Source organism: Bartonella sp. P0282, from assembly GCF_048452985.1.
Taxonomy (GTDB): domain Bacteria; phylum Pseudomonadota; class Alphaproteobacteria; order Rhizobiales; family Rhizobiaceae; genus Bartonella; species Bartonella choladocola.
This window is the reverse complement of sequence record NZ_WTFO01000001.1, coordinates 137,399-195,069: the sequence shown is the minus strand read 5'-3', so window position 1 is coordinate 195,069 and position 57,671 is coordinate 137,399. Positions and strand designations below refer to the sequence as shown.

The 57,671-nt window shown below is 46.3% G+C and carries 50 protein-coding genes and 1 pseudogene (2 of these 51 running past the window's edge); 34 read left to right on the top strand and 17 right to left on the bottom strand.

The window, feature by feature from the left end:
- A protein-coding gene (locus GQS64_RS00925; RefSeq protein WP_077994184.1) for a lytic murein transglycosylase crosses the window boundary here: on the bottom strand, positions 1 to 27 show its beginning. Its footprint begins 792 nt before the window's first position; only the first 27 of its 819 coding nucleotides appear in the window; it begins with the start codon at positions 25 to 27; its stop codon lies beyond the left edge, outside the window.
- 319 nt (positions 28 to 346) lie between these two features.
- On the opposite strand from GQS64_RS00925, the gene ffh reads away from it, so the two are divergent.
- The 3 genes from ffh to rpsP all read left to right on the top strand — a co-directional run bounded on the left by ffh (position 347) and on the right by rpsP (position 2,691).
- Positions 347 to 1,891, top strand: a complete 1,545-nt coding sequence (ffh, locus tag GQS64_RS00920; RefSeq protein WP_077973207.1) for a signal recognition particle protein — start codon at positions 347 to 349, stop codon at positions 1,889 to 1,891.
- Positions 1,892 to 1,914: 23 nt separating this feature from the next.
- Positions 1,915 to 2,220, top strand: coding sequence for a chorismate mutase (locus GQS64_RS00915; RefSeq protein WP_077994720.1), 306 nt, complete (start codon positions 1,915 to 1,917; stop codon positions 2,218 to 2,220).
- Positions 2,221 to 2,301: 81 nt separating this feature from the next.
- The gene (gene rpsP, locus GQS64_RS00910) at positions 2,302 to 2,691 is read left to right on the top strand and encodes a 30S ribosomal protein S16 (protein WP_077994181.1); all 390 of its coding nucleotides are present in this window, start codon (positions 2,302 to 2,304) and stop codon (positions 2,689 to 2,691) included.
- Positions 2,692 to 3,237: 546 nt separating this feature from the next.
- Here rpsP and GQS64_RS00905 read toward each other — a convergent pair.
- Positions 3,238 to 3,450, bottom strand: a complete 213-nt coding sequence (locus tag GQS64_RS00905; RefSeq protein WP_198230344.1) for a DUF1674 domain-containing protein — start codon at positions 3,448 to 3,450, stop codon at positions 3,238 to 3,240.
- A gap of 82 nt (positions 3,451 to 3,532) precedes the next feature.
- Between GQS64_RS00905 and htpX the strand changes: the two genes are divergently transcribed.
- The 5 genes from htpX to GQS64_RS00880 all read left to right on the top strand — a co-directional run bounded on the left by htpX (position 3,533) and on the right by GQS64_RS00880 (position 10,722).
- Positions 3,533 to 4,489, top strand: coding sequence for a zinc metalloprotease HtpX (gene htpX, locus GQS64_RS00900; RefSeq protein ID WP_198230343.1), 957 nt, complete (start codon positions 3,533 to 3,535; stop codon positions 4,487 to 4,489).
- Between the two features lie 28 nt (positions 4,490 to 4,517).
- Positions 4,518 to 5,870 (top strand): RsmB/NOP family class I SAM-dependent RNA methyltransferase, encoded by a 1,353-nt coding sequence (locus GQS64_RS00895; protein ID WP_369805221.1) that lies wholly within the window; start codon positions 4,518 to 4,520, stop codon positions 5,868 to 5,870.
- Positions 5,871 to 6,350: 480 nt separating this feature from the next.
- The gene (locus tag GQS64_RS00890; RefSeq protein WP_077994716.1) at positions 6,351 to 7,988 is read left to right on the top strand and encodes a heparinase II/III family protein; all 1,638 of its coding nucleotides are present in this window, start codon (positions 6,351 to 6,353) and stop codon (positions 7,986 to 7,988) included.
- A gap of 155 nt (positions 7,989 to 8,143) precedes the next feature.
- Positions 8,144 to 9,760: a bifunctional phosphoribosylaminoimidazolecarboxamide formyltransferase/IMP cyclohydrolase gene (gene purH, locus GQS64_RS00885; protein ID WP_077994176.1), complete on the top strand. Its 1,617-nt coding sequence runs from the start codon at positions 8,144 to 8,146 to the stop codon at positions 9,758 to 9,760.
- 818 nt (positions 9,761 to 10,578) lie between these two features.
- Positions 10,579 to 10,722, top strand: a complete 144-nt coding sequence (locus GQS64_RS00880; RefSeq protein WP_077994175.1) for a DUF1127 domain-containing protein — start codon at positions 10,579 to 10,581, stop codon at positions 10,720 to 10,722.
- Positions 10,723 to 11,318: 596 nt separating this feature from the next.
- Here GQS64_RS00880 and GQS64_RS00875 read toward each other — a convergent pair.
- The 3 genes from GQS64_RS00875 to GQS64_RS00865 form a co-directional block, all read right to left on the bottom strand.
- Positions 11,319 to 12,188 carry a DMT family transporter gene (locus tag GQS64_RS00875; protein ID WP_077994172.1) on the bottom strand — a complete coding sequence of 290 codons (870 nt, stop codon included), beginning with the start codon at positions 12,186 to 12,188 and terminating at the stop codon, positions 11,319 to 11,321.
- A 489-nt stretch (positions 12,189 to 12,677) separates the two neighbouring features.
- Positions 12,678 to 13,565 (bottom strand): DMT family transporter, encoded by an 888-nt coding sequence (locus tag GQS64_RS00870; protein WP_077994171.1) that lies wholly within the window; start codon positions 13,563 to 13,565, stop codon positions 12,678 to 12,680.
- Positions 13,558 to 14,331 (bottom strand): SURF1 family protein, encoded by a 774-nt coding sequence (locus GQS64_RS00865; protein WP_077994170.1) that lies wholly within the window; start codon positions 14,329 to 14,331, stop codon positions 13,558 to 13,560. The genes GQS64_RS00870 and GQS64_RS00865 overlap by 8 nt, the downstream gene beginning before the upstream one ends.
- 210 nt (positions 14,332 to 14,541) lie before the next feature.
- On the opposite strand from GQS64_RS00865, the gene rpmB reads away from it, so the two are divergent.
- Entirely contained in the window at positions 14,542 to 14,835 is a 294-nt protein-coding gene (gene rpmB, locus GQS64_RS00860; RefSeq protein WP_198230342.1) for a 50S ribosomal protein L28, read from the top strand.
- A 76-nt stretch (positions 14,836 to 14,911) separates the two neighbouring features.
- Complete coding sequence (locus tag GQS64_RS00855; RefSeq protein WP_198230341.1) at positions 14,912 to 15,562, top strand: queuosine precursor transporter; 651 nt, start codon at positions 14,912 to 14,914, stop codon at positions 15,560 to 15,562.
- Between the two features lie 616 nt (positions 15,563 to 16,178).
- On the opposite strand, the gene cobT is transcribed toward GQS64_RS00855, so the two are convergent.
- The 3 genes from cobT to GQS64_RS00840 form a co-directional block, all read right to left on the bottom strand.
- The gene (cobT, locus tag GQS64_RS00850; protein WP_198230340.1) at positions 16,179 to 18,047 is read right to left on the bottom strand and encodes a cobaltochelatase subunit CobT; all 1,869 of its coding nucleotides are present in this window, start codon (positions 18,045 to 18,047) and stop codon (positions 16,179 to 16,181) included.
- Between the two features lie 13 nt (positions 18,048 to 18,060).
- Positions 18,061 to 19,047, bottom strand: a complete 987-nt coding sequence (gene cobS / locus GQS64_RS00845; RefSeq protein WP_077994163.1) for a cobaltochelatase subunit CobS — start codon at positions 19,045 to 19,047, stop codon at positions 18,061 to 18,063.
- Positions 19,048 to 19,215: 168 nt separating this feature from the next.
- Entirely contained in the window at positions 19,216 to 19,833 is a 618-nt protein-coding gene (locus GQS64_RS00840) for a J domain-containing protein (RefSeq protein ID WP_198230339.1), read from the bottom strand.
- Positions 19,834 to 19,973: 140 nt separating this feature from the next.
- On the opposite strand from GQS64_RS00840, the gene GQS64_RS00835 reads away from it, so the two are divergent.
- On the top strand, positions 19,974 to 20,255 hold the full coding sequence (locus tag GQS64_RS00835; protein WP_077994714.1) for a BolA family protein: 282 nt from the start codon (positions 19,974 to 19,976) through the stop codon (positions 20,253 to 20,255).
- Between the two features lie 117 nt (positions 20,256 to 20,372).
- Here the strand turns inward: GQS64_RS00835 and GQS64_RS00830 are convergent, their stop codons facing one another.
- The 3 genes from GQS64_RS00830 to GQS64_RS00820 form a co-directional block, all read right to left on the bottom strand.
- Complete coding sequence (locus tag GQS64_RS00830; RefSeq protein ID WP_198230338.1) at positions 20,373 to 21,242, bottom strand: arginase family protein; 870 nt, start codon at positions 21,240 to 21,242, stop codon at positions 20,373 to 20,375.
- Positions 21,243 to 21,419: 177 nt separating this feature from the next.
- Positions 21,420 to 22,373 carry a tyrosine recombinase XerC gene (locus GQS64_RS00825; RefSeq protein ID WP_198230337.1) on the bottom strand — a complete coding sequence of 318 codons (954 nt, stop codon included), beginning with the start codon at positions 22,371 to 22,373 and terminating at the stop codon, positions 21,420 to 21,422.
- 56 nt (positions 22,374 to 22,429) lie between these two features.
- Positions 22,430 to 23,242, bottom strand: a complete 813-nt coding sequence (locus GQS64_RS00820) for a SapC family protein (RefSeq protein ID WP_077994155.1) — start codon at positions 23,240 to 23,242, stop codon at positions 22,430 to 22,432.
- 325 nt (positions 23,243 to 23,567) lie between these two features.
- Between GQS64_RS00820 and rimM the strand changes: the two genes are divergently transcribed.
- From rimM to GQS64_RS00775, 9 genes are all read left to right on the top strand, one after another.
- The gene (gene rimM, locus GQS64_RS00815; RefSeq protein ID WP_198230336.1) at positions 23,568 to 24,116 is read left to right on the top strand and encodes a ribosome maturation factor RimM; all 549 of its coding nucleotides are present in this window, start codon (positions 23,568 to 23,570) and stop codon (positions 24,114 to 24,116) included.
- Positions 24,116 to 24,814 (top strand): tRNA (guanosine(37)-N1)-methyltransferase TrmD, encoded by a 699-nt coding sequence (gene trmD, locus GQS64_RS00810; RefSeq protein WP_198230335.1) that lies wholly within the window; start codon positions 24,116 to 24,118, stop codon positions 24,812 to 24,814. Before rimM ends, trmD begins: the two co-directional genes overlap by 1 nt.
- 178 nt (positions 24,815 to 24,992) lie before the next feature.
- On the top strand, positions 24,993 to 25,454 hold the full coding sequence (gene rplS, locus GQS64_RS00805; protein WP_077994150.1) for a 50S ribosomal protein L19: 462 nt from the start codon (positions 24,993 to 24,995) through the stop codon (positions 25,452 to 25,454).
- 224 nt (positions 25,455 to 25,678) lie between these two features.
- Positions 25,679 to 27,088 (top strand): 3-isopropylmalate dehydratase large subunit, encoded by a 1,410-nt coding sequence (leuC, locus tag GQS64_RS00800; protein ID WP_077994148.1) that lies wholly within the window; start codon positions 25,679 to 25,681, stop codon positions 27,086 to 27,088.
- 105 nt (positions 27,089 to 27,193) lie between these two features.
- Positions 27,194 to 27,661, top strand: a complete 468-nt coding sequence (locus GQS64_RS00795) for a GNAT family N-acetyltransferase (protein WP_077994147.1) — start codon at positions 27,194 to 27,196, stop codon at positions 27,659 to 27,661.
- A gap of 573 nt (positions 27,662 to 28,234) precedes the next feature.
- Positions 28,235 to 28,636, top strand: coding sequence for a succinate dehydrogenase, cytochrome b556 subunit (gene sdhC / locus GQS64_RS00790; protein ID WP_077994145.1), 402 nt, complete (start codon positions 28,235 to 28,237; stop codon positions 28,634 to 28,636).
- 16 nt (positions 28,637 to 28,652) lie between these two features.
- Positions 28,653 to 29,039 carry a succinate dehydrogenase, hydrophobic membrane anchor protein gene (sdhD, locus tag GQS64_RS00785; protein WP_077994144.1) on the top strand — a complete coding sequence of 129 codons (387 nt, stop codon included), beginning with the start codon at positions 28,653 to 28,655 and terminating at the stop codon, positions 29,037 to 29,039.
- 5 nt (positions 29,040 to 29,044) lie between these two features.
- Positions 29,045 to 30,889 (top strand): succinate dehydrogenase flavoprotein subunit, encoded by a 1,845-nt coding sequence (sdhA, locus tag GQS64_RS00780; protein ID WP_077994142.1) that lies wholly within the window; start codon positions 29,045 to 29,047, stop codon positions 30,887 to 30,889.
- A gap of 15 nt (positions 30,890 to 30,904) precedes the next feature.
- A complete protein-coding gene (locus GQS64_RS00775) occupies positions 30,905 to 31,684 on the top strand; it encodes a succinate dehydrogenase iron-sulfur subunit (RefSeq protein ID WP_077994140.1) in 780 nt (259 codons plus the stop codon).
- A gap of 1,048 nt (positions 31,685 to 32,732) precedes the next feature.
- On the opposite strand, the gene GQS64_RS00770 is transcribed toward GQS64_RS00775, so the two are convergent.
- Positions 32,733 to 33,974 (bottom strand): ubiquinone biosynthesis hydroxylase, encoded by a 1,242-nt coding sequence (locus GQS64_RS00770; protein ID WP_077994137.1) that lies wholly within the window; start codon positions 33,972 to 33,974, stop codon positions 32,733 to 32,735.
- Positions 33,975 to 34,080: 106 nt separating this feature from the next.
- On the opposite strand from GQS64_RS00770, the gene GQS64_RS00765 reads away from it, so the two are divergent.
- The 10 genes from GQS64_RS00765 to ybaK all read left to right on the top strand — a co-directional run bounded on the left by GQS64_RS00765 (position 34,081) and on the right by ybaK (position 47,326).
- Entirely contained in the window at positions 34,081 to 34,953 is an 873-nt protein-coding gene (locus tag GQS64_RS00765; RefSeq protein WP_077994135.1) for an acyl-CoA thioesterase, read from the top strand.
- Positions 34,954 to 35,561: 608 nt separating this feature from the next.
- The gene (locus GQS64_RS00760; protein ID WP_198230334.1) at positions 35,562 to 35,900 is read left to right on the top strand and encodes a P-II family nitrogen regulator; all 339 of its coding nucleotides are present in this window, start codon (positions 35,562 to 35,564) and stop codon (positions 35,898 to 35,900) included.
- 318 nt (positions 35,901 to 36,218) lie between these two features.
- A complete protein-coding gene (locus GQS64_RS00755; protein ID WP_246798496.1) occupies positions 36,219 to 37,388 on the top strand; it encodes an ammonium transporter in 1,170 nt (389 codons plus the stop codon).
- Between the two features lie 161 nt (positions 37,389 to 37,549).
- On the top strand, positions 37,550 to 39,994 hold the full coding sequence (locus GQS64_RS00750) for an FtsK/SpoIIIE family DNA translocase (RefSeq protein ID WP_198230333.1): 2,445 nt from the start codon (positions 37,550 to 37,552) through the stop codon (positions 39,992 to 39,994).
- 178 nt (positions 39,995 to 40,172) lie between these two features.
- Positions 40,173 to 40,733 (top strand): outer-membrane lipoprotein carrier protein LolA, encoded by a 561-nt coding sequence (locus GQS64_RS00745; protein WP_225868200.1) that lies wholly within the window; start codon positions 40,173 to 40,175, stop codon positions 40,731 to 40,733.
- Between the two features lie 439 nt (positions 40,734 to 41,172).
- The gene (locus GQS64_RS00740) at positions 41,173 to 41,979 is read left to right on the top strand and encodes an exodeoxyribonuclease III (protein ID WP_198230332.1); all 807 of its coding nucleotides are present in this window, start codon (positions 41,173 to 41,175) and stop codon (positions 41,977 to 41,979) included.
- A gap of 145 nt (positions 41,980 to 42,124) precedes the next feature.
- The gene (locus GQS64_RS00735; RefSeq protein ID WP_198230331.1) at positions 42,125 to 43,615 is read left to right on the top strand and encodes an efflux transporter outer membrane subunit; all 1,491 of its coding nucleotides are present in this window, start codon (positions 42,125 to 42,127) and stop codon (positions 43,613 to 43,615) included.
- On the top strand, positions 43,612 to 44,811 hold the full coding sequence (locus GQS64_RS00730; protein WP_198230330.1) for an efflux RND transporter periplasmic adaptor subunit: 1,200 nt from the start codon (positions 43,612 to 43,614) through the stop codon (positions 44,809 to 44,811). The genes GQS64_RS00735 and GQS64_RS00730 overlap by 4 nt, the downstream gene beginning before the upstream one ends.
- A 3-nt stretch (positions 44,812 to 44,814) precedes the next feature.
- On the top strand, positions 44,815 to 46,794 hold the full coding sequence (locus GQS64_RS00725) for a MacB family efflux pump subunit (protein ID WP_198230329.1): 1,980 nt from the start codon (positions 44,815 to 44,817) through the stop codon (positions 46,792 to 46,794).
- A gap of 58 nt (positions 46,795 to 46,852) precedes the next feature.
- Positions 46,853 to 47,326, top strand: a complete 474-nt coding sequence (ybaK, locus tag GQS64_RS00720; protein ID WP_077994113.1) for a Cys-tRNA(Pro) deacylase — start codon at positions 46,853 to 46,855, stop codon at positions 47,324 to 47,326.
- A gap of 76 nt (positions 47,327 to 47,402) precedes the next feature.
- Here the strand turns inward: ybaK and GQS64_RS00715 are convergent, their stop codons facing one another.
- The 3 genes from GQS64_RS00715 to ftsE all read right to left on the bottom strand — a co-directional run bounded on the left by GQS64_RS00715 (position 47,403) and on the right by ftsE (position 49,703).
- Positions 47,403 to 47,999: a YdcF family protein gene (locus tag GQS64_RS00715; protein WP_225868122.1), complete on the bottom strand. Its 597-nt coding sequence runs from the start codon at positions 47,997 to 47,999 to the stop codon at positions 47,403 to 47,405.
- Positions 48,000 to 48,076: 77 nt separating this feature from the next.
- Positions 48,077 to 49,051: a cell division protein FtsX gene (locus GQS64_RS00710; protein WP_077994111.1), complete on the bottom strand. Its 975-nt coding sequence runs from the start codon at positions 49,049 to 49,051 to the stop codon at positions 48,077 to 48,079.
- Complete coding sequence (gene ftsE / locus GQS64_RS00705; RefSeq protein ID WP_077994109.1) at positions 49,044 to 49,703, bottom strand: cell division ATP-binding protein FtsE; 660 nt, start codon at positions 49,701 to 49,703, stop codon at positions 49,044 to 49,046. The genes GQS64_RS00710 and ftsE overlap by 8 nt, the downstream gene beginning before the upstream one ends.
- A gap of 240 nt (positions 49,704 to 49,943) precedes the next feature.
- Here ftsE and hpt point away from each other — a divergent pair, with 240 nt between their 5' ends.
- A complete protein-coding gene (gene hpt, locus GQS64_RS00700; RefSeq protein WP_198230328.1) occupies positions 49,944 to 50,480 on the top strand; it encodes a hypoxanthine phosphoribosyltransferase in 537 nt (178 codons plus the stop codon).
- 448 nt (positions 50,481 to 50,928) lie between these two features.
- Here the strand turns inward: hpt and GQS64_RS00695 are convergent, their stop codons facing one another.
- Positions 50,929 to 52,302, bottom strand: coding sequence for a sensor histidine kinase (locus GQS64_RS00695; protein ID WP_077994107.1), 1,374 nt, complete (start codon positions 52,300 to 52,302; stop codon positions 50,929 to 50,931).
- Positions 52,303 to 52,904: 602 nt separating this feature from the next.
- On the opposite strand from GQS64_RS00695, the gene GQS64_RS00690 reads away from it, so the two are divergent.
- The 3 genes and pseudogenes from GQS64_RS00690 (at position 52,905) to GQS64_RS00680 (ending at position 55,508) form a co-directional block, all read left to right on the top strand.
- Positions 52,905 to 53,141: a hypothetical protein gene (locus tag GQS64_RS00690; protein WP_198230327.1), complete on the top strand. Its 237-nt coding sequence runs from the start codon at positions 52,905 to 52,907 to the stop codon at positions 53,139 to 53,141.
- 257 nt (positions 53,142 to 53,398) lie between these two features.
- Positions 53,399 to 54,331: pseudogene (locus GQS64_RS00685) on the top strand (bifunctional enoyl-CoA hydratase/phosphate acetyltransferase); the annotation flags it as partial.
- Positions 54,324 to 55,508 carry an acetate/propionate family kinase gene (locus GQS64_RS00680; RefSeq protein ID WP_198230326.1) on the top strand — a complete coding sequence of 395 codons (1,185 nt, stop codon included), beginning with the start codon at positions 54,324 to 54,326 and terminating at the stop codon, positions 55,506 to 55,508. The pseudogene GQS64_RS00685 and the gene GQS64_RS00680, both read left to right, overlap by 8 nt.
- A gap of 777 nt (positions 55,509 to 56,285) precedes the next feature.
- Here GQS64_RS00680 and acs read toward each other — a convergent pair.
- Positions 56,286 to 57,671, bottom strand: the 3' portion of a protein-coding gene (acs, locus tag GQS64_RS00675; protein ID WP_198230325.1) for an acetate--CoA ligase. 570 nt of this gene lie beyond the right edge of the window; the window shows 1,386 of its 1,956 coding nt (coding positions 571-1,956); its start codon lies beyond the right edge, outside the window — the gene reads right to left on this strand; the stop codon is at positions 56,286 to 56,288.

Sequence of the window (57,671 nt, the reverse complement as noted above, 5' to 3'; positions counted from 1 at the left end):
GGCCTTTATCGCTCTTTTACAAAACATTCGAGACATTAGAGCTGTTCCTTCTTAAAACCTGACTTTTGTGTAAGGTAAAATGTACTTTACCGCTTATAACAAGTTGGTTCTGAAACCAAGTGGGATTACACTTTATCAAATACAATATGCTTAAACCTTGACAAGATGCTCCTTTTGCTGTTTTAAGACGCTTTAAATCTGCGACAAGCTTATCAGACTTGGAGCCACCGACCGGGACCCGTAACGGTATAAAGAGATCCCGGAGGTCAACATCCGACAGCGCGATGCGCCCTCGGGTGGGTGTTTTGTTTGGTTCGGGTTTGTTGGCTTATTAAAGAGGTAGACAATGTTTGATTCCTTACAGGAACGTCTGGGCACTATTCTGAACAATCTGACAGGGCGTGGAAGCTTGTCGGAGCAGGATGTTGCAACCGCTCTGCGTGAGGTCCGTCGTGCGCTGATTGAAGCCGATGTTGCACTTGATGTTGTACGCTCCTTTACCGACCGTGTGCGTGAAAAGGCGGTTGGTGCCAATTTGCTCAAATCAATCAAACCGGGGCAAATGGTTGTCAAACTCGTTCATGACGAGTTGGTGGAAATGCTTGGCACGGAAGGCATTTCCATAGACCTCAATGCACCTTCACCGGTTGTTATCATGATGGTCGGCCTGCAAGGTTCAGGTAAAACCACAACTTCGGCAAAAATTGCCAAACGCCTCACTGAAAAACAGAACAAGAAAGTCTTGATGGCTTCTCTTGATACGCGCCGTCCGGCGGCGCAGGAACAATTGCGCCAGCTCGGTGAACAGATTCATGTGCCGACATTGCCGATTATTGCCGGACAGACACCTGTCGAAATAGCTGCCCGTGCTGTTCAGGCTGCCAAACTTGGCGGTCAGGATGTTGTTATTCTCGACACGGCCGGTCGCACCCATATCGACGAGCCGCTTATGGTCGAAATGGCCGACATCAAGGCCAAATCCGCACCACATGAAATCTTGCTTGTTGCCGATAGTTTGACCGGTCAGGATGCTGTCAACCTTGCCCGTTCATTTGACGAGCGTGTGGGCATTACCGGTATCATATTGACACGTATGGATGGAGACGGGCGTGGTGGTGCTGCCCTTTCAATGCGCGCTGTAACCGGCAAGCCGATCAAGGCTATTGCAACCGGCGAAAAAATGGAAGCGCTGGAAGAATTCCATCCGCGCCGCATTGCCGATCGTATTCTGGGCATGGGCGACATTGTTTCGCTCGTTGAAAAAGCTGCCGAAACAATAGATCAGGAAAAAGCCGCCGCACTTGCCAAGAAAATGCAGAAGGGCAAATTCGACCTGAGCGATTTGGCCGAACAGCTCAAGCAAATGAAAAAATTGGGCGGCATGGGCGGTATTCTCGGCATGATGCCGGGCATCGGAAAAATGAAAGACCAGATTGCCGCTGCCGGTCTTGACGACAATCTTTTTAACCGCCAATTGGCCATTATTTCTTCCATGACCAAAGAAGAACGTGCCAATCCCGATCTTTTGAAACATAGCCGCAAGCAACGCATTGCCAAAGGTTCGGGTACCAATGCGGCCGACATCAACAAACTTCTCAAAATGCATCGCCAGATGGCCGACATGATGAAAATGATGGGCGGCAAAGGCAAAGGTGGTCTGATGCAGAAGATGATGGGCGGCATTGGCGCCAAATTGGGATTTGGCGGTTTGGGTGGTGGTCTTCCCGACCTTTCGTCAATGGATCCCAAGCAATTGGAAAAAATTCAGAAACAGGCTGAAAGTGCAGGCCTTGGAAACAAACTTCCCGGTCTTGGTGGCGGGACATTACCCGGACTGCCGTCAAGCGGAACGAAATTCCCAGGGCTTCCCGGCCTGCCGAAAAAGCATTGAAAAACGAAGAAACGTTGAAGATTATGAGTGATACAAAAATTCCTGAAGAGCTTGTGCAACTTCGTGAATCAATCGACAATTTTGATGCCGCACTTGTGCATATTCTTGCCGAACGGTTCCGCTGCACCAAAGCTGTCGGAGTATTAAAGGCAAAATATGGCCTTCCGCCCGCCGATCCATCACGCGAAAAACGGCAGGTCGAGCGTTTGCGCAAGCTTGCTGAAGAAAGCCATCTTGATCCCGATTTTGCGGAAAAATTTTTAAATTTCATCGTCAAGGAAGTCATTCGTCACCACGAAGCGACGGCTTTGAAACTGCATTCAAAATAAGGAAACATTTCTGCCGGAACACGAAAAGACCGGCGGCAACCCGATTGGTCAAAAGCCAAAACCGACAATAGGAGATAAAACATGTCGTTGAAAATTCGTCTGTCACGCGCAGGTTCAAAAAAGCGTCCTTACTACCATATCGTTATCGCCGATATCCGCAGCCCGCGTGATGGCCGGTTTATCGAACGTGTCGGTTTCTGGAATCCGATGCTTGCCGACGAGAATGATCGCGTAAAGATAGATAACGAGCGCATCCAATATTGGCTGGGTCACGGTGCTTTGCCGACAGATCGTGTTGCACGTTTTCTTGATGCTGCCGGTCTTTTCAAGCGCAAGCCTCGCAACAATCCGAATAAAGCGCAGCCCGGCAAAAAAGCTCAGGAACGTATTGCTGCTGCCAAACAGGCTGAAGAAGAAGCCAAAGCTGCCGCCGCTGCTCCTGCTGAAGCAGCAGCCCAGCCGACAGAATAAGCTTTTAAAATTAAAGTTTTCGAGACTTCCGGCAAGTCTTGAAAAAAAGTCAAAAAAACGGGCACTTGATGCCCGTTTTTGTTGGAATTTTGCGTGAACCATCAACGTCGCACAGAATTTTTCGCATTCGTTATTTTTATCAAAGGCCGTATATTGATGTTGCGAAGCGTTGCAGCATGAATTGTCAAACCGGCAATGGGGCTATTTATCAATCCGGTAGTCTATACTTCCTCATTTACGGGCTTTTCAAACATTCCGGCTATGAGCTTTTTTAAACATTCCGGCGTCTATTGATTAAAGGCTGATATAAAGCTTTGCGTATTTGTCGTTAAAATATGGAAATAAAAACAGGGAAGCGTGCTGTATAGATCGCTTTCCCGAACATTCGATTTGTTATAAAAATTGGCAAATCCAAAATAAAAACAAAAAAATATATAAGAAAAACCGGTTTAACAATTTAGACGGAATAATATAAAAATAATAATACACAAAAAATTCGGAATTTATTTTTAAAAAACCGGATTTATTTGAATGAGCTTTCAAAAATCAGAAGTCGATAGCCCTTCCCTTTATTTCCCAATCGCCATAGCGTGAAGGATCATTTCCGCCACGACCGCCGATTTCCTTCGGCGCATTGGTTTTCTTGGCTTTTTTACGCCGTTCCTCGGCTTCTTTCAGTGCTCTTTGTGCTGCAGGGGGAAGTTCTTTTTTTTCGGGATTTTTATTTTCTATATTTTGTTCTTTTTGTTTGTCAGTCATTTTTCATAGGTCTTCCATTGAAGAAAACGGAAATATTCACCATCATATAGGGCAAATATGCTTTATATCGGAGTTTTTGACAATGAATTTTATGCGTACCGCCATGCTTCTTGCTTTCATGACGGCACTATTGATGGGCGTCGGCTACCTCATTGGCGGCAGTAATGGTGCAGTGATCGCATTTCTCATTTCAGCCGGAATGAATCTGTTTTCCTATTGGAATTCGGATAAAATGGTTTTGAGTATGTATGGCGCGCATCAGGTCGATGAGCGGAGCGCCCCCCAATATTACCGGATTGTCAGCGACCTTGCCAAAAAAGCCGGTCTTCCCCAACCGAAAGTCTTTGTGATTGATAACGCGCAGCCCAATGCTTTTGCAACCGGACGCAATCCCGAACATGCCTCTGTTGCTGCCACAACCGGCCTGTTGAATGCCCTTAGTCCGGAAGAACTAGCCGGTGTTATGGCGCACGAACTGTCACATGTGCAAAACCATGATACGCTGACAATGACAATAACCGCTTCGATTGCCGGTGCCATTTCGATGCTTGGCAATTTCGCGTTGTTTTTCGGCAGCAGTAACCGCGATTCCAATGGTAACTCCAATTCATCCGGTATTATCGGTACAATTATTGCGATGTTCGTGGCACCTTTTGCTGCCATGCTTGTGCAAATGGCGATCAGCAGAACACGCGAATATGCGGCCGATAAACGCGGCGGCCAAATATGTGGAAATCCGCTATGGCTTGCCTCGGCCTTGAACAAAATTGCCCGTGGTGTTGAAAATGTTTCCAATGAGGAAGCAGAACATAATCCGGCAACAGCACATCTGTTTATCATCAATCCTTTGAATGGCAGCGGGGCGGATAGTCTTTTTTCGACCCATCCTTCAACGGAAAACCGCATAAAAGCTTTGCGTAAACAGGCCGAGGAAATGAATATTACGACAACAAGCGGTTCGCCATGGGAAAATATGCGCCGCACTGTTGAACGTCCGTCATGGATGCGCAATAACACGCCGAAAGGTCCATGGTCATAACGAGTCGATATTGGCAAATAAACATAAAATACATCATTCCGGTTTATCCGAAAGAAAATCCGCCGTGCCTGTTCCGGGACTTCCGGCAAGGCTGGCAGCAGCCCGTCTTCTTTCGGCAGTGATTGACAAAAAGACATCGCTTGATGGCCTCACTGATAACGAGCACGGGCATCCCCAATATTTGGCACTTGAAATGCGTGATCGTATGCTGGTGCGCGCTATTTTGGGGGCAGCGCTTCGCCATCGTGCCGATATTGAAAGAATAGTTGAACGTTATCTTGATCGGCCTTTGCCGCAAAATGCCCTGTCGTTAAAACATCTTCTCCATGTGGCGGCAGCGCAAGTGCTCTATCTTGACGTTCCCGACCATGCGGCCATTGATCTTGCCGTTACTGCCGCCAAAAGTGACCCGCGCAATCAGCGTTTTTCAGGCCTTGTCAATGCAATTTTGCGAAAACTTGCCCGCAATGCCGATAAGGAAAGGGCGCAAAGTTCGGCAACGGAAAATATTCCGGCATGGTTTTCTCACATGTTGATCGAAGCCTATGGTCGTGAAAAAGCGGCAAAAATTATAGCCGCACAGGCAAATGAACCACCAATCGATATTTCAGTCAAAAGCAATCCTGAGATGTGGGCTGAAAAACTCGGTGGTCATGTTCTCTTCAATGGCACAGTCCGGCTTGAACATGTCGAAGAGGCGGTAAGCGATCTTGAAGGCTATCAACAAGGGGAATGGTGGGTGCAAGATGTGGCCGCCTCTCTTCCCGCCCGCTTGCTCGGCAATATTAAAGATAAAGCTGTAGCAGATCTATGTGCAGCACCAGGCGGAAAAACGGCAGAGCTTGCCGTTCAGGGCGCCCATGTAACGGCAATCGATCTTTCGGCAAACCGCCTGAAGCGTTTACAACATAATATGGAACGGCTCGATTTGAAGGTTGCAACATGGGCAGGCAACCTCAAAGACTTCAAACCTGAAGAGCTTTTTGATGCTGTTTTGCTTGATGCGCCCTGTTCGTCGACCGGAACAATCAGAAGACACCCTGATATTTTATGGACAAAAGATATTAGTGACATTGAAAAACTTGCAAAATTACAGCTTGAACTTCTTGTCGCTTCCATTTCGCTTGTCAAAATTGGCGGCTTGATTGTCTTTGCAAATTGTTCGATTGCAAGACAGGAAGGTGAAGAACTCGTCAATAACGCTCTCTCAAGCCGCAATGACATCACGCTCGTGCCAATCCGTGATGAAGAAGTGGGAGGAAGAAAAGAGCTTTTGCCAAACGGTGTTTTACGCACCACTCCCGCCGATCTTGAAGGGGAAACGCCGTTATTATCGGGCATGGACGGCTTTTTTGCAGCGAGATTCAAACGTATTGCTTAAGCCTTTCGTAATCTCGCTATTATTTTCAATTTTCATGCCGCTTTGTCCTGACAAAAGAGAAAAGGGGCACTGAAACCTTCAGTTTTTTGAATGTTTGTTTTGTGAATTTTAAATGGCTGATGGGCAGCATCCGGAATTTTCAACGCCGATATTTCAAGGCGGGACGCATAAAATTGGCAGAATATTTAAGTTTGGTTTTAAAAATAAAAGCCCGAACGCATTTTAAAAAGTTAAAAGTTCAAGTGCCACTATAGCAGTTTATGCCCCAGCACATTATCAAGCTTTAAGCCTTTTTTGCCGGTATAATGGATGACAACCACTTCATTTGATCTTGATGTTCTATTGCGAGTTTTTTACCAAAATTAACCAATCATTCACCTTAATCCATGAAAATACGTCCAAGTTCATTTTCATGGAGTTTCTATCGTGGCCACCACAATCGATCAGCAATATAAAACATCGCCAGCGCTTTATGCTGCGATGCGTTTGTTGCGGCGTGTGTGTGTTGGACCGTTATTTCGCTGGCGGTTTTCCGGTTTTCGTCCGCAACGTATTCTGGCTGAACCTGTCGATCTTCATTTGGCCGATCCGGAAATGGCGCATGAATTCTATCATGGCCGTTTTGCGCTTGCCGGAAGGATTGTGCAAACCGGTTCAATTTCACCTTTTGCGGTCGAGCCACCAACGCCTGCATGGGAAGCTGCGCTTAACGATTTCAGTTGGCTCCGGCATCTTGATGCAGCGCGTACGCCGCTTGCCAATGCCCATGCCCGTTCCTTGCTTAACGACTGGCTTGAACAATCCGGAAAACATGTCAAAGGTTTGGCATGGCGCCCTGATGTTGCAGCGCGCAGGCTGATTTCCTGGCTTTGCCATGCACGAATGTTGCTTGATGGCGCAAATGAAAATTTCGAGCGCCGGTTTTTGCGTGCGTTGGGCTTTCATGCACGGTTTCTAAGAACGGCTATCCGCAATATGGATGAGGATGAAAACCGTCTCCAAGCCGCTATCGCTTTATGTTTTGCTTCTGTTTCTTTGCCTGTATCACCTTCCATGAAAAAGGCTTCCCAGATGCAGCTTGCGCGGTCTTTGGCGCGGCAAATCTTGCCGGATGGCGGTCATATTTCGCGCAATCCCGCAACATTGCTTTCCCTGTTGACCGATCTTATCGCATTGCGTCACCTTTATGCCCATAGCAAAGAGACCGCACCCAGAATATTGGTTGATTCGGTTGAACGCATGTTACCGGCTTTGCGGTTTTTTGTTCATCAGGATCAGACGCTTGCCCATTTTAACGGAGTAGGGCCGGTTTTGCCGGAAAGGTTGGCGGTTGTTCTGAAACTTGACGAGACAGCCGGTATGCCTTTTTCACATGCGCCTTATTCCGGCTATCAGAGACTTTACGCGAATAATACAACCATCATTGCCGATACCGGAACAATTCCACCGCGTCAGGTTTCCTATCAGGCGGCCGCAGGTTGCCTTTCCTTTGAAATGTCCTCAGGTGCCGACCGTTTCATTATCAATGCGGGAATCGACCCCTATGGACCGGACGATTATGCTTTGATGGCGCGGGCAACCGCAGCCCATTCGACGGCAACACTGAACGATACATCTTCCGGTAAATTCCATAAGCGCAAAGGCAATAGCCGCGCCGCACTTATAAGCGGCCCGACAATTGTCAATATCAAGCGCGTCGAAGAACCGGACCGTGTCGGTTTTGTTGCAAGTCATAACGGCTATCTCGCATCATTCAATATGATTCACGAACGTGGATTGCTGCTTACATCCAATGGCAATATTATCGACGGCTATGACTCCTTTTTCGCACCTGCCGGAAAATCCATCAAAAGCGATGGTCGTGACAATGTAGCGGTGCGGTTCCATCTTCATCCGCATGTCGAGGTGAGCCATGATGGTAACAGCTTGCGTCTGGAAGTTTTGAAGGGAGACGCATGGAATTTCATTTCTCCCGATGCCGATATCCAGCTTGAAGATTCAATCGACTTTGCAGATCCGAGCGGTCCCAGAAGAACACGTCAGATTGTCTTGAATTTTCGGCCGGTTCTCACCGAAAAAATCCGTTGGCGTTTTACACGTATTACCGGAGCAAGCTAAGTAATTGACTTGGAAATGAAGGTATTTTGAAAAGAGCTTATCTAAAAGTTTCAAGTCAAAACCGTTCACTTTTCTTTTCATAGAGTGTTTTTTTCAACTTCCTGTGCTATGGCAGTTAAGGTTATTTCTTCTGCGTAAATTTCAGGAACAATACTATGACTGTGACATCGAAACACATTCCCGCGCCCGATTTGCTTCGGGTGCGTCGGGCTCTTATTTCCGTATCGGATAAAACCGGCCTTATCGACTTTGCAACGCGCCTTCATGAATATGGCGTCGAGCTTATTTCGACAGGCGGTACTGCAAAGGCTCTGGCTGAAGCCGGTTTGCCTGTCAAAGATGTCTCCGAAGTTACCGGTTTTCCGGAAATTATGGATGGTCGGGTCAAAACTCTGCATCCGGCAATTCATGGAGGCATACTTGCAATCCGTGATGATCCGGAACATCAGGCCGCAATGAAAAAACACGGAATTGTCGGCATTGATCTTGTTGCTGTCAATCTTTATCCGTTCGAGGAAACAAGACTTTCCGGTGCCGATAATGAAACCATTGTCGAAAATATCGATATTGGCGGCCCGGCAATGATTCGTGCCGCTGCAAAGAACCACGCTTATGTTACAGTTGTGACAGATGCGGATGATTATAATCTGGTATTGGCCGAACTTGATAAAAATGAAGGCAGTCTGAAGCTTTCCTTCCGTCGCATGCTGGCTGCCCGTGCTTTTGCCCGTACAGCTTCATATGATGCAGCAATATCGAACTGGTTTGCCGAAGCACTTGAAATTGATACGCCGAAATGGCGCGCAATTGGCGGCGAACTTGAAACGATTATGCGCTATGGCGAAAATCCGCATCAAAAAGCCGGCTTTTATCTGACCGGTGAAAAGCGTTTCGGTGTATCAACTGCACAGGTTTTACAGGGAAAACAGCTTTCCTATAATAATATCAATGATACGGACGCAGCCTTTGAAACGGTTGCCGAATTCGATCCGGAAAAGACTGCAGCGGTCGCCATTATCAAACATGCAAATCCTTGCGGGGTTGCCAAAGGCAAAACGTTGAAAGAAGCCTATCTTAAAGCTTTGGCTTGCGATTCTGTTTCGGCTTTCGGTGGTATTATTGCGCTGAACCGTCCGCTTGACGAAGATTGCGCTACCGAAATTACCAAAATTTTTACCGAAGTTATTATCGCACCGGACGCTACAGAAACGGCACGCGAAATCATTGCCAGGAAGAAAAATCTGCGTCTTCTGATTACCGGTGGTCTGCCTGACCCGCGCGCTCCCGGTTTGACAATGAGAACCGTATCGGGCGGCATGTTGGTTCAGACGCGTGATAATGGTGTGATTGACGATCTCGATTTGAAAGTGGTTACAAAACGCCAACCGACCGAAGCGGAAATGCGCGATCTCAAATTTGCATTCCAGGTTGCCAAACACGTGAAATCGAATGCCATTGTCTATGTGAAAGATAATGCAACAGTCGGCATCGGTGCCGGTCAGATGAGCCGCGTGGACTCAGCCCGTATAGCCGCTCATAAAGCGCTGGATGCAGCTAAAATCGCCGGTATTAGCGAGCCTTTGACCAAGGGGTCGGTTGTCGCATCCGACGCTTTCTTCCCGTTTGCCGATGGGTTGTTGTCAGCGGTGGAAGCGGGCGCGACAGCGGTCATCCAGCCTGGCGGTTCTATCCGCGATGATGAAGTGATTGCAGCAGCCGATGAAAACAATATCGCGATGGTCTTTACCGGTATGCGCCATTTCCGTCACTGAATGGATGGAAAAAACAAAGATTTCATACAAGGAAAAGCTGCCGGATCAATTCCGGCAGCTTTTTTAATGCTACTACAGTTTCCGATACTTGCCGGAATTGATTGGAAGACACGTTGAGCAAGCTTCAAAATGGAAGCGTCGGAGAAGAATAGCGATTGTTCGGGCTAAAATATTTTTAAAACCGGCCGAGCTTTGTTTCGATAGATCTAACGGAGATTTTTACGAGATTGAACACTTTTCTCGAATAGTGTGGTGTCTATGAAGCGTATGGCATTGGAAATCTTTAAGGGATAATCTCAATAGACATGCCGCAATTGATTGAAACAGATAAGAATTTTTCTGGCTGAGACAGTATCGCGACAGCAAAGAATAGCGGGAATAAACAATAGCGCTTGCCAAAAAATTATTTGCCCCCGCCAACAATATATTTCATGTCCGTGAAGCGGGTTGCGCTAAACGAAAAATTAACCATGATTTAAGAGTTGTGTTAGAAAATAACCTTATCCTGCAAGTTGTTTTTCAAAGGTAAATAGAATTTCTTTCTTTCAAATTTGAAATTTGCGTCATTTCAAAACAATTTCCACGCAAGTTTCCATAAAAATTATGGCAAAAAATATCGTTTTATTTCCTGAATAAGGCCAAATGTTACGAAATGAGGCGAAATATCGCCAATTCTTAATGAATTGTGACTAAAAAATATACAAAATGCTTAATCGCTGCACAGCAGCTATGCAATCTTGTCACTCCTCAATGCGGGGGGTCAAGTCTATATACGCCTCAACAAATTCCAACATAATATATTCAATCAGGTGAGTGTCATGAATCTTCTTCGTAGTTTTAATAAATGGCGCCGTTATCGTACAACTTATAATGAATTGAGCCGCCTTTCTACTCATGAATTGAATGATCTCGGCATTACCCGTTCAGAGATCGCGGCAATCGCTCGCCGTACAGCGCGCTAAAAGCTCGCAGAGCCTTTTCCCCTCAGGCTCTGGGTGGAAAGCCTTTCCTTCCCTTGAGGCTTTCCTTTTGTAACGTCTGCTGCCCCCTCCCGCAGCAGGCGTTTTTATTTCGTTTCCTTGAGGCTTTCCTTTTGTAACGTCTGCTGCCCCCTCCCGCGAGCCACGCGTTTTTATTTTATTCCTTTTATTTTCTTCCCTTGAGGTTTTCTTTTGCAACGTCTGCTGCTTCCGCCCGTAAGCCAAGCGTTTATTATTTCGTTTCCTTGATCGAAACGCTTATTTTGCGATGTGGGCAAAAATCCGCTTCATTCCCGTATCCAGTGGTTTTGAATTATCGCACGCTAAAAGCTCGCGAGGTTTTTCCGCTCGGACTTTGCGGGAAAATCTTTCCTTTTATGAGATTGGCACTCCGATCTCTCGCTGGCGATAGCGCCAAAAACTGCCAGAGATTTTCTTCATAAACACAAACCGGCAATTCCGCCGGTTAGGGCCGTTATTTTAATATCGCGCGGTCTTTCGATTATCAGTATTTTCAACTTGAGCCGTTCTTTTCAAGCGAAGAATTTTTAAAACGCGAGGGAGGAGGAAGAATTTCATTATTTCTGTGGTGTGGTTTGGTTCCGGTGATGCTTTTCACGCATGAACGTTAAAAGGCTTGAGGCCATGATAAGGATAATGCCAACGGCCATCGGGAGGTCAAGATGATCGTTGAAAATGAAATAACCGAATAATATAGCCCAGATCATCTGGCTATATTGCGGGGTGGCAATAGCAATTGCGGGAACGCGGCGCGCAGCCGCCATAAGAAAAAGTGCACCAAGAGCTGCAAGTAACCCGTAACCGGAAAGATAGAGCCATTCAAAACCATGCGGTTCGACATAGCCGGGTAAACTCAACAAACCGCAAATAATAATCGAACCGATAATGCCGCTTGAATAAAGTGTAATGCGTTTTTCGCGACCGCCCATATGACGCACAATAATGATAGAAATAGCGCCGCTCAAACCGGCAAAAACAGCCCCAACATGTCCGATATTAAGTTCACGGAAACCCGGTCGCAAAACGACAAGCACGCCGATAAAGCCGATGATGATGGCCGACCAACGCCGCCATCCGATGGCTTCTTTTAAAAATACCATGGAAAGAATACTGACAAAGAGGGGCTGCAAGAATATCAATGTGAAGGCTTCTGCCATTGAGAGATGTGTAAAAGCAGTAACGCTGCCGATAACACCAAATGCACCGGAAACTGTCCGTAAAAACCACATTGGCCAGTTCTGCGAGCGGATAATGTCTATCCATTTATTGTCACGGTTTTTCAAAAATGGAATGACAATGATGCTGATTAAAGCTCCGAAAAATGCCGTTTCATAAGGTGGCAATGCGCCATCAATAAACTTCACACACGCATCGCTCACGGCATAGGCGGCGTAAGAAGCAAATGAAAGGAAAACCCCGTAGAACATTTTTGACCTTCCAATCCGCTTTTACCTGATTTTGATTGTCGGTAGATATGTGATGGCAAGTTTCAGCTCATCGCCATAAATTTATTTTGCTTTCTAAAGCCTTTTTTCGCGCCTTTAAAAAATACCATAAGATAAAAGAGCACAAAAAAGACAGGCGAACCAAAACATTTTATTTCTTAAATAAAACCGTTTGATATTTCTTCAAGACGGTGACGATTAGCTTCCGGAACAAGAAAATAGTTATCAATATCATTCGGCGGGTTGAACCAAGGCTGAAACACCAGGCAATCAAACTGTTTTTTCAGTCGTTTGCTAACAGCCACATCAATTCAACAATTCTTAAAGTCAAGCTTGCATTGTTCAAACAATAGTTCGTTTTTAAAGCAGTTGGACAACAGGCCTTTGCTCTGTCGCTTGTTTAGATGCTCGTGAAAATAGTGACGTTACCGGCAAGCCGATGAAGAAATACCGGTGAACGTGTCCGGTTATTTATTCGCGGACGGCTTCTGGTTTTGGTTTAAAGATCAGATTTTTGGAAGCGAGAACAGCACCGCCTGTAATGAGAAGACATGCTGCCAGTAGCCGCCATGACGGTTCTGCAAGACCGGTTGCCACCATAATAAGGGTAGAAAGCAGCGGCGCACTATAACTGGCGACACCCAAAAGCTGGATATTGCCACGTTTAACACCGAAATCCCAACAGTAAAAAGCAAGCCCGACGGGAAAAAGACCAAGCAATAAAACCGATAGCCATTGTCCGCCGTTTTCAGGCAGAATGAAAGGTTCGGAAAAAATAAAGTGGCACAGAAATGCAAGAATAGATGTTACAAGGCAAAACGCTGCGACAACAGTTGTGGGCACTTTTGCCAATCGGCGGGAAAGAAGTGAATAGGCCGCCCATGCAAAAGCACTGCCCAATGCAACGAGATAGCCAAAGCTGTTTTTTTCATCAATCACAAATCCGCCTTTACCGGCGATAACCAGCACCATTCCGGAAAAACCCAACAAAGCGCCAAGAACGTGGAACCAGCGCAATTTTTCCCCCGGCATCAGTGCGGAACCGAGAACGATGAATAACGGCCACAAATAATTGATAAGGGCGGCATCAACAGGCGGGGCATTTCTTAACGCTGTGAAATAAAGGAAGTGGTAGCCGAAGAGGCCGCCAATGCCCACAACCCACACAATGAGCGGCTGTTTCAGATCTTTGAGTGTTTCAGGATGTTTAATCCAGATCACTACGCCCGGAAGCGTGCCAATGAGGAAAGTCATAGACGTTAACAGGAGCGAAGGAACCTTTCCGGAAAATGCCGTTAAAGTCGCCAATAGCGACCACATAAGGATTGCCAGAAAACCTATTCCTGTTGCTTTATTCATAGATAATTCCGCGTCGACGCCGTCTTTCGGAAATGATTAAAAATATAGATGCTGCAAATACGCCGGCGGCCAAAGTAAACCAGGTAATTGCATAGCTCAAGTGGTTATTCGGGAAGCTCACAATAGTTAAACCACCGATCGGTAATCCACCTATATTCGGCGTTCTGTCAGCATCAATGAAATAAGGGGCAACATCAACAAGCCCGACTTTTTTAGCCATAGCAGGCAATTGCCGTGTATACCACAAATTACTATCGGGATTATTTTTACGAGGGAAAAAACCACCCCCTTCACTCATACGCAAAAGACCGGTAACCGTTGTTTCACCTTCGACAAGTCCGGCTGCCCGTGTTTTCTGGTCGCGTTTATCCATCGGCACAAATCCCCGATTGATAAATGTGATCGCTCCGTCTTCTGTTTGCATCGGAGTGAGAACCCAATAACCGGTTGTCTCGTCTGCAACAGCCGTTATCAGAACTTCTTTATCATTTAAAAAATGCCCTTTGAGGGTGACGGGGCGATATTCGTCCTTGTCGTAACTCACCTTGCTCCACTCGCTTTTAGCAGGTGCCGGAACCGGTGCGAGATGGACACGTTCATTTGCATTTTTAATCAGATTTTCTTTCCAGCCAAGTCGCTCGACTTGCCAGACACCCAACGAACAAAAAGCGCAAAAAAAGAACAGGCATAAAAAACCGAAAATTCCCAAAAATATCGGGGAACGGCCATGCGCTGGCTTGGGATCTGTTTTAGCTTCACTCATCATAATATTTCTTTTATCATAGCTTGCGGCTAAAAAAACAGATTTCTTACGTTTTAACCTTATGACCGCACACGAAAACTCTTGACCTTTTTGCCTAAGCCCCCTATAGAAACGCAACTTACCAATTTTTGGGAAGCCGATCCATGCGCGTGTTCATTGGATTTTTAGCACGCTTATTGATTGCTTCTGTATTAGAATTTAAAGGTGAAATCTATGTCCCGCGCCTGCGAATTGACTGGAAAATCAGTCCAATATGGCAATAATGTCAGCCACGCCAATAACAAATCGCGTCGCCGTTTTTTGCCGAATCTCTGCAATGTTACTCTGATCTCCGATGTGCTTGAACAAAGCTATCGTTTGCGTATTTCGGCAAATGCTTTGCGCTCTGTCGAACATCGTGGTGGTCTTGATGCATTTCTTTTGAAGTCCGGTGACAAAGAATTGTCGCAACGGGCACGCTTGTTGAAGCGCCAGATTGAAAAGAAACTCGCTGAAAACGCAGCCTGATTCTTTTCGATAAACGATTCGTCTTGAGGGCCGGTCTTCGGCCCTTTTTTCTGGTTCCATCACCCAGGTTAAAAAAATGAAAAAGACCCGGCATCTTATTTTTGCAGTTTTTGCAATGTGCGTCGCGGTGACGGCGTCCAACGTTTTGGTGCAATATCCGTTTCATTGGTTCGGATTGGAACACCTTCTGACCTATGGCGCATTTACCTATCCGTTCGCTTTTCTTATCAACGACCTTACAAATCGGCGTTACGGCCCCCATGCCGCAAGGCGCATTGTTTATGCCGGTTTTGTTGCCGGGCTTGTAGTTTCGTGGGTTCTGGCCAGTCCGCGATTGGCGATCGCATCCGGTACAGCGTTTTTGTTTGCCCAATTATTGGATATTCTGGTATTCAATCCTTTACGGCGTAAAACATGGTGGATTGCACCGCTTGCGGCTGCGATAACCGGTTCTGCACTTGATACCGTATGGTTTTTCGCTGTCGCTTTTTCCAGCCATTTTTCGTTTATCGACAAACTCACCGGTTATAGCGATAGCTCCATTCCCACCATGACAAATCTTTTGGGGCTTGAAGTGCCGGTTTGGCTTTCATTATCGTGTGGTGATTTCGGTGTGAAATTGTTTATGGGCGTTTTCATGCTTTTGCCCTATGGAGCGATTCTGGCAATATTTATGCCGGATATTTATCATGGCAAAAGTCAGGAAAAGGGCGATCAGGCTGTCTGAGGAACGGTCTATTTATTTCCAATCTCCATATCATTTTATAATTATTCGCTTTTTTACCCCGCTGCATTCAACAAAGCCGGTTTTGTTTTTCAAAGCCGGCTTCTTTAACAACGATTATGCCTGCAATCATGTCGGGCAGGCGTTGGGGTGTTTATTTGCTCTTTCTGACAATCGCTACATTTAAGCAATACATTGCCGCATTTAAGCAATACATTGCCGTGATTGTCAGAAGGAAATTTTTTCATGTTCGCAAAACATTACGGGCGCAAATGACCAAGATGGGACTATATTCAAGCTTCACTCATAAGCGCTCATATTATCCAGATAAAAACCGTATTATTAGAATAAAAAATACAAATAGATTTCAACAATATTGAATATAGAATTATCAGTTATGATAATATAGACATGTATAATACGATTGAAATATAATTTTAAAATCGGATAAAGCGTTTAATAGACTAAATAAATAAACTAAAAAATGAATCAAACCTAATCAAGTTCAAGCAAAAAAGTCATTATATTTTAAACGAATTGATAGAACAGTTCCGGACTGTCTTTCAAAGATCAATTTTCTTATAACCGGCATTTTCATAAATAACGGTTTATTATCCGGTCAGGCGGTTTTTTTATCATCAAACAGGCTTGCCAATTGTTCGGTCATGGCACCGGCAAGTTCTTCTGCATCGACAATTGTAACGGCGCGCTGGTAATAGCGTGTGACATCATGGCCAATGCCGATCGCAATGAGTTCGACCGGAGAGTGTGTTTCGATTTCGTCAATAACGGCGCGAAGGTGTTTTTCCAGATAATTACCGGGATTGACGGAAAGCGTAGAATCGTCAACGGGCGCACCGTCGGAAATCATCATCAGAATGCGCCGATATTCACGCCGGCCAAGTAACCGTTGGTGAGCCCATATCAAGGCTTCGCCATCAATATTTTCTTTAAGCAGTCCCTCGCGCATCATCAAACCGAGATTGCGTTTGGCGCGCCGCCAAGGCGTATCGGCACTTTTGTAAATAATATGGCGGAGATCGTTAAGCCGACCCGGATTGGCGGGTTTTCCGTTGGCAAGCCACTTTTCGCGTGATTGGCCACCTTTCCAGGCTTTTGTCGTAAAGCCCAGAATTTCGACTTTGACACCGCAACGTTCCAATGTTCTTGCCAGAATATCGACACAGGTTGCCGCAACCGTGATCGGACGGCCTCTCATCGAACCGGAATTATCAATGACCAGCGAAACAACCGTATCGCGAAAATCGGTATCACGTTCCTGCTTGAAAGAAAGTGGCTGTGTCGGATCAATAACAACGCGTGGCAACCTTGCCGAATCAAGATAGCCTTCTTCAAGATCGAAATTCCATGATCTGTTCTGTTGTGCCATTAAACGCCGTTGCAAACGGTTGGCCAGTTTGCCAACAGCGCCTTGCAAATTGGTGAGCTGTTTATCAAGAAATGCACGTAATTTTGTAAGCTCGTCCATATCGCAGAGTTCTGAAGCTTCAACTTCCTCGTCAAATTCTCGCGTATAGACTTTGTAATCTCCGAGCTGATCCATATCGGAAAATGGCGGCTGCGGGCGTTTCGTCTGGCCGGGTGTTTGTTCGGTATCTATTTCTTCGGAATCGCTGCCATCATCATCGGCCGAATCAGAAGCTTCCATGTCTCCGTCTTCGGCATTTTCGTCAACGTCATCAGAAGGTTCGCTTTCTGTCTTGTCGGAACCTTCCTGTTCTTTTGACTCACCGTCCTCGTTTTCCTGAGGTTCGTTATTTTCGTCTTCGCTCTCACCCTCGCTATCCGTTTCGTTATCTTCGAGGTTGTCGGCAAGCTGCATAGAGGCCAACATGCTTCTGACAATGCGAGCGAACTTGTCTTGGTCATTGACATTTTTTGCCAAATCATCGAGATCTTTTCCGGCTTTTTCCTCAATCCAGTCGCGCCATAAATCAACAACAGGACCGGCTTCTTCAGGTGGTTTGCGGCCGGTAATTTTTTCACGAACAACAAGTGCAAGCGCTTCTTCAAGCGGTGCTTCTTCCTTTGTGGTGATTGCCTGATAATTTGCTCTTTTATATTTGTCGGCAAGCATGGCACCAAGATTTTCCGCCATGCCTTCCATAGCCAATGTGCCGATTGCTTCAACACGGGCTTGCTCGACAGCATCATAGATTGCACGCGCTTCAGGAACTTGCGGCGCGAGATTGGAATGGATTTCGCTATCATGCCAGGCCTGACGCAGCGCCATGGAATCAGCCAGACCACGGGTAACAGCAAAATCGTTGAAAGTCGGATGGCGCGGTATGTCGGGAAGTCTGGCATGACCGCCCACGATTGACGGGCGATCATCGCCAAATACGACTTCAAGCTCATGATCGCCGGAGACAGCACGCATACAAACAGTGGTTGCCCGTTTGAAGGGTTCACTGTCAATCAGTCCGGAAGGCCGTTCGCGTATATTGTCTCCTGATTTTGCGGTCATAAAGCTGTTTTCCTTATGACAGAACCGAATTTGCGAGTGATTCCGGCAATTCCTTGCCAAAAGCCCGTTGATAGAATTCGGCAACAATCGGGCGTTCCAACTCGTCGCACTTGTTTAAAAATGTAAGGCGGAATGCAAATCCCAGATCTTTGAAAATTTCGGTGTTTTCAGCCCATGTAATAACGGTACGCGGGCTCATGACTGTCGAAAGATCGCCATTGATAAAAGCCTGTCTCGTCATATCCGCGACATGCACCATTTGGGAAACGGTTTCGCGGCCTTCTTCGGTGCGGAAGCTTTTAGCCTTTGCCAGAACAATGTTGACTTCATTGTCATGCGGCAAATAGTTCAAAGTTGTTACAATCGACCAGCGGTCCATTTGCGCCTGATTGATTTGCTGGGTTCCATGGTAAAGGCCGGTTGTATCGCCCAGACCGATCGTGTTCGCGGTGGCAAACAGGCGGAAAGCCGGATGTGGCGAAATAACGCGGCTTTGGTCAAGCAATGTCAGACGACCCGATGATTCAAGCACGCGCTGGATAACGAACATCACGTCAGGACGACCGGCATCATATTCGTCAAAAACCAGTGCAACATTCCGCTGATAGGCCCATGGCAGGATCCCGTCCTGAAATTCGGTTACCTGCATTCCGTCTTTAATCACAATTGCATCTTTACCGACAAGGTCGATACGACTGACATGACTGTCAAGATTGACACGGATACAAGGCCAGTTCAACCGCGCAGCAATTTGCTCGATATGGGTGGATTTTCCGGTACCGTGATAACCGGAAACCATAACACGACGATTGAAGGCAAAACCGGCGAGAATCGCTAAAGTGGTTTCCCGATCAAATAGATAATCCGGATCAAGTTCAGGTACATTGGGATCTGTCTCGCTGAATGCAGGAACTTGCATATCGGTATCAATACCGAAAAGTTCACGTGCCGAAACCGTTATATCCGGCACATTATCAATACCCAGATCATCCTTTGTCATCATGCCTCCATACGGGATAAACCGCTGTCCGAATTAAATATTAACGCACTCTACGTCTATAATCTGTTTTCTTTTGAAGAGCTATAAGCTTCCCTCTCTTATCAGACTAATGGACAAGAATTTCAATGATCTATCGAAAAGAATTGTCTTTTCGTCTTCAAATTAGCGTCAGCAAAAACCCGCATTTTTTAAAAGATTGTATGCCTGCAATACTTCACGCAAACGATCTTCCGAAGATCTGTCACCTCCATTTGCATCAGGATGATGAAGTTTTACGAGCGCTTTATACTTGGCCTTGATGTCACGGCTCGTCGCATTGGCTTCAAGCCCCAATGTCATGAAAGCGCGTGCTTCAAGAGTTTTCAGTTTTCGAGGTGCAGAAGCTGCCCGACTCTGCTGGCTAAACATATGGAGCGGGTCATTGACCCGGTTCTGATAGGCAGCAGACCCCGAACGGATGCGGGAAAAATCGGCCGCAGGCTTGGCGGCCGCAGCATTCACACCGGATTTCCATGTCGGGCGGTGGCCGGTCAGGGCATCTTTCTGGAATTTCGCAATCTCATCGTCCTTCAAACCGGTGAAGTAATTGAAATTCTTGTTATATTCGCGCACATGTTCAAGACAGAAATGAAGATATTGTCCCTCGTGATCGCGCCCTGCCGGTGCGCGATGTGTGCCGGGTTTGGTGCATCCTTCCCACTGACATTGTGGAACCTCAGGTTCCACTTTCTTTTTTTTGTTGGAACTGATGCGGATAGAGTCAAATAATTTCGATGTGGTCGTCATGTTTCCGACTTAATGTAAAACATACATGTTTGACAAGAATTGACTTTCGGGATTTTTGTTCCCACATGTTTATAACCGGTTTCGCAAAATTGCAGAATCGGCTCAAACTTACTGCTCACATATGGGATTAAAAAAAGAAAATGTCCAGCACAGTCGCGGAAACAATCGAGAAAAAGCTACAAGCTGCGTTTTCTCCGTCCGCTATTGAAATTATTAATGAAAGTCACCTTCACGCCGGTCATCAGCATGATGATGGCCGCAGCTTTGATGGCACTGGTGAAACGCATTTTCGTGTCAAAATTACCGCTAAAGCTTTCAAAGGCATGAAACGTGTCGACATCCACCGTGCAATAAACCACGTTCTCAAGCATGAACTCGAAAGTGGCATTCATGCTTTGGCAATCGAGGCCAAGGCCGAATAAAAGAAAAAATGAACATTCGTTTTTATTGCAAAAATTATAAAACCCGAAAACCGTCCGGTTCAAAAGGACAGGGCGGGTTTTCAGGTCTCTGAACAATATTCCGCCCCTAAGACAAAATCAGTTTCCGTTTACAAGCGGTAATCCGGCGAGCATATTTTTAAGATGAAGTGCATCCCACGGCAGGTGTTCGGCAATTCCGATACCGACAATTGTGGTCGCTTCATTAACATCATTTACAAGCTTGATAACGTCATCCATTGTCAGACGACCTTCGGCAATGCCGGCATATTTATCGGCACTTACCCCCGGTTCGGCCATCAATAATGCATGGAAAAGATGAAAATCGAGGACATCAAGGTCGAGATGAATAGCGAGATAGTCGATATTCTGTTTTTTTATCCAATCCAAAACAGGTTGATCGGACGTTTTTAACTGTTCCGGCGAAACGGTGGAAATCTGGTGATTTTGTAAAAACTGTTTTTCATAGTCTGTCGGGTGGTGGATGCCGGCAATCATCACCCTTTCTGCTGGCACCGGTGTTTTGACATCTTTGACGAGGTCGGGGTCGCCATTTCCCATAAGTGCTCCGAGCACATGCGCATGAGAATTGGCAAATTGTTCCGGTGTCATAACGTCGGGGTGGGCATCTATCCACAATATGCCGAAAGATTTTCCGTAAACTGTGCCGAGATAGGAAAAAGGCGCCAGATCAACCAGACAATCACCACCGAACATGACAATTTTATCCGGTTTTTCACTGTTGATAATCGCATAGGCGCTTTGAAGCTGTTTGACGACTTCTTTTCTTCCCATGATGCCGTTTTCATTTTTGAGGGGCATGTCCGGTTTTGTAACGGGAACGGTAAAGGACGGAACATTTGTATGGGGAGCCAGAAATTCCAATAATTCCGCACCAAGGTGATAAAGCGGATTATTGCCGCCTTGCCATTGCGGCATAACAAGCCGGATTGTTTTCGGTTTTGTCATATCGGTCTCCCATTTTGTCGTAACAGATGTTAATATAGTTCTTATTTTGTAATATAAATCACGGGCGAATTGTCTTTTTTAATTACACAGAATTTTGGAAGACAATGCTTGATGTCAATAAAAAGCATAATTCCATATTATTTGACGTAGCCGGTATTTTATAACTTGATATTTACTTTATCTTGGGTGTGCTTTTTTATAAACTTCCATCAAGCGGTCAGTATCGACACCGGTGTAGATTTGCGTTGTTGACAGGCTGGCATGACCAAGCAGTTCCTGAATGGTACGAAGATCTCCACCACGTGATAAAAGATGCGTGGCAAAAGAATGCCTGAGCGCATGTGGTGTGACACTATCGGGAAGGCCGAGACTTGAGCGCAATTGTTGCACAGCCTGTTCGACAATTGCCCTGTGTAATTTTCCACCACGCACACCACGAAATAAAGGTTGTTCGGGTGGTAGAATGAAGGGGCAGCAGGAAAGATAATCATTGACCGCATCATGAACTGCGGGAATAACCGGAACAAGGCGGGTTTTTCCGCCTTTTCCTGTCACATAAATGCTGGTTGTGGCTTTGTCGGCAAAATCTGCCGGTGTCAATGCCAAAGCTTCCGATATTCTCAGGCCGCATCCGTAAAGCAGAGTGAGAATGGCGGCGTTTCTGGATGCAACCCAGGGTTCTTCGTCAAGCTGGGTGTTTTTATCGACAATATGAAGCGCGTCGGCAATATTGAGAGGTTTTGGCAATGATTTCGGTTGTTTGGGAGTGCGCACAACACGTGCCGCGGGAATGTTGGCAAGCCCCGCGCGCGTCAAATATCGGAAAAATGAACGGATTCCTGCCAGTCCGCGACCGAGTGAACGGGAACTGACCCCCTCATTACGCCGATAGGCGAGAAATGACCTTATATCTGCAACACGCAAGTCCGAAAGATCGGAAATGTCGGGAATATGTCCCAGATGCTGACAAAGAAAGCTTAGAAATTGACGACTGTCTCTTTCATAGGCTTCGACGGTGAGTTTGGCGACCCTGCGAGTTTTTTCCAACTGTGCAAGCCAATCTTTGCGTGCATCGAGAAGTGCAGGTGAAGCTTCCAATAAAGGAATATTGCGGGCGGTTATCTCTGTCATGACAAATATTTACCATGACAGAGTTTAACATAGAGTTTCCTGATAATCGCTTGGCCTTAATCGGCTTTTTTCGAGGTGGAATTGTCTTTTTTATCCGACTCGTCAGCTTTCGGTGCATTCAATGCATTTTTCATATGGGCAAGATGTAGCCCCATAAGACTGGGCAGATTGTTCATCGACATCAATTGCGCAAAAATCCAGCCGAGAAAACCTTGTTTATGAAGTTTGGCAAGCTGATCGCCGGTTAACTTGTTGAATTTTTCAGTGTCGATGATCCAGAAATTTTCCAGTCTCGCGGTTTGTCCGGTTTGCGCACGTATGTCGATAGACTGTTTTTTAAACAGACCCATTTTGGCTACGGTTTCCAAAAATTTGCTTGTCCGTTCCATGCTGTTTTTGAAAGCGTTCAGGAAATTGATCCGGTCTTCCATAAAAGGCGAAACACTGCCGTCACTGTTAAAGAGATCAATCCCCTCTATTTCGTTGAACATGCCCGATTCGGAGTCAAAACAGACTGTCAATTCTTTCTGGTCGGGTGCTCCTGCCAATACGAATGGATAACGGCGGATGAATGCCGGAATGTAGGTATCCGCACGCCACTTTTTTTCCTGATCGAGATAATCATTTTCTTCGTTTGCCAAACCGAGCATGGCAACCGCGGTATAGGTGATTTTTTTATCCTTATCTTCGGCGCCCATAAACAATATCGGATAGTTCAATGCGGCCTGATAGAATTCTTCGCCGGCCAGAGGAACCCAGTGGGTATTGGCTGCGAAATCGAGGTTCTTCGGTGCATGGAATTTGAGCTTTTTGTGTATTTCGCGTGAAATGGGGACGATGTTTTTATAAAAAAGCATAACTGTTGGCATAGGTATCCTCCTAAAAGATTTTTTAAATGGCTACGTTTTGCAATATATTGACCCCAAAGCCGCCATTTTTGCTTTTCCAGTCTGATTCGACGCTACATCTAATAGCGTATAGAATGTGGCAATTGAACCTCGTTGGCGTGATTATCTTGAATTTTGGGCAAGTATAATTAAAAGTTTCGAACAATTTTTGAAAAATCAGCATGATAAAAATAAACCGGACGGGATCATTGAATCATCCTGACAAATTGCGTATCCGGAGAACTGTAAAATAGGCAAAACCGGAACATATGGGAAAAGTCGGAACATATTGGAAAAGTCGGAACATATGGAAAAAAATGGAAATAATTTGGTTCAACTTGCTACCATTGCGGCCGCTCATGGTATCAAGGGGGACGTGAAACTTATCACATTTACCGCCGACCCCTTGGGAATTTTGTCTTATGACAGGCTATTCGACGAAAATGGCAGAGCCTTCAAAATTGAAAATTCAAGAAAAGCCGGTCACGCCATTATTGTGCATTTTTCCGGTGTTGATGATCGCAATAGTGCCGAAGCACTCAATGGAGCAGCTCTTTATATCGAACGGCAACAATTACCGGATAATCTGGAAGAAGACGAGTTTTATCAGACCGATCTTATCGGATTGGATGTCAGGGACGGGAATGGCCGAATAATCGGCAAGGTTAATGCTTTTTTCGATTTTGGCGGTGGTGATATTCTTGAATTGAAGGTTGAGGGCGAGGGGCTGAAATTCATTCCGTTCTCGAAAGCGGCAGTCCCCGAAATCAATATCGAAAAGGGGTTCATCGGCATTGATCGGGTTGCAGCAGGACTTGTTGCAGACGAAAAAGATGTTGAAGGTGGAGAAAGCTAATGGGCTTCAAGGCTTCTGTCCTTACTCTTTATCCGGAAATGTTTCCGGGCTTCCTCGGCTATTCTATGGCCGGACGGGCATTGGAAAATGGAATATGGTCACTTGAAGCCATTCAAATCAGGGATTTTGCCAATGATCGCCACCACAGTGTCGACGACACACCGGCAGGCGGTGGTGCAGGAATGGTCATGAAACCTGATGTGCTCGCCAGAGCTATAGATAGTGTCGATAATCAATATCCGCGATTGTTGATGAGCCCGCGCGGGCGCCCGTTTAACCAGAAAATGGCGCATGACTTGAAAGATCGTGGCGGGGTCACACTTGTCTGCGGACGTTTTGAAGGTATCGACGAACGAGTAATTGAAGCAAGAAATCTTATCGAGGTTTCGATCGGGGATTATATACTCTCCGGTGGTGAAGGAGCGGCACTTGTTGTGCTTGATTCGATTGTGCGGCTTTTACCCGGTGTGATGGGAAACAGCCAGTCGGGCGAACAGGAAAGTTTCGAGGCCGGACTTCTTGAATATCCGCAATATACAAGGCCGCAAATATTCGAGGGAAGAGCAATTCCCGACATTTTGACATCGGGAAATCATCAGGCAATAGAAAAGTGGCGTAAAGACCGGTCGGAAGAAATAACACGCTCGAGACGGCCTGATCTTTACGCGATTTACGAGAAAAATAACAGGAAAGCTTGATTCAGTTTTCATGATAGTGTAATGGGCAAACCACGTTTTCAGATGGTACGTCATCTGCATCCGGAAATTAATGGATGGTGAACCCGCTCCTGCCGCAAGGCATAGCCGGAGGAACAAGGTTTCTAGGGCAAGAGTCGAGCGCTCTGACTGTTCGAGAAGAACATGAAGGATTGATGAGATGAATATTATACAACAGCTCGACGCCGAGCAGCGCGCAAAAATTGAAGAAAAGCGCAAACTTCCGGCTTTTCAGGCCGGTGACACATTACGTGTTCTGGTTCGTGTGACTGAAGGTACACGTACACGTGTGCAAGCTTATGAAGGTGTTTGCATTGCCCGTTCGGGTGGTGGTCTTAACGAGACATTTACTGTTCGCAAGATTTCCTATGGCGAGGGTGTAGAGCGCGTATTTCCGGTTTATTCTCCGCTTGTCGAGGGTGTCGAGGTTGTTCGTCGCGGTAATGTTCGTCGTGCCAAGCTCTATTATTTGCGTGGCCTTACCGGTAAAGCTGCCCGCATTTCTGAAAAAAGAGATTACCGCAAGAAATCGCTTGATGTTCCAAGCACAGGTGTGGCCGAAACTGTTACCGTTGAAACAGTTGCTGCACCGCTACCGGAATCCGGAGAGAAGTCCGAATAAAGCCGTTTCGGTTGATGCGAGATTAAAGCGGCTTTCAAGCCGCTTTTTTATTATTCCGGATTCAAATTTATTATATCAAATCCGATTTATCGGCTTTGTGGCTTTGTAAATTTCACGGTTTATTCTTATCTATTGTCAAGTGAATTGACTTTTAGAATGATCGTAGAATAATGAGCCGTTTAAAAGTTGAAAACACTTAAATCATAATATCCAAGGACAAAAAAATGAGTGCCCCGCGTACGCTTTATGACAAGATTTTTGAAGATCATATTGTAGACCGTCAGGAAGACGGAACCTGCCTACTCTATATTGATCGTCATCTTGTTCATGAAGTGACGAGCCCCCAGGCTTTTGAAGGCTTGCGCATAGCGCACCGTCCTGTGCGCCACCCTGAAAAAACATTGGCTGTTGTCGATCATAATATTCCGACTTCACCGGATCGGGCGAAAGGGATCAAGAACGAACAAAGCCGGACACAGGTCGAGGCTCTGGCAAAAAATACCTCCGAATTTGGCATAGAATATTTCGACCAGAATGATAAACGGCAGGGCATTGTTCATATTATCGGTCCGGAACAGGGCTTTACACTGCCCGGAATGACGATAGTCTGCGGCGATAGCCACACCTCGACACATGGTGCTTTCGGTGCGCTTGCCCATGGCATCGGCACGTCTGAAGTGGAGCATGTTCTTGCCACCCAGACATTGATCCAGAAAAAATCGAAAAATATGCTGGTTCAGGTCAATGGCAGTTTACCAAAAGGTGTAACGGCAAAAGATCTTGTGCTGGCCATTATCGGAAAGATCGGCACAGCCGGTGGAACCGGTCATGTGATCGAATTTGCCGGCGAGGCTATTCGCGGGCTTTCCATGGAAGGTCGCATGACTGTCTGTAACATGTCGATCGAAGCAGGTGCACGTGCCGGTTTGATTGCACCGGACGAGACCACTTTCGATTATATCAGAAGCCGCCCGCGTGCGCCGAAAGGTGAAATGCTGGAAAAGGCGATCGCTTACTGGAAGACGTTGAAATCGGATGAAGGAGCCCATTACGATACTGTCGTCACACTTGAAGCAAACGAGCTTGTGCCGTCGGTTACATGGGGGTCATCGCCGGAAGATGTCGTGCCGGTTACCGGTGTTGTACCGGATCCGGAAGAAATTGACGATGAAACCAAACGCGCATCGAAAATGCGGGCGCTCGAATATATGGGGCTGAAGGCCGGAACCAGAATTACCGATATTAAAATTGATCGGGTCTTTATCGGTTCTTGCACCAATGGACGCATTGAAGATATGAGAGCAGCGGCCGCAATGGTTAAAGGGAAAAAGGTTTCACCCACCGTTTCGGCAATGGTTGTACCGGGATCGGGGCTTGTCAAAGAACAGGCGGAAAAAGAAGGCCTTGATAAAATTTTCAAGGAAGCCGGTTTTGACTGGCGGGAGCCGGGATGCTCCATGTGTCTTGCCATGAATGATGACAGGCTGGAGCCGGGCGAACGCTGTGCCTCGACATCCAATCGCAATTTTGAAAGTCGCCAAGGCTATAAAGGACGCACGCATCTGGTTTCTCCGGCCATGGCTGCGGCGGCTGCAATTGCCGGTCACTTTGTCGATATAAGGGACTGGAAATAATCTTGCGTCAAAATCGAGTTCATTAAACAAGAACTCTTTACGTTTTGGTCCGGTCACTTTAAACATAGTTCAAGTTAAAAACCCAACAAAGGGAGTTCGGGTGTTATGACAGATAATAAAGAAGACCGGCATGATGTTGCAATCAGCCTCTTACATTTGAAGGATGCACGTTTACTTGCTCCTCTTCTTGCAAGTTATACCCAGGCGTTGAAACGTGGTGCGCCACGTCGTCCCGATGAATATTATGCCGAACAATTGTTGCAGGATCGTACGGCAGAAGTATTGGGCGCACATGTCGATGGCGAGCTTGTCGGCTTTGTTATCTTCTATGACCATCCGGAACCTGTTTCCGGTTTGCGGGCAGGACAGGTCGATCATATCCATGTTCACCATGCCTATCAGGGTAAAGGTATTGCCAAAGCTATGATTGATCTGCTTTGTGATAAAGCCGAAGAGCGTGGCTGGACCAAATTGATTTTGAATGCACCGCGTATTCCGGAAGACGGGCGCAAGCTTTATGAGCAGATTGCTGCCAAAGGCGACTGGACAGGTTATATCATCCGCTTCGATTGAGATGCAAAAATCAAGCAGGACGCGATAAAAGCGTTTGTTGAAAAAACAGATTTATAAAGGCCGTTTTGCAAAAAATGCAAAACGACCTTTTGTCAAATGCAGATTGTCAAGCATAGAAAATTTTTGCAAAAGCCGGTCAGGAAAGCGACCGGTTAAGAATCAGTCCGAGAATCAATCCGTGTCCGTGACGCCGGAATAAAAGCTCTCATAAAGCGGAAACATGATTGTTTTTATCATGTTTTTTAACCGATTAAAACCGTTTTTAAGATAAAAACTTTACTCAATCCCAATGATTTGATGACAAGAATATGCTTTACTGCTTTGACGCGGAATAAAATCCGCATTAGAACAGAATACGTTCTATAGTTTAGCTAGTGAACATTCGGTTGTTTTTGGGTGTGACCTTTAATCCGCCAACTGAAATGGCCGGCCTGTAGTATTGGAGGAAAATTATCGTTCCAATGCATTGAGAGTTATTTCCAACCTGTTTGCAGTGCAAAAATGCAGAACAGACGGGAGGAATGGCGGGAATGGTTATCCATATCCGCAGTCAAATCCAGGTCAGGGAAGCCTATGACAGATACGACAACGACAAAAACACGTCCTCTTTCACCTCATGTCAGCATTTATCGCTGGCCCATTACGATGGCAATGTCTATTGCCCACCGTATCACAGGAGGTGCTCTTTATGTTGGCACCTTGTTTCTTGCAGCTTGGCTGATGGCGGCTGCCTCCGGTGAAGGAGCATTCGAGACAGTAAACGGCTTGTTTAATTCATTTATCGGCCGCTGCATTCTGTTTCTTTATACATTGGCTCTAGTTCATCACCTTGTTGGCGGTGTGCGGCACTTTTTCTGGGATACAAGAACCTATCTCCTTGAAAAACATTGCGCGACCAAAACGGCTTGGGCCACGGTCTTTATTTCCATTATCGCGACGCTTCTTATCTGGATCGTCGGTTATTGCGTCCGTTAATGGCAGGGAGATATTTATGAAAAAAGATTTCAGAACAGAGCTTGGAAAAGTTCGGGGCTGGGGAGCTGCGCATACAGGAACAAGCCATTTTTGGGCCCAGCGTATGACAGCGCTCGCCAATGTCCCGTTATTCATCTTTTTTATCGTGCTTGTTGTCTCTCTTGTCGGCAAGGATTATGCAACGGTTCATGCAACTTTGGCAAATCCGGTTGTGGCCGTCGTGATGGCATTGATGATTCTCTCGGGCATCTATCATATGAAACTGGGTATGCAGGTCATATTGGAAGATTATCTTCCGAATGAAGCAACACGCATCCTGATGTTGTCACTCAATACGTTCTTTTGTTACGCTATTGGTGCCGGTCTGCTTCTCGCCCTTCTAAAAATTTCATTGGGAGGTTGATCTCTATGGTCACCACTTCTTCAACTCAGTCCACTTCACAAAGTGGAAAAGCCTATCATTATGTCGATCACAAATTCGATGTTGTTATTGTCGGTGCAGGTGGTTCGGGATTGCGGGCAACATTGGGAATGGCCGAACATGGCTTGAAAACAGCTTGTATCACCAAAGTCTTCCCGACCCGTTCACATACTGTTGCCGCGCAAGGCGGTATTGCAGCATCCCTATCCAATATGGGGCCTGATAATTGGCAGTGGCATATGTATGACACAATCAAAGGGTCTGATTGGCTCGGTGATATGGATGCCATGGAATATCTGGTACGCAATGCGCCTGCTGCTGTTTACGAACTTGAACATTATGGCGTGCCGTTTTCGCGTACCGAAGATGGTAAAATCTATCAGCGCCCGTTTGGTGGACATACCACCGATTTCGGAGCCGGTCCGCCCGTTCAGCGTACATGTGCAGCCGCCGACCGTACAGGACACGCGATTCTGCATACACTTTATGGTCAAAGTCTGAAGCATAATGCGCAATTTTTTGTTGAATATTATGCACTCGACCTCATCATGACAGATGGTGTTTGCACAGGTGTTGTGGCCTGGAATCTTGACGATGGAACCATTCACCGTTTTTCGGCAAAAATGGTTGTTCTGGCAACCGGTGGCTATGGCCGTGCTTATTTTTCGGCAACCTCTGCCCACACTTGTACAGGTGATGGCGGCGGCATGATTGCCCGTGCCGGTTTACCGTTACAGGATATGGAATTTGTCCAATTCCACCCGACCGGTATCTATGGCTCGGGGTGTCTGATTACTGAAGGTGCGCGTGGTGAAGGTGGTTACCTCATCAACTCGGAAGGCGAGCGTTTCATGGAACGCTATGCTCCTTCGTTCAAAGATCTTGCTTCGCGTGACGTTGTTTCGCGTTGTATGACGATTGAAATCAGGGAAGGACGTGGCGTCGGACCGAAAAAGGATCACATCTATCTGGTTTTGAGCCATATTGATCCGGCAATCTTGCACGAACGGCTTCCGGGAATTTCCGAATCCGCCCGTATTTTTGCCGGCGTTGATGTCACCAAAGACCCGATACCGGTTATTCCGACGGTTCACTATAATATGGGTGGTATACCAACCAATTATTTCGGTGAAGTATTAAACCCGACGGAAGATGAACCCGATCGTGTCCAGCCGGGCTTGATGGCTGTTGGTGAAGCGGGATGTGCATCCGTTCACGGTGCTAACCGCCTCGGTTCCAACTCGTTGATTGATCTTGTGGTATTCGGTCGTGCAGCAGCTATCCGCGCGAGCGAGGTTATCGACCGCAAGTCGGAAATTCCGCCAATCAATGAACAGGCTGTCGAAAAGATTATGGATCGTTTCGACCGTATCCGTTACGCCAATGGAGCCAAGCCGACGGCCGAGCTGCGTGAAAAGATGCAGCGTGCCATGCAGGAAGATGCGGCGGTTTTCCGTACCGAAGAATCGCTTCGTCAGGGATGCAAACGCATTTCGGAAATCTGGAATGAATTACCGGACGTAAAGGTAACTGATCGTTCGCTCATTTGGAATTCCGATCTGATGGAAACATTGGAGCTGGAAAACCTCATGGCCAACGCAATATCGACGGTTTATTCGGCAGAAGCCCGCCATGAAAGCCGTGGTGCCCATGCACGTGAGGACTACCCGGAGCGTGATGACAAGAACTGGCGCAAGCACACGCTTTCGCGCTTGTCACAAGACGGGAAAGTTACGCTTTCCTATCGTGGTGTCCACCTCGACCCGTTAACCAAAGAGGAAGACGGTGGCATTTCGCTCAAGAAAATTGCGCCCAAGAAGCGCGTTTACTAAGGGGAGATATTGATAATGGTTCATATGGCGCTTCCCAAGAATTCGCAAATCAAGCCGGGTAAGGTCTGGCCGAAGCCGGCTGACACCTCGAAATTGACCGAATTCCACATTTACCGCTGGTCGCCGGATGACGACCAGAATCCGCGTCTCGATACTTATTATGTCGATCGCAATTCTTGCGGACCAATGATTCTTGATGGGCTTCTATACATCAAGAACCATGTTGACCCGACTTTGACATTGCGTCGTTCATGTCGTGAAGGTATTTGCGGCTCGTGTGCGATGAATATTGACGGCTCCAATACTCTTGCCTGTATTACAGGTATGGACGAGGTCAAACATCCGATCAAGATTTATCCATTACCATCCATGCCGGTGGTAAAAGATCTGGTGCCGGATCTCAACCGCTTCTACGCTCAACACCGGTCGATCGAACCGTGGTTGCATACGGTTTCGCCGGAGCCGGAAAAAGAATGGTTGCAGAGCCATGAAGACCGCCAGAAACTGGACGGACTTTATGAATGTATCCTTTGTGCATGTTGTCAGACATCTTGCCCGAGCTATTGGTGGAATGGCGACCGTTATCTGGGACCGGCCGTTTTATTGCAGGCCTATCGCTGGATTGCCGATTCGCGCGACGAAGCCAAGGGTGAACGGCTTGATAATCTGGAAGATCCATTCCGGCTCTATCGTTGCCACACCATCATGAATTGTGCGCAAACATGCCCGAAGGGGTTGAACCCTGCAAAGGCTATTGCCGAAATCAAGAAATTGATGATTGAACGGCGCGTCTAGCCAAAACATTTTTGCGAATTTGTTTATTTTGAAAGCCGTGTGGGATAGCCACACGGCTTTTTTGTTTCAATTCTACCGGCACTGACAGCTTTTTGCGCTTTAACGAAAATAGTTCGATCTTTCGTTGTGTGAATAAGGATGAATTTCCCATGGGTAAGCCGTGCCAATATCGCTATTCGCGGTTGAAATCATGCCAATCACCACATTTCCAATCACGTTCAGTCGGGTGTGCGGATGGAAATCCGAAAAAGCAACTTGCGGTTCATGGTTAGATTGCTTGCCGTGAGACGGTACTAATTGTTTTCTCCGAGCCAATTTTCACAATCGTCAAATGGATCGGGCTTATATTCTTTTGCTCCGTTCTCTTCCGATTATAAATGTTCAATTATTTCCAGGTTCGAGATAATGGCATGACAGATGTTTTTGCCATTCCGTTGCCTTGATAGAAGAAGGGCTTGGCGTGCGAAACCGTCTCGTCAGGCTTATCCCGATTATTTCCTTTCCCGACTATCCCGATTATCAACGGTAATCAGGTTTTAATGTTATTCACCGTCAGCGCCGCTAGGTTCAGTGGCTCTTTTATCAGGTAGTCATAGATCGTTTTAAGGGTAAGCAGCAATTTGGGCAGGATTTTATACCCGTAAGTCTATTCTGTTTGATTGCCAAGAGTAATGATGACAAGGAACGACGAACGATCAATGATCTCGAATATCAGAATCGTTTTTTTTAAAGGGAATGAAGAACATATAGAAAACCGAATCGCTTCCGCTTAGGTAATCCGGATTTCGGGAATCCAAGGGAACGGTGTCAGGAGCACTTCCGATTGTGGCATAGCATCAGTTCACAAAAATTCGGGCATATTTAGGCGACGGGCTTACCCATTCTTCAGACGAAATAGAAATCCGGCCTTTTAAATCGAACATTTTTAAATCGGCCTTTCGCAATCAGACCTGCCACTAACAAAATAGCATCTATTTAACGGCAAGGTCTGATTGAAAATTCCATATGCCTTAAATTCTGGTCACCTGAAAGACTTTTATTAGAGGTTTTAAAGCGCTTCCCCTAAAAGGAGTTTAGGTGCTCCGTCAGTAATTCCGGCAGCTTCCTGAATGAAATAATTTTTCATTCTCGGCATCCGTTCGACCAGACCGAGACCGACATCGCGCAACAAGCGTATTGGCGAAATATCATTGGAAAACAAGCGGTTGAGTACGTCTGTTGTTATCCCCATACGCACTGTCTCGAATCTGCGCCAAGCCTGATAGCGTTCCAGTCCCACGATTGAACCAATATCGAGTCCGAGACGGGCAGTTTCAACAATGATTTGAGCCAGTGCTGCAACATCCCTAAACCCAAGATTTAAACCCTGCCCAGAAATGGGATGAATGCCGTGGGCCGCATCACCGGCAAGTGCAAAACGTGGCTTCACAAAACTTCTTGCGAGCGTAAGCCCGAACGGAAAAGCACGCCTGTCGCCGACAAGTTTCAAAGCACCGAGATGGTGTCCGAAACGGGCTTCGAGTTCGGCTTCAAAAACAATATCATCGGCAGCCATAAGCCTTTTTGCATCGTTTTCGCGTTCGTTCCAGACAAGCGAAGAGCGATTGCCTTTCAGCGGCAAAATAGCGAAAGGACCGGCGGGAAGAAAATGTTCTTCGGCACGTCCATTGTGTGGCCGTTCATGTTCGACAGTACAAACAATGCCCATTTGTCCATAAGGCCAATAAACGGTTTTAATATCGGCAATATCACGGAGTTTTGAGCGCACGCCATCGGCTGCGACAAGAAGACGGCTTTGCAATGTTTTCCCATTGCTCAAATCAATGAGCATTTCGTTGCCATTATTGGTAAAATTATCGACACTCAGCTCTTCCAGAACAGCTATTTCCAATTCTTCAGCACGGCGGTGGAGTGATGCATTCAGATATTTGTTCTCGACCATATAGGCAAATGGTTCACCGGGTGCGACATTGCCTTCAAAGGTAAGGAAAACCGGCCTTACAGGATCACTATTGCGTGAGTCCGTAATAATCATGTCATTGATCGGTTGTGATAATGGTTCTATCTCATCCCAACATTGAAGCTGTCGAAGCATACGAATGGCAGCTGCAGCAATTGCCGAAGCACGCGGGTCGGTTTTCCAGCTATCCTTTGGGGCGGCGTCAATTACCGCGATTTTTAGGGAAGGAACAGCCTGTTTGATAGCAACAGCCAGTGAAAGACCGACATAGGCACCTCCCGCAATGACGAGATCCAGAATTTTATCGGTGGGGGTTGCCGAAGAAGACATATAGCTTCCTTTCGTAAATATGTATGAGCTTAATGGTTGTTGACAATCATCAGCTTTCCTGTTTCACCTAATCGGTTTCGTTCAACCATTTAGGTGAATATGGCTCATGTCCGATCGACTTCAACATCTGTTATCCATACTGGATTTAGAAAAAATTGACCAGAATTTGTTTCGTGGTCAAAGTGGAAATTCACGCTGGCAACGCGTTTTTGGCGGCCACGTTATCGCGCAAGCATTGGTTGCTGCCCATCGCAGTGTCGCGCCGGACAGGTTTATCCATTCGCTTCATGCCTATTTTATTCGCCCCGGTGACCCGGATCGTCCAATTATTTACGAAGCCGAGCCGCTACGTGACGGAAGAAGTTTTTCTGTTCGGCGTGTGGTTGCCAAGCAGAATGGCGTTGCCATTCTTTCGTTTTCAGCTTCTTTCCAGATTGATGAACCGGGACTTGATTATCAACGCCCGATGCCAGAAAATTTGCCGGAACCGGAAATATTGAGTGGCGACCAGGCCATCGATCAGGCTATTCTTGAATCGGCACCGGAAACCATCCGCAATTATTGGAATCAGCAACGTCCGTTTTTAATTCGCCCGATTGATCTTGAAGATTATCTCAATCGCGACAAACACCGGCCGATACAACGCTGCTGGTTCAAACTTAACGGAAAAGTCGACAGTACAAGAAGTCTCAATTCTGCTCTTCTTGCTTATCTTTCCGACATGACGTTGCTTGATACGTCGCTGATCGTTCATGGATTATCCATTTTTACCCCCGGTCTTATTCCGGCAAGTCTTGACCATTCTATGTGGTTCCACCGTCCTTTCAGCCTTGATGACTGGATGCTTTATGATATTGAAAGCCCTAACACCAACGGGGCACGCGGTTTGGCTCAGGGTTATATTTACACACGCGACGGAAAATTGATTGCAAGTGTCGCACAAGAAGGGCTTATCCGCCTTGTGGAGCCAAAATCATAAAAGATAAAAGACGGGTGTAACAGCTATTAAACTATAAGCAAAGAGGCCGGTTTCATTTGTGTTCTTTGAACCGGCCATTGATTGTTCCGGTCGTGAAAGAACAGATTTCCGTTGTGGTTTCTCGACCTTATCCATTTGCGATACGGGGTGTGAAATTCCGGCCGTTAAAGCCGGTTTGCCGGTGCGGCATTATATTCCGGTATTATTTTATTGAATGGCAATATTTTAGCGAATGATATTGCCAAAAATAATGGCAGCTTCTAAAGCCGCCATTCCGAAATGTTTTTTTAAAAAAAGCTGTTTTATCGACTTCAACAAGGCGGCTTTTCCCCCCCCCACAACTTTTCAATCCGGAAGATCGGGCAAATTGCATATTCTATCAGGTTTAAAACCTGAAACAGCTTCCACTATTTTTTGCTAAATATTTTGGCTTGACCGGAGCAACCATTGCTCTCGTCTTTTCGGTGTCTTTCTTCCCGACGAACCGTCAAATCCCGAATTTTTTACGGTCTCTACCCCAATTGGCATGAGTCTTGAATAGCTTTATCGCGTGTCCGGAAATTTTCAGATTATTTCTGGTCGAAACCAAGCCGAGGAGAAGACAAGCCATGAAATACATTTCTGCTATTATAAAGCCATTCAAGCTCGACGATGTGAAAGATGCACTTTTGAATATGGGTATTGATGGACTTACCATCACCGAAGTCAAAGGATATGGACGCCAGAAAGGCCATACCGAAATCTACCGCGGAGCCGAATATGCAATCAGTTTTCTGCCTAAAATAAAGATCGAAGTTGCCGTTCCGGCAGATCAACTTGATCGTGTATTGGAAGTCATTACGGAAGCAGCCCGCACCGGACAAATCGGAGACGGGAAGATATTCGTTTGGTCACTTGATCGAACCTTGCGCATAAGAACCGGCGAAACCGATGAAAATGCACTTTAGATGACGATAAATCGGAAGCAAGTTGCCTAAAAAATATGCAAAATAATAAAATGATTATCATATGTGCGTTTTTTCACGCATAAATAACGGTTCAAAGCAATTGGCATGAAACTTGTTAGATATTGAAATAACCGAACGTGGTGCACGTTCTTTTCCAAATGGAGAGGTTTTATGGCGAGTTTAAAAAAATTGGTTCCAATGGCGGTCGGTGCATTTGCGTTAATCGGAGCGGATGCAGCTTTCGCACAGGAAGTAGAAACGGTGACTGAAGTTGTCACCGAAATTCCGGCAAAGATAGATTCTGGCGATACGGCATGGATGCTGGTTTCAACTGCATTTGTTCTGCTCATGACAATACCGGGTCTTGCACTTTTTTACGGCGGCATGGTGCGTAAGAAAAATGTTCTTTCAACAATGATGCAGAGCTTTGCAATATGCTGTCTTGTCAGCGTGATCTGGTTTGTTGTGGGCTATTCCTTCGCTTTTTCCGGAAAAAATCCATATTATGGCGATTTTTCACTCTTGTTCTTGAAGGGCATTTCGATTGATGACCTTAACGGAACATTTCCGACCTATCTTTGGGTTACTTTCCAGATGGCCTTTGCCATTATCACACCGGCATTGATTACCGGCGCATTCGCCGAGCGAATGAAGTTTTCTGCAATGCTGTGGTTTATGGGATTGTGGTCGATTTTGGTATATGCGCCAATTTGCCATTGGGTCTGGGGCGGCGGCTTTCTCGGAAAAGATGGTGTCCTCGACTTTGCCGGTGGTACAGTCATTCACGTTAACGCCGGTGTCGCCGGTTTGATTACGGCTCTTGTTCTTGGCAGACGGCAGGGTTATCGCACGGTCAATATGGCACCGCACAATCTTACTCTTTCTATGATTGGTGCTTCATTATTGTGGATTGGCTGGTTCGGTTTCAATGCCGGTTCTGCGGGTGCTGCAAACAAAGTTGCAGCCGTTGCAATGTTGAATACGCAAATTGCCACTGCTGCCGGTGCTTTATGCTGGATGATAGCGGAGTGGGCAGTATCCAAAAAGCCTTCGGTTCTGGGAATTATTTCAGGTGCAGTTGCCGGACTTGTTGCCATTACGCCGGCGGCCGGTTTTGTCGAACCGGGCGGTGCTATCATTATCGGCGTCATTGCCGGACCGGTTTGCTATTTTGCTGCAGTATTCGTCAAACGTGCATTGGGATATGACGATTCGCTCGATGCTTTCGGTGTCCATGGTGTTGGTGGCATTATAGGAGCGCTGCTCACAGGCTATTTTGCTTCCGATATTTTCTTTACCGATCCGGAAGCCTATGCAAAAGTTTCAGTGCTCAATCAGGGTTTCGGTCTTATCGTGGCGATGATCTATACTGCAATTGTAACCACGATTATTCTTTACGTGGTCAAAGCTGTCATCGGTTTGCGCCCGACCAAACAACAGGAAATCGAAGGATTGGATATTTCCCTTCACGGCGAAACAATCCAGTAGAATTTTCTTAAAAACAACCCGAACTTTTGGCCCGCTTCAAAAAGCGGGCTTTTTATTTTGCCTGTCGTTTTTTCGATTGGTTAATAGCCCGTTAACTCTCTCGTTTTATAGTCACGTTTAAAAATTATCTTTCGGTCGTTTTCGGGTTTTCAGGTTAGGTTATGCGTCAGGAATCATCCCCTTTTGATTTAACCACAGATGGAGCTTATCAAAGCCCGCATCTGGTGGAGATGTTTTCCCGACAGATCGGATCTTTTATCGGCATCGGCATATTGATTTTAATCGGGCTTGCGGCGGCGGCTCTCGCAACATGGAATGTTGCCGACCCCTGTTTGAGTTATGCCAATGACAATCCGGTTACAAATATCATGGGATGGCCGGGTGCCGTCTTTGCCGATATTGCTATGCAATTTTTCGGGCTTGCAAGTGTCGCGGCTCTCCTTCCCCCATTTTTCTGGGCAGTACTTCTTATTGCCCAAAAAGATATAGGAAGGCTCGTACACCGTATATTTTTCTGGTTGATTTCCGCTTTCTGTTTTGCAGGCGTTATCGCTCTGGTTCCGCCTTTCGCACATTGGCCGATGCCTATCGGGCTTGGGGGTGTTTTTGGCGATAAAATTCTGAATTTTGCCTATCTGTTTTTAGGATCGCTTCCGGCTGTTGTTTCAACCTCGATTATTGCTGCGGTTTTAGGGCCTTTGGCATTCTGGACGGCAGCCATCGCGGGAGGCGTTGTCGGGCGTCGTAATCGCAAGAAAAAAGCAAAATCCAGACGCAAACAGGAAAACCGCCTGCAAATGGGCGAAGATGACGAACCGGCTCGCGCCTCGTTAATGGTGACGGTTCTTGGCGGAACGATGCACCTGTTCTATTTGCTCAGGGCTGAAATCGGCCGGTTGTTTCATCGCAAGGAGCCTATGTTTCCCCCTGTGCCGAATAATTTTGGCAATGGCTCTTCGTCAAGAGGCCGGATTGAACCGGATTTTTCCGCGCCCGATAGCGAACCGGACGAAATGCCATGGTCTGATCCGGAAGAAGAAGCCGCTGTTCCGCCTGAAGCCAAACGCAAAACGAAGTTGCATCAGGCAAACGGGTTTGAATTGCCAAATGTCGACTTTTTAGCCGAACCGGAACTAATCGACAAAAGTGACCTCCTCACGCCCGAAGCTTTGAAAGAACGAGCCGGTCAATTGGAAAGCGTATTGGAAGATTTCGGTGTCAAAGGGCAGATTATCAATGCGCGTTCGGGGCCGGTTGTGACCCTCTATGAATTTGAACCGGCACCGGGCATAAAATCGTCACGCATCATCGGATTGGCCGATGATATTGCCCGTTCGATGAGTGCCATATCGTCGCGCGTTGCTGTTGTGCCGGGGCGCAATGTCATCGGCATTGAATTACCTAACCCGAAGCGCCAGATCGTTTACTTGCGTGAAATCATTGCAACACGTGATTTTTATGAAAACAAAGCCAAACTCGGTCTTGCTCTCGGCAAGACAATCGGTGGTGAAGCAGTGATTGCCGACCTTGCCAAAATGCCGCATTTGCTGGTCGCCGGTACGACCGGTTCCGGTAAGTCGGTGGCAATCAATACGATGATCCTTTCGCTTCTTTACCGGATGACACCGGAACAATGCCGGATGATTATGGTTGATCCGAAAATGCTGGAATTATCAGTTTATGACGGAATCCCGCATCTTTTGACTCCGGTCGTCACCGATCCCAAAAAAGCCGTTGTTGCGCTGAAATGGGCGGTTCGTGAAATGGAAGAACGCTATCGCAAGATGGCTAAAGTCGGCGTCAGGAATATTGACGGTTTTAATGAACGGGTGAGAGAAGCCGAACGTAAAGGCGAGCAACTTTCGCGCACAGTCCAGACCGGCTTCGATCACGAAACGGGAGAGCCGATTTATGAGACTGAAACGCTTGATCTTGCAACCATGCCTTATATTGTCGTTATTATAGACGAGATGGCTGATTTGATGATGGTTGCGGGCAAGGATATTGAAGGCGCTGTCCAGCGTCTGGCACAAATGGCACGCGCTGCCGGTATTCATGTTATCATGGCAACGCAACGTCCATCGGTCGATGTTATCACCGGTACAATCAAGGCCAATTTCCCGACGCGTATTTCGTTTCAGGTTACTTCAAAGATTGATAGCCGTACCATTCTTGGCGAACAGGGTGCAGAACATCTGCTGGGGCAAGGCGACATGCTTTTCATGATGGGGGGCGGGCGTATCCAACGCGTTCACGGGCCTTTTGTCGGGGATGAGGAAGTTGAACAAATCGTCCAGCACCTCAAAACACAAGGGGCTCCAGACTATCTTGATGCCGTCACAGAAGAAAGTGACGATGACAGTGATGATGGCGTTTCCGGCGGCACAAGTCATTTCGAGGATTCGCAAGATCCTTACGATCAGGCGGTTGCAGTCGTTTTGAGAGATCGTCGCGTATCAACCTCTTATATCCAACGCCGGCTTGGCATCGGTTATAATCGCGCCGCTACAATCGTCGAGCGGATGGAAGAAGAGGGCTTGATAAGCCCTGCCAATCACGCCGGAAAGCGCGAAATTCTGGTTCCTGAAGAGGGTGAACATTTTTAAAATATTTGTTTTAAGTTGCGGGCGCGTTGCCGCTCGTCGCCAATGTCATAGTGACGCCACAGGTTACTGCAAGAATAAATGCAGGAGATAATGAATGACAAAAACATGCGCATCCACTTTCAAAGTTTTTTATACTGCTATTGCTCTTGCAACAGCCGCAGTCACGACGGCTACTATCATGACACCGCCAGCTTTTGCCCAGAACACCAATTTGGCTGCCCATGCACAGGATATTGCAAATCATTTTGCTGCAATCCAGACAATGACCGGTGATTTTATACAATTCAGCCCGAAAGGCGAAATGACGGAAGGAACATTTTATCTCGAAAGACCCGGTAAAATTCGCTTCAGTTATAAAAATTCGCCGGTGCGCGTGATTACAGATGGCAAATCGGTAGCGATCAATAACCGTAAACTTGATACATGGGATCTTTACCAATTGTCGCAGACGCCCATGAAAATGTTGCTCGATACAAAAATTGATCTGTCAGATGGCAAATTATTGAGTGTCAGTCAGGATCAAGGGTCAACGACAATTATTCTTGCCGATAAGACATTGGGCAAAGGGCAAATTCGTATGATTTTTGATTCCAAAACTTATGAACTTTTGCAATGGACTATTGTCGACAAACAAAATCTTGAGACAACAGTACAGATTACCAATGTTCGTAAAGGCGTCAGGTTTGCCAAAGGAATGTTCGATATTCCCTATCAAAGAATTTCTATGAAAAGGAACTGAAATTAACTTTGAAAAGTTAAAGCCGGACAGTCAAAATATATAACCTGATTTTATAAGTCTTATTATAATTTGGTTAAAAAAGTACATATCCATTCTACAAAAATACAGAATAAAAATTAATTAAAATTAATTATAAACAATTTTTTAATTAGATTTTTTGAATATTGCACTATGAATTTGATAAATATAGTTTTGAATTATTTTTGTTATATTGATTCATTAAAAATAAGACCTGATATTTATTTATTAAAAGTCTTACCTGTTTTGAAAAGTCGCTCCCTATCACGGAAATAATTTTCCGGAATGGCCGGAATTCATGGCTTACTTCCGGTCAAGAAAATTCAGGAAACAATATGGTTCAGGCTAAAACTGGATTTTATCTCGTTTTGCGCTTAAAGAACCGGTAACCGCATTATTTCTCAATCAAGGTTCAAGTGTAATGAGTTTTTCAATTGCTACATGGAATATCAATTCGGTTCGTTTGCGTTTGCCTCTTGTGCTTCAACTTTTGCAAAAGGAAAAGCCGGATGTTTTGTGTTTGCAGGAAACCAAATGTCCCGATGATAAATTCCCGTATAAGGCCTTGCGTGCGGCAGGTTATGAACATATCGCTGTTCATGGGCAAAAAGGCTATCACGGTGTGGCAACCTTATCGTTGCGGCCATTCGAGGAAGTCGAGAAAAAGGAATTCTGTAACAAGCATGATTGCCGGCATGTTGCTGTCGTCATAAAGGCTGGTGACAAACATATCCGTATACATAATTTCTACGTTCCGGCAGGCGGGGATGAACCGGATCCGGAAATCAATCCCAAATTCCGTCATAAGCTTGATTTTCTGGAAGAGATGAAAGCCGTCAAAGCCGACATGGGCGACGGGCTTTCAAGCATTCTTGTAGGCGACCTCAATATAGCACCTTATGAAAATGATGTGTGGTCACATAAACAACTCTTGAAAATTGTCAGTCATACGCCGATAGAGACAAAAACATTGATTGAACTTTGTTCTCAAGGCGGTTGGGTTGACTTGATGCGCAAGAAAATTCCCGAACCGGAAAAAATTTTTACATGGTGGAGCTATCGGGCCAAGGATTGGGCGACGTCCAATCGCGGGCGCAGACTGGATCATATCTGGTCATCGCCGGATCTTGTACCACATATGCAGGAAATGGAAATTTTGACCGAGGCTAGAGGAATGGAGAAACCGTCCGATCATGTGCCGGTTATCATGCGTTTCGACCTTGCTTGAAAAAACGGGAATTGTTTCTATAAAGTCCATTGATTTGGTTGAACATGAACAAAATTTCACGAGATTTTCGTTTCTGTTTATGAAATAAGAAGCGCGGGAAAAACGTTTTTTGGCTGTATGGTTTTTTGATCGGAGCAGAAAAATAATGCGCAAATGCCGTTTGAAAACTGTCGGCCGATCAGCTCTTTTACTGGTTATTCTTGCCGGAGGGGCAATGCTTTCTGGCTGTCTTGTTGGCCCTGACTATCAAAAGCCTGTTTTCAAACTTGATGCCAAGTGGAGTTCCGATTCCCGTGAAACACCTTCATCACCGCCGGAACTGGCAAACTGGTGGCAAAGGTTCAATGATCCGTTGCTTGATAAACTTGTGACGGATGCCATTGCCGGTAACAATGATGTCCAGTCGGCAAAAGCAAAAGTTCGCGAAGCAAGAGCAAGCTTGTGGCAGACGACCGGCACATTATTGCCAAGTATCGACGGCTCGGCTTCTGCCAATCGCAATAAATCTGCAGGCGGGCCTGAGCGCAGCCAGTATCGTGGCGGTCTTGATTCAAGTTGGGAAATTGATCTTTTCGGCGCCAACCGGCGGGCCGTCGAGGCTGCAAAATATGGGCTTGATGGCGCCAAAGAAGATATGCGTGCGACAATGCTGACCCTGATTGGAGATGTTGCAACCAATTATGCGGAAATACGCGGGCTACAACAACAAATAGCACTGGCTCAACGCACGGCAATTGCCCAACGGCGCACCGCACAATTGACGAAAGATAAATTTGCCGCCGGTGCGGTTTCCCAACTTGATGTCTCGAACGCCGAAGGGCAGGCTGCCACCACCGAAGCCGGTATTCCGCAAATGCAGGCCAATCTTGCAACAACAATCCACCGTTTATCGGTTCTGACAGGCCAAAGCCCGACAGCCCTTAATGATGTCATGGCAAAAGCGGATAAAATCCCTGAACCGAAATGGCCGATTCCGGCAGGCGTTCCGGCCGATATATTATTGACGCGTCCGGATGTTCGTCTGGCCGAGCGGCAATATGCGCAAGCAACTGCTCGTATCGGCCAGAAGGAAGCCGACCGTTATCCTTCATTGACATTGACCGGCAATATTTCAACGGCTGCAACCCAGCCGGGTGAACTTGGAAAAAGTTCTTCGATCAGTTGGTCGGCAGGTCCGGGTGTCAGCATACCGATTTTTGAAGGCGGGCAGAGAATGGCTGCTGTAGAGGTTGCCCGTGCACAACGCGACCAATCGTTTATCAATTATCGAAGCAGCGTGTTGACGGCATTGGAAGATGTCGAAAATGCACTCGTATCCATGAGCAAGGAAAAACAACGCTCGGCTAAACTTGCCATTGCCGCCAATTCCTATGCCAAAGCATTGAGTTTATCCCGCTCGCTTTATCAAAGCGGCAATACCAGTTTTCTTGAACTGTTGAATGCAGAACGTTCCCATTATTCATCCGAACAGTCGCTGATTGAAAGCCGCGTTTCGATTACCAAGGACTATATTTCGCTCATGAAAGCATTGGGTGGCGGATGGAATGGTGCGGTTGACGATAAAAAACCTGAAATTGTTGACGGCTATACAGGTCCTCACATCAGAAAAGTTGAAGCAGAGAGCAAAACGCGATGAAAGCAAAAAAAACAGTCACCATTATTATTGCTGTGATTGCACTGATCGTGCTTTTGATATTTATCCATTCGGTATTTTTCACCACGGCTGCGCCGACTTACATGACATCCAAAGTCAAAAGGGGAGATATTGAAGTCAGCGTTCTTGCTAATGGCACGATAAAACCGCACCGTCTTGTCGCTGTGGGTGCACGCGCGACGGGTCGTATTATTTCTTTGAAAGTAAAACCGGGCAGTGTTGTCAAAGAAGGCGATCTGCTTGCCGAAATCGATCCGACAACGCAGACAAACGATTTGAAAAGCAAGGAAGCAGCGCTTGCCAATTATCGTGGCAAACTTGCCGAGCAGGAAGCGCAACTCGTTCTTGCCAAACAGAATATGACCCGCCAGCAAACGATGATTTCGTCCCATGCGGTTTCCAAAGCCGATTTCGATGATGCCGATGCGCAAGTCAAAATCCGTGCGGCACAGATCGACCAGTTGAAAGCCCAGATTGTGCAAGCGGAAGTCGATGTCGAGACAGCCAAAGTCAATCTCGGTTATACACGCGTAACAGCACCGTCCGATGGTACAGTTCTCGCCACTGTTGTTCAGGAAGGGCAAAACGTCAATGCTGTCCAGTCGGCTCCGACGATTGTTATTCTCGGCGATTTGTCGGTGATGACGGTACGCGCGGAAATATCCGAAGCCGATGTTATCAATGTCAAACCCGGTCAGGACCTTTATTTCAATGTTCTGGGTAATCGCAAGCGACACTATGAAAGCCGCTTGGAAAAAATCGAACCGGCACCGGAATCCATCCGCAATGACATCAGTTTCAATTCGTCGTCGACTGCTTCATCGAGTTCGTCAACGTCACAGGCCATCTATTATAATGGCACATTCAATGTGCCGAATGATGATGGTGTTTTGCGCACTTATATGACTGCGGAAGTCCATATTATTCTGGGGCGCGCTCAAAAAGTGCTGCTTATACCGAGTGACGCGTTGAATGATGTTTCGGGCAACAAAGCTGTGGTCAATATTCTTGACAAGAATGGCAAGGTCGAAGCCCGCGACATTGAAACCGGATTGAATAATAAAGTCATGGTCGAGGTGGTTTCCGGACTTGAAGAAGGCGAAACCGTTGTAACCGGAGTGAGCAACGGCACTATGCCTTCTACATCCGGAAGCCGTCATCGTGTGGGGCCATTCTAAACTATGGAAAACACTCACAAAGATGCGGTCATTGTGCTTAAAGACGTTATCCGCGAATTTCCCGCGGGCGAAACCAATGTACGTGTCTTGAAAGGAATTGATCTCACCATCCATAGGGGCGAGATGGTGGCAATCGTTGGCGCATCGGGTTCGGGAAAATCGACCTTGATGAATATTCTCGGCTGTCTCGACCGGCCAAGTTCGGGAAGCTACAAGGTTTCGGGCAAAGAAACATCGCAACTTTCTGCTGACGAACTTTCTGCGCTCCGGCGCGATCATTTCGGTTTTATTTTCCAGCGTTACCATTTGCTGGGGGAATTGACAGCACTCGATAATGTGGAAATTCCGGCGATCTATGCGGGGCGTTCCCCCGCCGAACGGGAAAAGCGCGCAACAGCGCTATTGGAACGTCTCGGTATGGGCGAGCGCATTACCCACCGCCCCGGACAACTTTCCGGCGGCCAGCAACAACGCGTGTCTATTGCCCGCGCATTGATGAATAATGGCGAAGTTATCCTTGCCGATGAGCCGACAGGCGCACTTGACAGCCATAGCGGCGAAGAAGTGTTGCGTATTCTGGAGGAAATTCACGCAGAAGGGCGCACGATCATTATCGTAACACACGATATGTCGGTGGCCAAAAAAGCCGAACGGATTATTGAAATCAGCGACGGAGAGATTTTGTCGGATAAACCGAACCAGCCGACAGAAGTAGCCACCGGTCATGCCGACGAAGTTGCAACAGAAGTTGTCAGCAACAAAAAAATCGGACTCTTGAGATCATTTCTTGACCGATTCCATGAAGCTTTCCGCATGGCCTTGTTGTCAATGAATGCGCATCGTATGCGGACATTTTTGACGATGCTCGGTGTTATTATCGGAATTGCCGCCGTGGTTTCCATGGTTGCTTTGGGAAATGGCACACAAAAACAGATTCTTGAAAATATCAATAGTCTGGGAAGCAATACATTGAATATCTTTGCCGGAAAGAGCTTTGCCGATATGCGTTCGGGTAAAGTCACGACACTGGTTGATTCCGATGCAATTGCACTTTCCGAACAACCTTATGCCGATGCGGTAACGCCGACTGTTACAACGTCGTCCACTGTCCGCTACGGGTCGATCGAATCGAACGTGACGGTCTATGGCGTAAGTGACCAATATTTCAAGGCACAAGGGGCAAAACTTGTTGAAGGGCGGTTGTTCGATTCGGAAAGTGTGCTTTCGCGTGCCACCGATCTTGTGGTTGAAAAGCAGGCCGTGCCAACGCTTTTTCCCGATAGCCATGAAAGCCCGATAGGCAAGGTGGTTCTGGTGGGAAAAGTTCCCACCCGTATTGTCGGTGTTATCGAGTTGCAGCAAATGGGGCCACCATCCGATACTTTGCAACTTTATTTGCCTTATACCACGGTGCAGACGCGTTTCCTCGGCAATAATACTGTTCGCTCGATTACGTTGAAAGTTGCCGATAATGTTGACTCACGTCTTGCGGAAGAGGCCGTCAAACGCTTCCTCGTCATGCGGCATGGCACAGAAGACTTCTTTATCCGCAATTCGGAAGAATTTCGTGAACAGGTCATTGCAAGCACGCAAGTTCTGACTTTGCTTGTTGCCTCCATCGCTTTGATTTCTCTTCTGGTCGGGGGAATTGGCGTTATGAATATTATGCTCGTCACAGTATCCGAGCGTATCAATGAAATTGGTGTTCGTATGGCAGTGGGCGCGCGACAGAGCGATATTCTCCAACAATTTCTGATCGAATCTGTGCTTGTTTGTCTCATCGGCGGGGCTTTGGGGATTTTATTAGGACTTTCTGTCGGGTGGATTTTTGCAGTAAGCGGTGCGCCGTTTAAACTTGTTTACTCGACAGGTTCGATTATTATAGCGTTCATCTTTTCAACCCTCATTGGCATCGGATTCGGCTTTTTGCCCGCTCGTAATGCTTCAAAACTCGATCCTGTGGCCGCTCTCGCTCGCGATTAGTTTAGCCGATGGGCAATGGATCGGGTTGATAAATATTGGAACTTGAAGGAAGTCAAAAGTGTCAAAAACCACTCCGGCAACCGCCTTTCTCGATCACAATCATATCGCCTACGAGTTCATTACCTATCATTATGATCCACATGCAGACCGCGTGGGGTTGCAGGCTGCCGAAGCAGTCGGAGCAGATCCCGAAACGGTTTTTAAAACGCTGATGGTGAGCGTCGATGGCAAACCCCATGTTGCGGTTTTACCATCCGATCAGGAAGCCAATATGAAAAAGCTTGCTGCCGCTTTCGGTGGAAAACATGCCGAAATGTTGAGTGTTGAAGAAGCTGAAAAGCTCACCGGTTATAAAGTAGGGGGTATATCGCCTTTCGGACAAAGGCGGCATCTGCCTACGGTTTTTGAAGAAACGGCCGAATTGTTCGATAAAATTTATATCAATGGTGGCGGCCGCGGTTTTCAGGTGAAGCTGCGTTCGACAGATGCGATCAATGTCCTTTCAGCAAAAGTTGCCGATTTCAAACGTTGAACAATGACGATAGATTGTCACCGAATATCATTTTGCCAATTGTTGAACATTTAGGCTTAAACGAAAATCGCTTCTATCAGAAATAGGCTCGCAACTCCGCACCGATAAATTTGATATATTCGCTTGCAAGCAGTCGTAATTCACCCAATTGCCTGAGCAGGCTTTGTTCACCGGTTCCCTCGCTGATCGGATAGGCGATAAAGTCGATATCGGGCATCAAGCGATTCAATTCGCGTAAAGAACGCGGCATATGATAATCGTTGGTGACAATATAAACCTTTTGGTAGTGATTTTTTCGGATCCAGTCGGTTGCTTCTTCCGCATTGCCCATTGTATTGATTGCTTCCCGTCCGAGATCCACACAGCATTGAAAGAGTTGCGGGTCGCTGTGGGTCACGCGTATCAAGGCCTGACTGTTGGTTGAAGGATTGACACCGCTGATGAGAAGCCGTCGACCCAATCCCTTGGCAAGCAGGTCAAGACCCGCTTCCATGCGACTTTCGCCGCCAGTCAACACAATTATTCCATCAGCCTCTGGTAAAGGATCGGGTCGGGCAAGACGCGATACTTTTTCGCTGAAATAGAAAAAACCGCTACCGAACAGAATAATACAAACGAGAATAAAAATGCTGACGGGTGGAAGATGTTTGAAAAACCGTCTTTTCCAACGCAACAATTTTATCCGGCTTAAGCTTTTGTGCTCCGGTTCCGGATCGGAAATTTGTGCGTATAAAGTGTATTCGCTCATTGTCAGAACAGATCACTTTCCTTGCGGTCGATGGATTTCAACTGGCTTAGAATTGTCAGGCGGCTTGTGACCATAGTTAACAATGCAACAAAGCCGATTAAAATGAAAATCTTGATATAGCTTGAAAGCCCAAGACTGAAATGTCCGAATAATGCCGAAGCCTGATCGCTTCCGGGTGTTCCGGCAGCAAAACGGGTCCAGAACGAAAAAACGATAAAAATAACGATACTTGTAAAACCGCCCAAAAATGCGCCCTTCAGACCGGTCTTGAAAAAATGGAAGTCGAATTGGCGGGCAATAAAACCGGCTTCGGCACCAATAAAGTAGAGCACTTCGACAATGTGGGCATTGGCTGAAAGAGCACTGCGCGTTGCAAATATGATGGTGAGCGTCAATGCAGAAATGACAAGTGCCAATATGATTACTCCGATAATGATCGTTGCGTGCGCCATTGTAACAAGGCGATTGATCGCATTGCGGTGGTCATCGAAACTGCCACCGGGAATTTGTGTTGCAACGGCATCGCTAATCATACCGAAATCGGCTTTATTGGTATCATCGAGGGTCACGACGACAAGACGTGGAATAGGCAGTTCCTTCAGTTCCAAACCGGTTCCGAGCCAAGGCTCAAGCAAGCGCTCGGTTTGAGCGCGGTCAATGATCTGAGCTGATTTGACGCCCGGAAAACCTTGCACAAGTTCGACAGCATAATTCAGAGTTTTTTCAATATCCAGTCCGTCAGTCGGCCGGATTTGAATTGTTGCTTCGCGTGAAATCTGGTTTTCCCAGTTGTGTGCCGAATAGCCGATCAGGTCAACCCCGCCAATCGACAGGGAAGCAAGCAGTGTCATGATCGCAATGACAACAACAAGCGCTTGCCCTGCGACATCACTCGCCGGAACAATTGACGTTTGTCCGGAAACGTTTCGACCTTGCCACAATTTTCGCGAATTCGGGGATGGGGAAAGCTCAGTCATAGAGTTCGAGCCTTCCGTCATTGAGTATCATCCGGCGAGCATCAATCTGCTCCATCAGGTTGACATCATGGGTGGCGATCACCACAGCGGTTCCCGACCGGTTGAGTTCGATAAACAAGCGCAATAATCTGCGCGCAAGAACAGGGTCGACATTGCCTGTCGGTTCGTCCGCCAGCAATATTTCCGGCTGGTCGATCAATGCGCGGGCAATTGCCACGCGTTGTTTTTCCCCGCCGGAAAGTACAGGGGGCAACACATCCATCCGTTCGCCGAGCCCCACCCATTGAAGAAGTTCTTCGACCTCGGCGCGATAGGTTGCTTCTTCACGCCCCCTCACGCGTAAGGGAAGCGAAACATTTTCATAGGTTGTCATATGATCGAGCAGGCGGAAATCCTGAAAAACGATTCCGATTCGTTGGCGTAATTTCGGCATATCATGCCGTTTTAAAAGCGCGGTATCGTGGCCGAATATATTGATAAGACCGCGTGTCGGTTTTAATGCCAGAAACATCAAACGCAATAATGTGGTTTTACCCGCACCGGAAGGGCCTGTCAAAAACTGGAATGACCCGTGCGGAATATAAAAGCTTATATCACGGAGAACTTCCGGCCCCATGCCATAACGCAAGCCTACATTTTCAAAACGAATCACTGTTAATTAACCTATTCTGCCCGCACAAATATTTATCCGGTTTTTCTTTTTTAAATGTTGGTAACCGCCTTAATGGCAATCTTGATTGATCGTGGAAAGGTATCTTGACCTGACGCCACTCTTTTTCCTATCCTTAACGAATATGGTTAAGTCGCGGTTAAAATTTATTATTGGCAACAGCTTTCTTGGTAGAAGCGTCTGTGTTACCCCGCGGCCATAAATTTTTATATGGATAATAAAATGCCCATAATTGATGGAAAGTCGATCGAAGTTCTTTTTTCGGAAGAAGAGATTGCCAACCGCAACCGTATCATAGCAAATGAAATTGCCGGAAAGAAGCCGGTAAACCTGTTGGTGTTACCGATTTTGAAAGGGTCATTTATTTTTGCTGCCGATCTTATCAGAGAGCTTCATCGCGCCGGTGTCAGTTCGTCTGTGGAATTTATCACAATTTCAAGTTACGGAGCCGGTCAGGAAAGTGGAGAAATAAAGCTTTTGCACGATTTCGATAGCGATATTACGGGGCGTGATGTTCTTTTGATCGACGACATTCTGGAATCGGGAAAGACACTCAAATTCGTGCGGGATCTTTTGAAAACTCGCGGTGCGGGGCGTATTTTTATCGCTGCTTTGCTGGACAAAGCCATGCGGCGCAAAGCCGATATAGAGGCGGATTTTGTCGGTTTTCCTTGTCCCGATCAATTTGTTGTCGGATATGGAATGGATGCCGGCCATGCGTTTCGCCAGTTGCCTTATGTCGGAGTGCTTCAAAAATAGTGATCGCATCGAGAAAATTGAGGCGCTCATACAAAACCGGTGGCTCAAGGAAAAATCTGCCTGATTTTCAAAAGTTCTGGCAGTCAGTGTCTTCTAGTAAACGTTGCAGTCATCTTCCGGTTACGACTTTCGGAATTTCATCGGAAAATCATTTATTTTATGATTCGGATTAAACACACTCTAGCCAATTGTCCGGTTTTAAAGAACCTTCATGCGTAATAATCGGGATTAAAAGGTCGGATTTAAATGCATTTGAAGGCCACAAACCGTTTTTTAAGGCTCGCAAGAATCAATTGTTGTTGAAAGATTGTTGCAGAATAAAAATGGTGAAGTGAGCGAAACATCATTTGAAGAAGTTTCAGACGGCGGAAGCAATGAGGTTGTTATCCTGTTCACCAAGCGATTTTGAAGTTTTACCCGAATAATTGTTGATTTTTATGTGTTCCCTTTATTGAGGAGGGAAATTATCCGGTGTACGGGGCGCTGAAAGCTCGAAGGAAAAACCTTCGGGAGCATAACTCAGATTGGCATGTCCATTAAAACGGGCGGGCAAAAGCCGTGTAATCAATTTGCTACCGAAGCTCAATTTGGTTGGCGCATGAACTGTCGGACCACCTCTTTCGCGCCAGGAAAAATGGAACTCGTTTTTATCAAGTGTCCAGATAATTTCTATAATTCCGGTTTTTGACGAAAGTGCCCCGTATTTGACGGCGTTGGTACTCAATTCATGAAGTGCCAAAGCCATGGAAAGAGCTGTTTGTGGTGATAAGGCAACCGGTGGGCCGGATACAACAAACCGGTTTTTGGTTTTGTCGTGAATATCAAGGCTGCTTTCGACAATTTGTTTGAGGTCGGCACTATTGGTTGCGCCTTGCGTCAAAATATCCTGCGCATGTGCAAGTGCATTCAGCCTCACAGAAAAATCCTGCAAAGCTTTTGTCATTGATGTTGCTTCGGTCAGCGTCTGATTGGCAATGCTTTGCACAATTGCCAAAATATTTTTAACCCGATGGGCAAGCTCGCTGGAAAGAATTGCCTGCTTTTCCTGCGCTTCCCGTCTTTCGGTAATATCTTGCAAAACGCCCAAGATCCGGTGTTTCATAGACTTGCCGACATCTTTAGGTGCGGCTTCTGCCCAATAGCCGATCCAGCGTAATTGTTTGGTATCAGCCCTTTTGATCTGGAACTCCAGATGCGTAATCAGGCTTTCATCCTGCCGTGTTTGCAACATCTGCTTTGCAATTTGTCGTGGACTATCCACGATCACAGAATAAAAGTCATCGAGTGGAAGTTCGGAACTTTCTTTAAAACCGAGTAGCTTCAAAAATTGCGGTGTCGCCTCGATCATATTGCGATCACGATCAATTTCAAATGCGCCAATACCGGCTGCCTGTTGAGCCAGTCGTAGACGTTCTTCACTCAGACGCAATGATTCGGAATGTAATTGTTCGTCGGTCCGGTCACGGACAATTTTTAAAAAACCTTGTTGTTTTCCATCATCGCTATAAAGAGCTTGCAGGTCACCCGATGCCCAGAAAGTCGTACCGTCTTTTCTTTGGTGGAAACGTTCAACGGCATCAATCCGATGAAGACTCGCCATTTGTTGGCGGGTTTCGGGTAGCTTGTTCAGCCGGTCTTCTTCGGTGAAGAGAATGTCCAGCGGCTGACCGATTACTTCTCCAGGTTTCCAGCCGAACAGTTTTTCTGCACCCGGACTCCAGCTCACAATCAGCCCATTCATATCCGCCGTCAATATTGCATAATCCAAGGCATTGTCGAGAATAAGTTGGTTACGCCACTCCTGTTTTTCAACACGTTTCATCGTGATTACACAGACTCCGTTTCAATAACCCGAAAATACAATCATGTACCTGAAGGTCTTTAGCGTCATCCCGCTTTTCCCATGAAAAATTATATCATTGAATAGCAGCTTTGTTAACTGTTTATCATGCGAGTTTATTTGAAAATCAATGATAAAAATTTAGACAGATAACTTATTAAAGGCTATTTGTCGGTTACCGTCTGAAAGACGCAGTGTATATTCACCGGATAGGTTCTGTCCCCCTTGCAATTTTCAATTCAGCTTCTTCCGGAAAAAATTAATATTTTTTGATTCTTATAGTGTTTATATTTCTATTTTTGATTTTATTTGAAAGTATTGAATTGATAAAACATATATCATTCTTTATTTTTAAAATTCTGTAAATTTAAACAATTTAAATATATATTATGTATAAATATTTTGTTTTTTACAGAATTAAAAATAAATAGGAATTTTATATTATATAGATAACATTTTATATTTTATATAAGAATGAATTCAAATTTTTAGCGCCGGTGCGATTATCATTTTATCAACGATCCGCATAGAGAGTGTATTTGTCGCCAACAAGTTGAAACATGCCAACAAGTTGAAACATGTAAATGTTGTTCAACATCATCATGATTATTGCAACATTGGTAACAATGTTGTCGATGAAACAAATGGCATCAACTTCTCATCGTTTAATAGCGAATGAACGCGATCATTTTTCGCGCAACAATGTAACCCGTCGCCACCGGCAGGCAAAACCTTTGCGTTCTCTCTCATCCGGAAAAGTCCTGATTTGCTTGACATTTAAGCAGTCGATCATCGGGGAAGAGACAATTTATCAGGCTTGAAAATAACATAAAGCGGCCTGAATTCTTATCCTTATATACGGGATTTGTTTTTGCTACGTTTGTTTTATTGCCAAATATAAATAGTGAAACTCTGCTAATATGTTTGACAATAGACCTTACGCATGTTGAGTTTGAAGTTATAAAAAGAAACGGCAGATCAAAGTCCGATCTTGTTCTTTGGTCATTGCACCGCAGACAATTGTGACTGTTTCAAAAGTGGCGTTCTGTAGTGGAAGGATTTGAAAATGGTAACAAAAAAACACGGACGTTATGATTCTTATCTCGAACAGGCACGTAACCTTCCTCCCATTAAAACGGCTATCGTTCATCCCTGTTCAAAAGAAGCAATGCTTGCAGCCATCGAGGCCTGGCAGGAAAAATTTCTGGAACCGGTTCTTGTCGGGCCGGAAGCTAAAATTCGTAATGCCGCAAAAGAAGCCGGTGTTGAAATTGAAGGCTTGGAAATAGTACCGACCGAGCACAGCCACGCTGCAGCCCAGAAAGCGGTTGAAATGGCAGCAGGCGGAAAAGTTCAGGCGCTGATGAAAGGGTCGCTTCACACCGATGAACTTTTGGGCGCTGTGGTAAGCGCACAATCCGGGTTGCGGACAGAGCGTCGTATCAGTCATGTTTATGCAATGGATATTCCTGCTTATCCCAAACCGCTTCTTATTACCGATGCGGCAATCAATATTCGTCCCGATCTTGATGACAAACGCGATATTATCCAGAATGCGGTTGATCTCATGCGCATTCTGGGGCTTGAAAAACCTCTGGTAGCCGTGCTTGCTGCGGTGGAAACGGTCAATTCAAAAATGCCCGCTACACTTGACGCGGCAGCTTTGACTGTTATGTCGATGCGCGGACAAATCACCGGCGCCATTGTTGACGGGCCGTTGGCATTCGACAATGCAATCAATTTGAAGGCCGCCGAAATAAAGGGCATTGTTTCACCTGTGGCCGGTAAAGCCGATATTCTTCTGGTGCCGGATCTTGAAGCAGGAAATATGCTTGCAAAACAATTGATGTATTTTGCCGATGCCGGTGCGGCCGGACTGGTTCTCGGTGCGCGTGTTCCCATTATTCTTACCAGCCGATCGGATAAAGTGGCCGTGCGGCTTGCGTCTGCAGCACTTGCAAAAATCATGGTCGAGCGGCGGTTCAAGTTGGAGAAGGCGCATCATGAATAACCGGATCATAACGTTCAATTCCGGCTCTTCATCCTTGAAGGTGGGGCTTTATGAAAATAATAATGGCCACGCGGAACAATTGGGTAAAGGTTCTATTGATCTCAGGCGCAATTGCTTTTCTTTTCGTATTGAAAAAACCGGCGAACAAATAGCGGCTTCACCGCTTCCTGAAAAAGCCGATGACAAAGAAATGCTCGGCCGTGTTTTCGGTTGGCTGACCGAAAGAATGGACATCGGAGATATTAAAGCGGTCGGTCACAGGATTGTTCATGGGGCCGATATTTTCAGGGATGCCTGCATCGTTAATGATAAGACACTTGATTATATGGAATCACTTATTCCGCTTGCACCGCTTCATCAACCGGCAAATCTCCGGCTGATTTATCTTGTTAAAAAACTTTATCCCTCACTTATGCAAACGGCCTCTTTCGATACGGCCTTTCATCAGGGGCAGAGTGACAGGGTGAGACGTTTCGCCATTCCCCGCATTCTGCATAACCGCGGCATCAAGAAATATGGTTTCCATGGGCTTTCCTACCACTATATTTCGGAACAACTGCCAAAATTGCCAAAAGATGTCAGAATAAAAAATGTCGTTGTGGCACATCTTGGAAGCGGTGCCAGTCTTTGCGCATTGAAAAATCAACAAAGTGCCGAAACGACCATGAGTTTTACAACGCTTGACGGTGTGCCTATGGCAACGCGTTGTGGGGCGTTGGATGCGGGGGTTCTCATCCATCTCTTGCGTAACAAGCGTCATAGTGTCAGTGACATGGAATATATGCTTTACCATTCGAGCGGCCTGCTCGGTATGTCCGGTATCAGCGCCGATTGTCGTGATCTGGTGGCGTCGAAATTGGAACAGGCAAAACAGGCTCTTGATGTTTTTACCTTGCGTATTGCGCAGGAAATCGCGCGTTTGGCAGTAACTTTGGAAGGGTTGGATACAATTATTTTCACCGCCGGTATTGGTGAACACCAACCTGAAATTCGCGAAGCGGTTTTGGAACAATTGCGATGGATGGGCATCGAGATTGACTATCAAGCCAATAATGCCAATCAATCACGGCTAACAACGCTTGATAGCCCTATTGCCGCCTTCATAATTCCCACGGATGAGGAACAACGCATTGCCGACGATGCAGCCCGCCTTATGACGGAAAATGGAAAAAAGTGACACCGATTTTTCGGTATAACGTTTTTTTTGAAGCACGACTCCGGTCGCTATGTGTGTTTGATGTGTTGAACAACAAAACAATTATTCAAAACCGGACATAGGCTGTTTTAAATCGTGATGGTTTTGTTCAATTTCAGACAACACCGTCAATTTCAGACATAAGCGTAAATTCCAGATATAATCTTCAATTTTAAACATGGTCTTCGATTTCGGATATAACCGGCAATGTCGAAGATTGAATTGCGCGCATGAAACGGTGCTGGCGTTACAGGCTTTTTGTGCATTTTATAATTTTCGATTTTTTTTAAAATTGAACCGGATCGACCAGTTCACGGGGGTCATTTCCGGATGATGGTTTCATGAAAATCAATAAGCGAATTTGCAACCGCCCATGCACTTCATATCTTTTTGAAATTATAAGCGTGACTATTTCGCAGGCTCTGCATTCTGTCATGAATTTTGCGCATTTATGACCGGTTTGGTCGTTGATTGCAAGTTATGTTGCAATACACATCGGCTGCCAATGCGCCAGAGAATACAATATGCCAGAGAATACAATGCGGGAAAGGGAATACAATTTGCGTAAATGATATTATGTGCGCAAGCGATACAATGAAGGAGATATGCAAGTGCAAGCGCCACAGGCGATACAATGCGCGCGATACTCAAGTGCGTTTAACCGCCGCCACGGGCGAAAAAAAGCGATGCTATTCAGCCAATTCGTGCGCCCGTGAGCGATTGTGGTCAAAATCACCGGAATTATCCGGTGATTTTGTTTTAAGCCGGCTTCTTGTTCAAACGGTTGGCTATCAGATCTTCAACAACTTGTGGTTCGGCAAGTGTTGAAATGTCGCCTAAATTTTCAAATTCGTCTTCGGCGATCTTGCGTAAAATTCTTCGCATGATTTTGCCTGAACGCGTTTTCGGGAGACTCGGTGCAAACTGGATTTTATCGGGTGTGGCGATCGGTCCGATTTCGTTTCTGACATGTTTGACAAGGTGCTGGCGCAATTCGTCAGTGGGTGCAACACCCTCCATCAATGTTACATAGCAATAAATTCCTTGTCCTTTGATCGGGTGCGGATAACCGACAACCGCAGCTTCGGAAACGCTGTGATCGGAAACAAGTGCCGATTCGACTTCGGCTGTTCCAAGGCGATGGCCAGAGACATTGAGAACATCATCGACACGACCGGTTATCCAGTAATATCCGTCATGATCCCGCCTGCAACCGTCGCCGGTAAAATATTTCCCCTTATAGGTCGAGAAATAGGTTTCGACAAACCGGTTATGATCGCCATAAATGGTTCGCATTTGGCCGGGCCACGAATCGATAATGCACAAATTACCGTCATTTTCGCCTTCCAGTACTTCACCTTCATTATCAACCAGTTCGGGTTTGACACCAAAAAACGGGAGTGTTGCCGATCCGGGTTTGAGGTCGGTTGCACCGGGTAAAGGCGTAATCATGTGACCACCGGTTTCGGTTTGCCACCATGTGTCGACAATCGGGCAACGCTCGTCACCGACTTTATTATAAAACCAGTTCCACGCTTCCGGATTGATCGGCTCGCCAACCGAACCAAGAATGCGCAATGATGTCCGTTTTGACCGTTCGACATATTCGTCACCGGCTCCCATCAATGCACGTATGGCGGTCGGAGCTGTATAGAGGATGTTGACCTTGTGCTTGTCGACAACTTCCCAGAAACGTGCCTGATCGGGAAAATTGGGTACGCCTTCAAACATAAGGGTTGTCGCGCCATTACATAACGGCCCGTAAACCAGATAGGAATGTCCGGTCACCCAACCGACATCGGCAGTACACCAATAAACTTCGCCTGCATGATAATCGAACACATATTCATGCGTCATTGCTGCATAAACAAGATAACCGCCGGTTGTATGAAGAACACCTTTCGGTTTACCCGTCGAACCGGATGTATAAAGGATAAAAAGCGGGTCTTCGGCTTTCATGCGCGCTGGCGGGCATTCGGGTTTCGCATTGGCCATTTCTTCGTGATACCAGAAATCGCGACCGGGCGCCCAGCCGATCTTGCCGCCTGTTCTGCGCACAACCATCACCTGATTGACCAGAACATATTGGCGAGCGGCAATGTCTATCGCGTGGTCGACATTTTCTTTCAAAGGAATGGGCTTGCC

Excerpts from the sequence above, each read along its gene's own strand:
- ffh (WP_077973207.1), top strand. The coding sequence starts at position 347 with ATGTTTGATTCCTTACAGGAACGTCTGGGCACTATTCTGAACAATCTG.
- GQS64_RS00915 (WP_077994720.1), top strand. The coding sequence starts at position 1,915 with ATGAGTGATACAAAAATTCCTGAAGAGCTTGTGCAACTTCGTGAATCA.
- rpsP (WP_077994181.1), top strand. The coding sequence starts at position 2,302 with ATGTCGTTGAAAATTCGTCTGTCACGCGCAGGTTCAAAAAAGCGTCCT.
- GQS64_RS00905 (WP_198230344.1), bottom strand. The coding sequence starts at position 3,450 with ATGACTGACAAACAAAAAGAACAAAATATAGAAAATAAAAATCCCGAA.
- htpX (WP_198230343.1), top strand. The coding sequence starts at position 3,533 with ATGAATTTTATGCGTACCGCCATGCTTCTTGCTTTCATGACGGCACTA.
- GQS64_RS00890 (WP_077994716.1), top strand. The coding sequence starts at position 6,351 with ATGCGTTTGTTGCGGCGTGTGTGTGTTGGACCGTTATTTCGCTGGCGG.
- purH (WP_077994176.1), top strand. The coding sequence starts at position 8,144 with ATGACTGTGACATCGAAACACATTCCCGCGCCCGATTTGCTTCGGGTG.
- GQS64_RS00880 (WP_077994175.1), top strand. The coding sequence starts at position 10,579 with ATGAATCTTCTTCGTAGTTTTAATAAATGGCGCCGTTATCGTACAACT.
- GQS64_RS00875 (WP_077994172.1), bottom strand. The coding sequence starts at position 12,188 with ATGTTCTACGGGGTTTTCCTTTCATTTGCTTCTTACGCCGCCTATGCC.
- GQS64_RS00870 (WP_077994171.1), bottom strand. The coding sequence starts at position 13,565 with ATGAATAAAGCAACAGGAATAGGTTTTCTGGCAATCCTTATGTGGTCG.
- GQS64_RS00865 (WP_077994170.1), bottom strand. The coding sequence starts at position 14,331 with ATGATGAGTGAAGCTAAAACAGATCCCAAGCCAGCGCATGGCCGTTCC.
- rpmB (WP_198230342.1), top strand. The coding sequence starts at position 14,542 with ATGTCCCGCGCCTGCGAATTGACTGGAAAATCAGTCCAATATGGCAAT.
- GQS64_RS00855 (WP_198230341.1), top strand. The coding sequence starts at position 14,912 with ATGAAAAAGACCCGGCATCTTATTTTTGCAGTTTTTGCAATGTGCGTC.
- cobT (WP_198230340.1), bottom strand. The coding sequence starts at position 18,047 with ATGACCGCAAAATCAGGAGACAATATACGCGAACGGCCTTCCGGACTG.
- cobS (WP_077994163.1), bottom strand. The coding sequence starts at position 19,047 with ATGACAAAGGATGATCTGGGTATTGATAATGTGCCGGATATAACGGTT.
- GQS64_RS00840 (WP_198230339.1), bottom strand. The coding sequence starts at position 19,833 with ATGACGACCACATCGAAATTATTTGACTCTATCCGCATCAGTTCCAAC.
- GQS64_RS00835 (WP_077994714.1), top strand. The coding sequence starts at position 19,974 with ATGTCCAGCACAGTCGCGGAAACAATCGAGAAAAAGCTACAAGCTGCG.
- GQS64_RS00830 (WP_198230338.1), bottom strand. The coding sequence starts at position 21,242 with ATGACAAAACCGAAAACAATCCGGCTTGTTATGCCGCAATGGCAAGGC.
- GQS64_RS00825 (WP_198230337.1), bottom strand. The coding sequence starts at position 22,373 with ATGACAGAGATAACCGCCCGCAATATTCCTTTATTGGAAGCTTCACCT.
- GQS64_RS00820 (WP_077994155.1), bottom strand. The coding sequence starts at position 23,242 with ATGCCAACAGTTATGCTTTTTTATAAAAACATCGTCCCCATTTCACGC.
- rimM (WP_198230336.1), top strand. The coding sequence starts at position 23,568 with ATGGAAAAAAATGGAAATAATTTGGTTCAACTTGCTACCATTGCGGCC.
- trmD (WP_198230335.1), top strand. The coding sequence starts at position 24,116 with ATGGGCTTCAAGGCTTCTGTCCTTACTCTTTATCCGGAAATGTTTCCG.
- rplS (WP_077994150.1), top strand. The coding sequence starts at position 24,993 with ATGAATATTATACAACAGCTCGACGCCGAGCAGCGCGCAAAAATTGAA.
- leuC (WP_077994148.1), top strand. The coding sequence starts at position 25,679 with ATGAGTGCCCCGCGTACGCTTTATGACAAGATTTTTGAAGATCATATT.
- GQS64_RS00795 (WP_077994147.1), top strand. The coding sequence starts at position 27,194 with ATGACAGATAATAAAGAAGACCGGCATGATGTTGCAATCAGCCTCTTA.
- sdhC (WP_077994145.1), top strand. The coding sequence starts at position 28,235 with ATGACAGATACGACAACGACAAAAACACGTCCTCTTTCACCTCATGTC.
- sdhD (WP_077994144.1), top strand. The coding sequence starts at position 28,653 with ATGAAAAAAGATTTCAGAACAGAGCTTGGAAAAGTTCGGGGCTGGGGA.
- sdhA (WP_077994142.1), top strand. The coding sequence starts at position 29,045 with ATGGTCACCACTTCTTCAACTCAGTCCACTTCACAAAGTGGAAAAGCC.
- GQS64_RS00775 (WP_077994140.1), top strand. The coding sequence starts at position 30,905 with ATGGTTCATATGGCGCTTCCCAAGAATTCGCAAATCAAGCCGGGTAAG.
- GQS64_RS00770 (WP_077994137.1), bottom strand. The coding sequence starts at position 33,974 with ATGTCTTCTTCGGCAACCCCCACCGATAAAATTCTGGATCTCGTCATT.
- GQS64_RS00765 (WP_077994135.1), top strand. The coding sequence starts at position 34,081 with ATGTCCGATCGACTTCAACATCTGTTATCCATACTGGATTTAGAAAAA.
- GQS64_RS00760 (WP_198230334.1), top strand. The coding sequence starts at position 35,562 with ATGAAATACATTTCTGCTATTATAAAGCCATTCAAGCTCGACGATGTG.
- GQS64_RS00755 (WP_246798496.1), top strand. The coding sequence starts at position 36,219 with ATGCTGGTTTCAACTGCATTTGTTCTGCTCATGACAATACCGGGTCTT.
- GQS64_RS00750 (WP_198230333.1), top strand. The coding sequence starts at position 37,550 with ATGCGTCAGGAATCATCCCCTTTTGATTTAACCACAGATGGAGCTTAT.
- GQS64_RS00745 (WP_225868200.1), top strand. The coding sequence starts at position 40,173 with ATGACACCGCCAGCTTTTGCCCAGAACACCAATTTGGCTGCCCATGCA.
- GQS64_RS00740 (WP_198230332.1), top strand. The coding sequence starts at position 41,173 with ATGAGTTTTTCAATTGCTACATGGAATATCAATTCGGTTCGTTTGCGT.
- GQS64_RS00735 (WP_198230331.1), top strand. The coding sequence starts at position 42,125 with ATGCGCAAATGCCGTTTGAAAACTGTCGGCCGATCAGCTCTTTTACTG.
- GQS64_RS00730 (WP_198230330.1), top strand. The coding sequence starts at position 43,612 with ATGAAAGCAAAAAAAACAGTCACCATTATTATTGCTGTGATTGCACTG.
- GQS64_RS00725 (WP_198230329.1), top strand. The coding sequence starts at position 44,815 with ATGGAAAACACTCACAAAGATGCGGTCATTGTGCTTAAAGACGTTATC.
- GQS64_RS00710 (WP_077994111.1), bottom strand. The coding sequence starts at position 49,051 with ATGACTGAGCTTTCCCCATCCCCGAATTCGCGAAAATTGTGGCAAGGT.
- hpt (WP_198230328.1), top strand. The coding sequence starts at position 49,944 with ATGCCCATAATTGATGGAAAGTCGATCGAAGTTCTTTTTTCGGAAGAA.
- GQS64_RS00695 (WP_077994107.1), bottom strand. The coding sequence starts at position 52,302 with ATGAAACGTGTTGAAAAACAGGAGTGGCGTAACCAACTTATTCTCGAC.
- GQS64_RS00690 (WP_198230327.1), top strand. The coding sequence starts at position 52,905 with ATGTTGTTCAACATCATCATGATTATTGCAACATTGGTAACAATGTTG.
- GQS64_RS00680 (WP_198230326.1), top strand. The coding sequence starts at position 54,324 with ATGAATAACCGGATCATAACGTTCAATTCCGGCTCTTCATCCTTGAAG.